The following is a 57,671-nucleotide window of genomic DNA, read 5'->3' on the forward strand; positions in this document are numbered from 1 at the left end:
TCTTGATGGTCGGCGGCAGCGGCTATCTGGTGCGGCGTAGTGAACCTTGGCAAGCGGCATTCGCCGAACATCGCACGGCGACCGGTGAGATCCGCTACGTCACCCTCAGCGACGGTACGCGTCTGGACCTCAACAGCGACAGCGCAGTGGATGTGCGTTTCAGCGCCACTGAGCGACGTATTCGCCTGATCCGAGGCGAGATCCTGCTGACCAGCGGCCACGATGCACTGCGCCCGCTGATCGTGGAAACGGCGGCCGGCGATGTGCAGGCGCTGGGCACTCGCTTTGGCGTGCGCGAACTGGACGCGGGCAGCCGTGTAGACCTGTATGAAGGCCGCGTGCGCGTGACCCCGGTGCACGGCGCTGCGGTGCAGATGAACGCCGGTGACAGCCTGTGGTTCGATCAGCGCCAGACCCTTGCGTTACCTGCGGTGGGCGCCAACGGCAGCAGTTGGACCGAGCATCGCCTGATCGCCGAACGCCAGCCGCTGGGCGAATTTGTTACGCAGTTGAGTCGCTATCGTCCTGGCCTGTTGCGGTGCGATCCGGCCGTGTCCGGGCTGTTACTCACCGGTGTTTTCCCGTTGAACGATACCGACGCGATCCTTGCCGCCCTGGAGCGCTCGTTACCGGTGCTCGTCCAGGCAGTCACCCGCTACTGGGTGACGATCAAGGCTCGTGTCTGAAAATATTTTCTCTGGCGCTTGTCGGTTTCTCCATCCCGTTCGGGATACCTCTTGAAAGCCAATCAAGAAGCGTTCTCACGGGGAGTCCTGCAATGCCGCACCACCCAATCCAACCCTTGGCCCGCGCCCTGCGCCATGGTCTGTTTGTCGGCCTCATGGCGACCGCGCCGATGCTGCCGACCTTGGCCTATGCCGCCGAAGCCACTGAACAAGTGCGTACCTACGCCATCCCGGCGGGCAGTCTCGACCAGGCGTTGAACCGTTTCGCCAGTGCCTCGGGCATCTTGTTGTCGGTTGATGCCACGCTTACGGAAGGTAAGCGCAGCGCCGGTCTGCAAGGGCGTTATGCGGTGGGGGCCGGTCTGGAGCGGTTGCTGGCGGGCAGCGGCCTGGTGGCGATGCAATCCCAGGGCGGTTGGTCGTTGCAGGCGAGCGCGTCTGACGGCACGTTGCAACTCGGGGCTACCCAGATCAGCGCCCAGCAAGCCGAGGAAAGCGCCTGGGGCCCGGTGGACGGTATCGTTGCCACCCGCAGCGCCTCCGGCAGCAAGACCGATTCGGCACTGGTGGAAATCCCCCAGACTATCAACGTGATCACTGCCGCCGAGATCAAGGCCCGCGGTGCCCAGAGCGTTACCCAGGCATTGCTGTACACGCCGGGCATGAGCGCCGGCGGCTTCGCCGACCGGGTCAAGTTGTTCGATGAACCCACCTCGCGGGGCTTCTCGCCCACACCCCTGTACCTCGACGGTTTGCACCTGCCCTATGGCGGTGGCAGCACCGGCGGCGCGCTGCAAATCGAGCCCTATTCCCTGGAGCGCATTGAAGTCCTCAAAGGCCCGGCTTCGGTGCTGTACGGGCAAAACCAGCCGGGCGGTATCGTCAATATGGTCAGCAAGCGCCCCAGCGAAACCCCGGTACACCAAGTGGTGCTGGAAGCCGGCACCTACGAGCATAAAAGCGCGGCCATCGACCTCAGCGGTCCGCTGGATGAGCAGGGGCAATTTCTGTATCGCCTGACCGGCCTGGCCAACGATGGGCAGGACGAGATCAACTACGTCGAGAACAAGCGCCAGTTCATCGCCCCCAGCTTCACTTGGCGACCCAACGACGACACCCATGTGACGCTGTTCGCCCAGTACCAGAAAGACAAAGGTGTGCCCGAAGCCCAAGGCCTGCCGGCGTCCGGCACCTTGTGGGCCAACCCCAACGGCAAGATCAAGCGCGATGTGTTTATCGGCGAGCCCGGCGTCAACCAATACAACCGCGAGCAGTACGTGCTGGGCTACGAGATTTCCCATCGCCTTAACGACACCTGGACCCTCAAACAAAATGCGCGCTACGCCGAGGTGGACGACCGTTACACCGCGCCGTTGCACGGCTACCGTTTCGTCGCCAACCCGGCCACCGGTGTGCAGGACCAACGCTACCTGCAACGCTTCGGTGTGGACTGGGCGCAAAACAACAAAGTGTTTGGCGTGGACAGCATCGCTCAGGCCGAATTCGACACAGGCGCGTTGTCCCACACCCTGATCCTGGGCCTGGATTACTACCATTCCGGCTCGCTGTTCCATGGCCTGTATGACCGCAACCCGCCGATCATCGACCTGTTCAAGCCGGTCTATGGGCAGCGCCTGAATTTTGGCCAGCCATATCGGTGGGATCGCACCATCACCCAGACCGGCCTGTACGTTCAGGACCAGATCAAGTTGGATAAATGGGCGTTGGTCCTGGGCGGGCGCTATGACTGGGCCAACGTGGTGAACAAAGAACCCCTGACCGACACGCGCTTTGCCAGCAAAGACCAGGCGTTCACCGGTCGTGCGGGGTTGGTGTACTTGTTCGATAACGGCCTGGCGCCCTTTGTCAGCTACACGGAATCCTTCCTGCCACTGGCGGGCACCGACGTAAATAAAAAGCCGTTCGAGCCGTCTACCGGCAATCAGTACGAAGTCGGCGTGAAGTACCAGCCGCCCGGCCAGAAGAGTTTTGTGCAGGTCTCGGTCTATCAGCTGGACCAGGAAAATGTGCTCACCACCAACCCGGTGGACACCACCTACAGCACCCAAAGCGGCGCCATGCGCTCACGCGGCGTGGAGCTGGAAGCCAAGGCAGCGCTCAGCGACGCTTGGGAGATCATCGCGTCGGCCTCGCGCAATGACATCAAATACACCAAGGACAACGACGGTCGCCAAGGCCGCCACCCCGCAGGCATTTCGCCGCTCACGGCGTCGATGTGGGTCAATTACACCGTGCTTGGCGACACCCCGCTGGCCGGTCTCGGCGCGGGGCTGGGTGTGCGCTACGCCCGCCAAAGCCTGGGCGACTACTACGAAGGCGCCTTCAGCGTGCCCTCGTATAGCGTCTATGACGCCAGCCTGAGCTACGACCTAAGCCGCTCGCCGCTGAAACTCAAAGGCGTGAAACTGGCGCTGAACGTGCAGAACCTCACCGACAAGACCTACGTTTCGCAGTGCACCAGCGATCTGGATTGCTATTACGGGCAAGGACGGACGGCGGTGTCGAGCCTGACGTACGACTGGTAGCCAGGTGCCTAAGATCGCAACAGCATGAAGGTGGTGTCGTCGTGAGTTGAACAGCCGTTAAGGGTTTGCTGTGCAATGGCCCTGAGTTGGTTCTGGACAGACAGTTCGGCCCAGAACCCATCCGTCGCCATGATCCATGTTGTGTCTTTGATTATCTGCAAGGATTGAATGTGAGGCTCATGGCGGCGGCGGTAGCTCATGCAGTTGAGCAGAGTTTTCCGCGCAGGGCTGTTGGCGATGAGTGAATGGCTCAGATCACCTTTCCAGTTGGGGCCGCAGTGGGGTGGACTTATCCAATTCAGATACTGACCTTTTTCCAGATATCCAAGGCAACAGTCGCCTGCATGAATGGATATGGCGGTTTGACCGACTACCAGTAGCGCAAGATAGCTGGCGGCGGCAAAGGGGAAGTCCGGGCATAGATTTGAATGCACTCGATTGAGTGATGTGAGTGTCAGCGCCAAAGCCTTATCTGTGCAGGCCGCGACGGCAGTCGCTGAGTGAGAAAAGGTGTCCAGCAGATGGTGGCTCAGGGCTCGCGCCAACTCGCCACTGCCTGGTTTGGACGTACCGTCGGCAATCACGTAGAGATATGAATCTGCATTGCGTGCCGAACCGCAGGCGTCACGGTTTTCTGCTCTGTGGATACCTTGCCGACTGACACTGGAATGCAGAATCAAATGCGCACCCCGAACTCAATCAGTCTATCGAGGCGCTCGTAAATCAACGTTTCTCGATCGGGGTCTTGAGCGGTGCTTTGAATCACATCCTGAAAAGCAGTGAGTCTGAGCAGAGACGAGAGCTCCTCGCCCACAAAGCGTCGTAGCTCGATAGGTGCGTGTTTTGTTTCTGCAATTAGCTCTTCCCGGCCATCCAGCAGAGCGATGATGTCTTCAATATCGTTGGACATCAGTAGGTCGCCCTTGCCCCGGCCTAGATATGCCTGGAGTTTTGCGGCAAGAAACCAAGGGGCTGCGAACACCTTGATAGGCGTTCCATTAGGCAATGTGTAATCAATCGCATTTTCCAGCCCTCCGACAAACCAAGTATTGGAGAACCCCAGTATTTTTTCATCGGTTGGCATGAAATCGACTTTCAGCGCTCCTAGACGCAAGCGACAGGTGACCGTGTCCTGGCCTGTATTTTTGAACCCTTTGGTTTTAAGGGTTTCTTCAAGCCGATACCAAGCGGCAGTACTGGTCAGGTGGATGACCAGATCCACGTCATCGGTACCGCGGATGGATTCTTGTGTGTATTCGTCGGTAATCAACAGGACGGTTGTACACCCACCGACAAAGGCCACTTGCTGGCGTAGCTCTGCCCCCAATGCGTCGGCGACCGCTTCAAGCATTTGCAACATCATTTCCCGAACTGAATTCAAAGGATCAACTCCCTCAGCAGTGCATCGGCTACCTTGGTCTCGCGCGGTCCGCCGATGCGAATTGCATCGACTAGAGCCAGGAAGTGATAGAGAAGCTCGTCTTTTTTTACCGCCCCAGGAACAGTTTTGTACAAGGGCGCGATTTCCTGACCTTTGCTTTTGCCATACGCATCTGGCCACACGGGGATGAGATCGCCACCGCTCATGACTTTACCCGTCAGGATAGGGGCCCCGAATGCTGTTGGAATTCCGCGAACGACGGCGCCAGGCTTTGCGGGAAATACGTAGCGAATGCCATATTTCACGAAGTCCAGAAGGGCTTCTCTTCTTACCAGAGGCTGCCCGCTGAGGCGGTTTGTGTGAATAAGGCCGATCTCTCGACAGCGATTCAGAGAATTCGATACCTCGCTTTTGCTCAACGCCAACGACGCAGACAGTGCTCGAACGGAGTAGCTATCACTGTTAGTCGGGAGCGTGTCGCCGTCGCTATCCTCCCAACCTTTCCACTCACTACCTGCAAGGAAAACAAGCGTTTCGGCCTCTTTTCCGGTGGCCCGCTCTTTCACCGCCTGTAGTTCCAGGCTAATCAGTTTGAAGAGGATAACGATATCCTGACTTTTCATAGGGCTCCCTGAAGCGGCTGTCCACTGTCCATGGACCGTGGACGATTTCTTGCATGGAGGGCTAGCCCTGTCAAGAAAGGAATCAAAGATTCTGCAAAAACACCACATACCCCCGAAACCACTCATTGCTCTGCAAATACCCCGGCGCCTGCCATTCACCGCCCTGAATCAAGCCGATCTTGAACGGCAACCCCAGCCGATTCATCCGCGGCAAGTACGCGGCGTAATCCGGGATGCTGTGGCGGCCTTGATAGGTCTGCACCACCACTTCATCCACCACGCCTTTGAGCTGGGCGATGGCGGCCGGGTCGGCGTTGCTGCTCCAGTCCATCAGGCCGGTGATGCTCAGCCGCAAGTCGGCGGGCAGGCGCTGGCGCAGGTCGCGCAGAAAGTCGGCGTATTCGTGCAGGTATTGGGTACGGGCGTCGAAGTCGATCTGAATGCCTATTACCGGGTTGCCCGCGTCGCGCCAGCGTTGCACCTGGCCGAGCAGCTGGGTGTAGATCGGTTCGGGCCAGCGCAAGGTGTGGGCGCGGTATACCACCCAGACCTCGCCCTGGGTCAAGCGCGGTACGCTCATGCCCTGGGCGATCAGCTGCACGCCGCGCTGGGGGGCGCGGCGGGTAGAGTTGATCTGGCCCTGCAGGATGTAGAGGGTCTTGGCCTGCTTGAGCACCGCTTGAGACTTGACGCCGCTCCACAGCCAGAAGGCGTCATAGTCGCGGGCGTCGACGGCACCGAAGGCCGGGCTCGCCAGCATCAGCAAGCCGAGCCACAGGTGTTTCACCAGTAGTACTGCAGCGATTTGCCCCACTGGGTGTCGGCGTAGCCGCTTTTGAGCTGGCGGAACCAGGCTTTGCGCACGGCCGGTTCAACGTCCTGCCCACCGCAGCTGTTATAGCCGGCCGGCGCGTAGCAGTTGATGGCGCGGAACAGCGCATAGGCCTTGTCTGTCTTCGGCGCCTTGGCGTCGCCGATCACCTGCTTGTAACCGTCGAGTCGCGAGAAGGTGGCCCCTTTGAAGTCCGACGCGGTGCTGCCCAGGCTGCCGGCGGCGCGTGCTTGTTCCAGCGGCATGCCGTCCAGGTTGTTGCGCAGGATGAACTCGCCGAGGCAGTTGAGGGCCTGGGGGTTCTTGGCCTCGGTTTGCAGGGTCGCGGCAGTTTGCGCGATGGCCGGGCAGGTGTAGCCGGAGGCGGCTTTTTCACCGTTCCACTGGAACAGTTTCAACGTCTGCCCTTCGCTGTAGACATAGCCCAGGCTGCTGCTCAACTTATCTTCGGGCACCGGGGTCGGCAGTTGCTTGAAGTCCTCGGCAAAGGTGGCGAACTGGCCGCGCAGCAGGTCTTTGTAGAGCAACACGAATTGCGCGGTCTGGCGCTCCACCGGGTCGCTGGCCTGGGCGATCTGTTGGCGCAGCAGCTCAGGCCCGGCGACGTTGCGCAACAGGCTGTAGCGCACTTGCTTGGCGCTGATCGGCGAGTCGGCGGCAAACACCTCGGCCAACTGGCCGCTGCGCTCGTAGTTCATGGCCAGGGCCAATTCCAGTTGATCGCGCATCAACGGCAGTTTGGCCAGTGGCAGCAATTGCAGCCACAGCGCTTGGGCGCCTTTCCAATCTTGCTTGGCTTCCAGCGCCAGGGCGCGCAGGGTCTGTTGGCTGAAGGCGAAGTAATTCAGGCTCGACGGCACACTTTGCGGCAGCTGCTTCAGCGCGGCATCCGGCTGGTGCTCGATGTACAACGCACACACCGCCAGCAGGTAATCGTAGAGTTCGGGTTCGCTGGCAAACAGTGCCTTTTGCTTTTCCAGGTCTGCGCGGGACAAGGTCGGCTGGTTGCCGCCGCGCATCACCATCAGGTCGCTGACCAGTTGGATCATCGGCGTCTTCACTGGCTGGCTGTTGACCATCAACAACTTGAGGTCAGCCTCTTCCACCAGCTCATCCTCGGACACATTGCGCTGCGCGTCGCTGGCTTGCGTGAGGCTCCAGGCATACGCCTCGGCCAGTTTGCTGCCATCATCGGCCAACCAGTAGACCCGCCGCAGCAGGCCGCGCGCGGAGGCGCTGTAATCGCCTTGTGGATAAGTACTCAGGTAGCTATCGAAGGCTTGCTCGGCATTGGCCAGCGCCGACTTATCCACACGCGCCAGAGTCGGCACGCCGTCGGCATCGTACGCGTCTGCCTGGGCCTGGTTCAGCGCAGTGCGGGCGGTCATGTACAGCGCGGCTTCCTTGAGCCAGGGCAGGGCACTGCTGCGAGCGGCGCTGAAGCCGCGCTCGGCTTCGGCAAAACGGCCGCTATAAAAATCGGCGGCGGCTTGCAGGTAGGTGTACAGCTGCTGGCCGTCGGTCGATTGCAGTTGCTGTGCATTCGCCACGACCGGGCCGTCCCACTCGCAGGTGGTGAGCAGTTGCAGGCGGGCTTTGACCAGCAGCTCGCGTTCGGCGGCCGGCATATCGGCCTTGACCACTTGGCGCACAAACGCGGTGGCGCTGTCGTCGTCGTTGCTGCGGCAACGGCTGCCCTCGCCCGTGACAAACGCCTCGCCGGCGGTGGTGTAGTCCTCGCGCTTGATGCCCAGGGGTTGCAGCAGGTTGTCCAGTTCGGCGGTGGACGATGTGTCTGCGCCGTCATCGGGCTCGGTGTCCGTACCGCCACCCTGCGACAAGCGATATACCGGGAATGGCACCGGGCCGAAGCCCTCGGCCAGGTCATCTTCGCTCAAGGCATTGGGCGTCAGGCCCGTATTTTTCTTGTCGGCCAGCAGCATGCGCAGGTTGACCCGGCTGTCGTTGCCAGGGCTGAGGAAAGGCTGGTTGCTACACGGGTCGAGGGTGTCGCGGGAAACACGCCAGTCGGGGTAGCACGAATCGTCGGAGCTGGCCTGGGCCTGCACAGAGAGACCGGCCAGCAGGGCCAGTGCCAGAGGTGACAAAAAACCGATGCGCATGAGGTGTCCTTGATCCTGGTGCTTGGAGGGGCGCAATCATAGCTTGATCTGACAATTGCTTTGGTGACTGCCTACACAATTTGCCGATTTGTCCGATTGGGGGTAGTGGCAATTTAATTTCGCTGACTTAGACTGCGGTCATCGTCAGGGAGTCGACCATATGAAGCAATTGCATGGATGGGCGTTGGGTTTTATCGGCATATTGGGCGTGGCTCAGCTGGCCATGGCCGAAGACCCGTTGTTGGATCATTCGCCTGCGACCACCGCCAGTGCCGACAGCGAAGCGCGGGGCGTGTTGCGTGCCCGCGACCAGGCGATGCTGGCCAGTGAGCTGTCCGGGCGCATCGTCGAGTTGCCGTTCAGCGAGGGTGAGACGTTCAAAAAAGGCGACACCCTGGCGCGTTTCGATTGTTCGGCCTACCAGGCCCAATTGAACGCCGCCCAAGCCGCCAGCCGTGGTGCCGGGGAAGAACTGGCGCACAACAAACAGTTGGCGGCGCTCAATTCAGTCGGACGCTTTGAAGTGGCCCGCGCCGAAGCGCGGTTGAGCGAGACCCAGGCCCAGTCCCAGGTCTACCAGGTACAAGTCAAACGCTGCAATGTGCTGGCGCCGTATGACGGTCAAGTGGTGCAGCGCAAAGTGCAACGCTATGAAAGCGTCTCGGCCGGCGCGCCGCTGCTGGAAATCGTCGATAACCGCAGCCTGGAAATTCACCTATTGGTGCCGTCGCGCTGGATGGGCAAGCTCAAGCCGGGGCAGACGTTCAGTTTTACTCCGGATGAAACTGGCCAGGCGTTCAGCGCTACCGTCAAACGCCAGGGCGCACGCATCGACGAGGGCAGTCAGACGCTGCTGCTGGTCGCCACCTTGCCCAATGCCACCGGCTTGATGGCGGGTATGAGCGGCACCGCCCACTTCGCGCAACTGCAATGAACGCACCCATGGCGGGGAACACCGAGCGGGTGTTCGCGCAATTTCTGGACCTCGAACGCCAGACCCGCGCCGCCCGCTCCACTGAGCAATTGGCCTACAGCTTGGTCAACGATGGGCAAGCGCTGTTCGGCTATCGCCACGCTGCATTGTTGATTGCCGGTAAGGTGCAGGCGGTCACAGCAGTGAGCAGCATCGACCCGAACGCGCCGTTCGTGGCGTTTGTCGAGCATGCGGTGGGGCAGTTGCACTCGCTCGACCTCGGCCAGACCGCGCGCGTGGTGCCTGCCGAGCAATTGAGCGATGCCGTGCGCGCCGACTGGCAGAGCCTGTCGGCCGAACAGGTGTTCTGGTTGCCGCTGATCAACCCCCAGGGCCAGGTGTTTGGTGGCCTGTGGCTGGCGCGGGATACGCCGTGGAACCCGGCAGAGCAAGTCTTGCTGGCGCAATTGGGCGACACCTACAGCCATGCCTGGCATGCGTTGCAACCGCGCCAGCCGTGGCGCCTGCGCCTGACCCGCAAACGTCAGGTGGCGGTGGGGGTCGGGTTGCTGCTGATGTTGCTTATCCCGGTGCGCCAGTCGGTGCTGGCGCCCGCCGAAGTGGTGCCGCTGGCTGGACAAGTCGTCGCGGCACCCTTGGATGGGGTGATTGCCGAGTTCTTGGTTAAACCCAACCAGAGCGTGAAATCCGGCGACCTGCTGCTGCGTTTTGAAAGCACTACCCTGACCGCCCAGGCGGACGTGGCGGCGCGGGCCCTAGGTGTGGCGGAGGCGGAGCTCAAGGCCAATTCCCAGCGTGCCTTTGCCGATGCCGAATCCAGCTCGCGCATCGACTTGCTGGCCGCGCGCGTCGAGCAAAAACGCGCCGAACGCGACTACGCCCGCGAGCTGCTCAAGCGCAGCGAAGTGCGCGCCGAGCGCGACGGCATCGCGGTGTTTGCCGACGCCGAGCGTTGGACCGGCAAACCGGTGCAAACCGGCGAGCGCCTGTTGCAGATCGCCGACCCCGGCCAGGCCGAGTTGCGCATCGAACTGGCGGTAGGCGATGCGATTGCCCTGGCGCCCGACGCGCAGGTCGCGCTATTCCTCGACAGCGACCCGTTGCAACGTCACCTCGCCACCCTGCAACGCGCCGCGTACGAAGCGCAGCCCACGCCGGGCGGGCAGTTGGCCTATCGCTTGGATGCGCAGTTCGATGACGCGCCGCCGCGGATCGGCCTGCGTGGCACTGCGAAGCTGTATGGCGACCGCGCGCCGCTGGCCCTGTACCTGCTGCGGCGACCGTTGGCGGGCCTGCGCCAAAGCGTGGGCCTCTGATGAGCCTGCCCAAGCTGCGTGACGACCTGCAACTGTCCAGCGCCGGCGCGGCATTGGATGGCTCGCCGCGCTGGACCCTCGCCGACCCAGTGCGTGGGCGCTATTTCAAGCTGGGCGCCACGGCCATCCGTCTGTTGCGGCATTGGTCCCTGGGCGACCCGGAAAAAGTCCTGCAAGCTGCCAACCGCGAGCCGGGCTTGCCCCTGGGGAACAGCGAAGTCACCGAGCTGCTGAGTTTTCTACGCGCCCACGACCTGATCGCTGCCCTCGACCCCGAGCAACGCGCCAGCTATCTGTATAAAGCCGCCGCCCAGAAGCAGGGCCTGTGGCAGGTGCTGCTGCATCAATACCTGTTTTTCCGCATCCCACTGTGGCGCCCGGACACGTTCCTCAATCGCGCCTGGCCGTGGTTGGCGCGGTTTGGTCCGGGCCTGTTGCGCTACGGTTTGCCGATGACCCTCGGTCTTGGGGTGTTTTTGGTGGCGCGCGATTGGCAGCGCTTCCTGGCGACGTTCCCGCACCTGTTCAGCCTCGGCGGCGCCCTGGCGTTTGGTGTGGCACTGTTCTTCGCCAAGTTGTGCCATGAATTCGGCCATGCCTTCATGGCCAAGCGCGCCGGTTGTCGGGTGCAAAGCATGGGCGTGGCCTTCATGGTGCTGTTGCCGATGTTCTACACCGACGTCAGCGACGCCTGGCGCGTCAATGATCGCCGCGCCCGCTTGATGATCGGGGCCGGCGGGGTGATGGCCGAGCTGCTGCTGGCGTGTATCGCCTTGCTCGCCTGGTCGCTGTTGCCGGATGGACCGGCGCGCACGGCGGCGTTCATGCTGGCCAGCGCCACCTGGCTGACCACCCTGGCGATCAACCTCAACCCGTTCATGCGCTTTGATGGTTACTTTTTGATCAGCGATTTATGGGGCGTGGACAACCTGCAAGGCCGTGCCTTCGCGCTGTGCCGCTGGCGTCTGCGCGAACTGCTGTTCGGCTATGGCGAACCGGCCCCGGAGCCGTGGTCGCCGGCTTTGCAGCGACGCCTGTTGTGGTGGGGCTACCTGGCGTGGCTGTGGCGTGCGGCGCTGTTTCTGGGGATCGCGTTGGCCGTCTATCACCTGTTCTTCAAGCTGCTCGGAATCTTCCTGATGCTGGTGGAATTGGTGTGGTTTATCTGCCTGCCGATCTACAAGGAATGGCACGAATGGTGGAGCCGTCGCAGCCAGGCCCATGCGCCCCGGGTGTTGCTTAGCAGTCTCGGGTTGGGGCTGATCGTGCTGGCGCTGGTGGTGCCGTGGCGCAGCGCGGTGGAACTGCCGAGCATGCTCGAAGCGGGTCGTGTCAGTGCCTTGCATGCGCCGGTGGCGGCGCGGGTCAAGGCATTGCGGGTGGTGGACGGGCAGGCGGTGACCCAGGGCCAGGTGCTGATCGAACTGGAATCGCCGGACCTCGACGCGCGCCAAAGCATCGTGCGGCGCGAAGTCGAGATCCTGCAATTGCAGATGCGCCGCCAGGCTGGACGCAGTGAAACGGCGGCCGACGCCGGGATCATCGATCAGCGCCTGTCCCAGGCCCTGGCCGAATACCGCGGCCTCGCTGCCCAACGCGAACGCCTGCTGTTGCGCGCCCCCCATGCGGGCACCGTGCGCGATGTATTGCCGCAATTGGACGTGGGTCGCTGGCTGTCGCCCAAGGATGCGCTGGTGCAGGTGGTGGAGGATGGCGCGCGCCTGCGTGGCTACCTGGCCGAGGCCGAGTTGTGGCGAGTCGGACCAGGGGCGACCGGGCGGTTTATCGCCGATGACCCGATGCGCGCCGCGATCCCCGTTGAATTGACCGACGTTGACGCAAACGGCGTGGCTTATCTGGATCAGGAGGCGCTGACCTCCGACCATCACGGGCCAATAGCCGTACGCCGCGACGAAAACCAGCGTCCTGCGCCGGTACAGGCGCAATACGGCGTGCGTCTCAAAAGCCTGCGGACGATCGACACCCCCCGGCAGCCGTTGCGCGGCGTGGTGCTATTGCAAGGACGCAGCGAGTCGGTGCTGGGCACGGCCTGGCGTCGAGCGGTGGCGTTGGGCGTTAGGGAAAGCGGATTCTGACAAGGAGTGCAGACGATGATGAACAATCAGGGCGGGTTGGCGCAGGGCTTAGCGATGCGCCCGTCACGGGCCAGCGACGGGCCGTTTTTGCAGAAGCTCTACCATTCGGCGCGGGCGGATCTGCAGTGGATCGACGGCGAGCGAGAGAAGGTAGAAGAGGTCATCGCCCAGCAGTTCCAGGTGCAGGAGCGGGGCATGGACCAACAGTTTCCAGGGGCCCTGCATTACGTGGTGGAAAAGCTCGGCACGCCCATCGGTGCCTTGAGTGCCGACTTCGGCGCCAATGAAATTCGAGTGTTGTACCTGGCGCTTATCCCCGCCGCACGTGGCCAGGGCTTTGGTCGGGCGATGCTGCATAGCGTTCAGCAGGCCGCCACCCAAGTGTGCTGTCCGGTGGCGACGGTGGTGTGGGCGAGCAACCCCCATGCGCGCCAGCATTACCTGGCGCTGGGGTTTCGTGTGGAAGAACAGACACCGGCGGCGCAGCGGTTGGTGTGGTACCCGCCTCAGTTGAACACGATGCAAAAGTAACCGCGCTCGCCGTCACGCCCCATGGCGGGCTCGCGGGACACGAACACGTGTTCCAGGCACACATCCGGCAAGGGCATGCGGCATAAACCGTCGACGAACTCCGTCGGGCCGAGGCTGTTGAGAGACACACTGAAGCCCTCGCGTACGCTGCCCGGGAAACCGGACTGTGGCGACGGGCGCAGCCCCTGGACCTGAATTTGAAGTGCCGAGCCATCCGGCAGGTACAGCACGCTAGGCTGGGTCAGCAAGGGGCGAAAGTGTTCGAGGGTGACCTGATTCAACATGGTTCGGCTCCGCATCGGAAGTGCCGAGGCCCATGGGCCTCGGCCGGGGGGCATCATGGGCGTGAAGGATAAAGTCCTTCCAAGGCAATGCTGAAGTTGATCGCCAGATAGGGGTTCATAATGCCAACGGCCTGGCTCTGGCCGGCGCTGGCCGTCTCGCCGCTCAAAGCGCTGGTGACGCCCTTGAGTGGTACCGGGTTGGCGCCTTGTTGATCGGAATAGATCGTAGCGCTGCCCGGTCCTGGGCCAGAGGCGCCGATGTAGGCATTGGTAGGCGTAGGCACCGTTACTGGGTTGCTGACTACGCTGGTCAGTTGCACCGTGGTGTTGCCTGCGAGTGTGCCTGCGCCATGGGTGTGGGCGGGGAGGTTGCCGGCCAGCAGCGTGACCGACTCGCTGCCCGAGAATGCACCGATCGCATGGGGCGACAGCCCCGTGCCTTGGCCCATGCCCACCGGCACGCGGCTTTGCAGGTTCGGCAGTTGGAAGGTGGACTGACCGTTGCCGCCGTAGAAGGTGCCAATCAACGAAAACAGCACGGCGTTCTGTTGCACAGCCACGATCTGGCCATTGCATAACGCCCAGCCATTGGGTGCGTAGTTAAAGGCAAAAGACTGGATGGTGCCGATAAATACTTCCATGAGTCGCGAATCCTTGTGTGAGCTCTAGGGTCTTGGACGACGCCTATCGATCGGGCGCCATCGCAAAGCGTAGACGCACATTTGCGCTACGCCCAACGGTTGCGAAACCGCGAGCGAAACCTGGGCTTTTGCCCTAGAGTTGCGCGTGTTTGCGCATGTGTGGCGTTTACCCGGGAAACCGGCGGTATCAGGGGATTTGAGGTGCGACGGTCTGTGGTCGAGCAAGACGAAAAAGTGGGCCCATTTGCCGTAGCGGGCGCCTGGGAAGGCAGCCGTTGGCTGAGCCGGTTATGGTGGGTGCCGATCCTCGCGCTGGCCATAGCCACGCGGTTCTATGGCTTGACGGCCGCGGCGATCTGGGGCGACGAAGGTTCGAGCCTGCTGCTGAGCGAATATGCCGTAGACGACCTGTGGTTTCACGCGGCCCATGACGTGCACCCGCCGCTGTACTTTTTCATGTTACGTGGCTGGATCGAGCTGTTTGGCGACGGCATCTGGTCGATTCGTGCCATGAGTGCGATCCCCGGCGTGGTCGCCGTGGGCCTGGGCGTGTGGCTGATGCGGCAACTGTCCACACGCCGCGCTGCCGCGCTGGCGGGCGTGCTGCTGGCGTTGTTCCCAAGCGCCGTGCGCTACAACCAGGAAGTGCGCATGTATTCGCTGCTGGCCGTGTGGCTGCTGGGCGCCACGCTGGCGCTGGTGTACTGGGTGCGCCAGCCCGAGCGCACGCGGTGCCTGGTGGCTTATGTGTTGTTGATGGCGGCCGGTTTTTATACCCACTACTTCACAGCGTTGTGCGTGCTGGTGCACTGGGCCTGGCTGGGCGTGTTGTGCCGCTCCCAGGCGCCCGGCCAGCGCCTGCTCACGCGTCCGGTGTGGTGGTGCGCAAATGCCGCGATTGTCGCGTTGTACCTGCCTTGGCTGCCGAACCTGCTGGATCTTGTCCAGCATGTCGAACAGCTCAAGGTCGGCGGTGATATTGGCTGGGAAGACCCGGTCACGCTGACCTCTGTGCCTTCGATGATCTGGCAGTTCGTGCTGCAGGATGAAGGTGTCGGCTTCTGGGCACCGCTGTTCTGGCTGTTTCCGCTATCGCTGGTGGCGGCGGTCGCGGTGACCGTCTGGAAGGAACGGGATAGTTACTCTCCGGCCTGTCTGCTGGCGCTGTTTTTTATGCTGCCGCTGCTGGTGGTATACGGCGTGTCGTTTGTATCGCCTGTGTTCATCGAACGTTACCTGACGGTGTATGCCCTCGGCTTGCCAATGCTCATTGCCCTGGCCATCGAGCGTCTGCCGACGCGCCTGTCGTGGCTCGGGGCGGCGTTGCTCGTGGTATTTGTCGGCGTTGAGCTGCTGGGTTTGAAGAACAACGCCACGGTGGATGTGCATGACCAATTCAACGTGCCGGTGGAGTTCGTCAATCGCAATTACCAGGAAGGCGATCGCATCGTGCTCAGCGACATGATGTGGTACTTGAGCTACGTGTATTACGACCAGACCGACGCCCAGTTGCAGCTCTACACTCCGCCCAAGCCCGACGGCACACTGACCCGGCCAAACGCCTATGGTTTCGGCACCCTGGTGGATCAGGACGGTGGACGCATTTACCTCGACCGTCTGTCGGCTTTACCCGCCCAGACCCGCCGTGTCTGGCTGATCAGTAGCAACGAAATGCCGGATGATTTCGCGCCGATTCCCGACGGTTGGCGCCAAGTGTTGCAGCAAGATGGCGGCGGTGCGCGGGCGCGGCTGTTTTTGCTGTGTGTGGGGCCTGACTCTATGCAGCCTGAGTTAATTTCGAAACAGTATTAAATCGGATGCGAGTAGTGGCAATTTCATACTAGTGGCTGTAGCAATCCTGAGCTAATCTTGGTGACAAAGGAATTGTCCTACAAAGTGGTGAATGGATTGCCGTATCACTTTATTTCCGGCTTGCCGCGCTCCGGCTCGACCTTGCTTTCTGCCATCTTGCTGCAGAACCCGCGCTTTCATGCGGGCATGAGTAGCCCCGTGGGCCTCCTATTCAATGGCGTGCTGGCGCAGTGCAGCGCCGGCAGTGAATTTGGCTCGGTGATTGACGCCGACACCCGCCGCCGCCTGCTGCGCGGCCTGTTCGATTCCTACTACGCCGACAAAACCGCCACGCCCGTGGTGTTCGACACCAATCGCCAGTGGTGCGCGCGCATGCCGGCGCTGCATGACCTGTTTCCCCAAGCCAAAGTCATCGCCTGCGTGCGCAACGTCGCATGGATCATGGACAGCCTGGAGCGCCTGTACCGCGCCAATCCCTTCGAAAATACCAAGCTGTTCAACGACGATGTCGAGCGCAACACGGTGTACAGCCGTGTCGAGACCCTGGCCCAGCGCAACCGCATGGTCGGGTATGCATGGTCGGCGCTCAAAGAGGCGTACTACGGTGAACACGCCGGCTCGATGCTGATCGTCGACTACGACCTGCTGGCCCAGGCCCCCGAGCGGGTCATGCGACTGGTCTACGAATTCATCGGTGAGCCGTGGTTCGAGCATGACTTCGACAACCTCAGCTACGACGCACCGGATTTCGACCAGGACCTGGGCGTAGCCGGTCTGCATCGGGTCAAACCACAGGTGGCGTTGCAAGCGCGGCGCAGCCTGCTGCCGCCGGATCTGTTCGAGCAGTTCGCCCATATGGATTTCTGGCGTGACGGCAGCTTGAGCGCTGCCAATGTGATTCGCACCAAAGCCGACGCCGCGATCAGTTGATCGCGGTTTTTTTATTTGTGGGTATCAGCATTCGACAAGCGGGTGAGCAGCATGTGGTGGAGCAAAGGCAAGGCACGGCAAACGACAACGCGCGCGCGCACGCAGGCGACGCCGATGATCATGTCCCTGGAACCGCGCATGCTGTTCGACGGCGCGGTCGCCGCCACGGTGGCTGATGTGGCGCAGGCCGACAGCCATGCCACGGCTGCCGATGCGGCCGCCAAGGCGCCGACCGCCGAGCACGCCGGCGCCGTCGGCGAAACCCACGGGCAAACCGATGCACCCGTGACTCCGGCCCCGGTCACTGTGCCGGGTGAGTCAGTCGTATTCGTCGATGCACGGGTCAAGGACTCCGCCGAGTTGCTCAAAGGCGTCGCCCCCGGCACCCAGGTGGTGCAGTTGGATGCGAGCAAGGACGGCCTGCAACAGATCGCCGATTACCTGGGCAGCCACCAGGGCGTCAGCTCGGTGCAGATCATCGCCCACGGCAACTCGGGTGACCTGTGGCTGGGCAACACCTATTTATCGGCAGACAACATCGCAGCTCGTAGCGAGGTGCTGGCGCAGATCGGGCAGGACATGAACGTCGGCGGCGACATCCTGATCTACGCCTGCAACACGGCAGCGGGCGATAGGGGCGTCAACTTTGTCGACTCGCTGGCGCAGCTGACCGGGCGCGATATTGCCGCGTCCAGCAACCGCACCGGCGCGGGCAGCGACTGGACCCTGGAAATCGCCACCGGCTCCATCGAGAGCCGCACCGCGCTGGCCTACGGGAGCATGTCGGGGTATCAGTACAGCCTGGCGACGGTCACGGTGCTCAATAATGGCGACAGCGGTGTCGGCAGCTTGCGGCAGGCCCTGAGCTCCGCGGTGTCGGGGGATACCGTGGCCTTCGGTGCTGACATGACGATCAACCTCAACAGCCAGCTGATCATCAGCAAGAACCTCACCATCGACGGCGATCGCAACAATGATGGTGTGGCGGACGTGACCCTCAGCGGGCAGTACAAAACCCAGGTACTGCTGGTCAACTCCGGGGTCACCGCGACCCTGGATGGCCTGATCATCACCAAGGGCCTGGTAGCCGGCAACGGCGCTGCGGCGGGGACCGACGGAACGGCGGCGATGGGCGGCGGTATTGTCAACTTCGGTAACCTGACCTTGACCAATGTCACCGTCACCAGTAACGCAGCCTCGGGTGGCGGCGGCGGTGGCGGAGTTACCGCGCCTTACGTCGGTGGCGCGGTCGGTGGCGGGGGTGGCGGGGGCGGCGCTCTCGGCGGACAATTCGGTGGTCACGGTGGTTCTTCAGGCTTTGGGACCGGCGTGTATGGCGGTACTTCCGGCACTGCCAACGCCGGCGGCACCGGCGGCGGCTATCACCCCAGTTACATGGGCGGCAAAGGCGGTACCAGCGTCGGCGGCGCAGGGGGGGTGGGCGTAGCCAACTACAGCAATGGCGGGGCCGGTGGCACGGCGAACAATGGCACTATTTCCATTGGCGGCGGTGGTGGCGGCTCCGGTTGGGACAAACCTGGCCGTGCGGGCGCCTCGGCCAGTGGCGGTATCTACAATGGCAGCACCGGCACATTGACCGTTGTCGGCACGTCGGTGATTACCAACAACATCGCTGCCGGCGGCGGGGGTGGTGGCGGTGGGGGCCTGGGTGGTTCCGCCGATTCGGGTGGCGCGGCCGGCAAAGGCGTCGGAGCGATCTGGAACAAAGGCACGCTGTTGATGACGGCTGCCAACTTTGCGGCCATGAGCGGCAACGTCGGTGGCAGCGGCTCCGGTGGCCCTGCGTTGGGCGGCGGTTCCACGGGCGCCTCCGTAGCGGCCGTGAACAACATCTTCAATGACGGCGGCACGGTGAACACGGCTTACGCCCCGGCTCCGACCGCGACCATCGTGGTTGCGACCCCGGGCCAGCACCTGGGTACGAGTTCGGTAGTAACCATTACCTTCAATCAGGCAGTCAACGGTTTCACCCTGGCCGATCTGACGGCTACCAACGGCGCACTCACTAACCTGACCACCAGCGACGGTGGCAAGACCTGGACCGCGACCTTCACCCCGGACTCGAACGTCGCCAGCACGCCCGGCCAGATCACCCTGGACAACACCGGGGTCACCAGCCAAGCGCTGGGAGTGGCGGGCATCGGCACCACCGTGTCCAACAGCTACACCGTCGACACCGTACGCCCGACCGCGACCATCGTGGTCGACAGCCCGGCGTTGAAAGCCGGTGGCTCGTCCCTGGTACACATCACGTTCAGCGAGGCAGTGAGTGGTTTCAGCCTGTCGGACTTGACGGCGGCCAACGGCACCCTGAGCAACCTGAGTTCCAGCGACAATATCCACTGGACCGCGACCCTGACCCCGGCTGCCGGCAACGACACCAGCGGCAACAGCATCACCCTGGACAACACGCTCTATACCGACATCGCGACCAACGCCGGCAGCGGTACGACCACCTCCAACACCTACGTGATCGATACCGTGCGGCCGACCGCGACCATCGTGGTATCCGACACCGCGCTCAACATCGGCGGTTCGTCCCTGGTACACCTCACTTTCAGCGAAACGGTCAACGACCTGGACCTGACCGACCTGAGCGCATCCAATGGCAGCCTGAGCAATCTAGTCCAGGTCGATGGCACCCACTGGACGGCAGTCCTCACACCCAACGCCGCGGTCAACCACAGCGGTAATTTCGTCACGCTCAACAACACGTTGATTACCGATGGTGCGGGCAATGCTGGCAGCGGCACGACCCAGTCCAACACCTACGCCATCGATACCGTGCGGCCGACCGCGACCATTGTGTTCAGCGCGACCAACCTGGGGATCGGCCAAACGTCGCTGGTGACCATCACCTTCAGCGAAGCCGTGACCGGGTTTACCAACAATGATTTGACGGTGACCAACGGCACCCTGAGCCCGGTCATCACCAGTGATGGCGGCATCACCTGGAGCGCCATCTTCACGCCGACCGCCGCAATCGTCAGCGCAAGCAACCACATCACCTTGGACAACACCGGGGTCCAGGATGCAGCTGGCAACGCCGGCAGCGGTACCACCACCTCCAACAACATTGCCATCGATGGCGTGCGCCCGACGGCGACCGTTGTAGTCACCAACGACACGCTGAAAATCGGCGACACCTCGCAGGTGACCATTACCTTTTCGGAAGCCGTGGTCGGATTCACCAACGCCGACCTGACGATCGCCAACGGCACGCTGTCGCCGGTGAGCAGCCTCGACGGCGGCGTCACCTGGACCGCAACCTTTACCCCGAGCGCGAGCACCACCGACGCCACCAACCTGATCACCCTGGACAACACCGCCTACAGCGACACCAGCGGTAATATCGGCACCGGCACCACCAGTTCCAACACCTACAGCATCGACACCGAGCGGCCGACCGCGACCATCGTTGTCGCTGACCCGGTGCTGACCGCTGGGCAAACCTCGCTAGTGACTATCACCTTCAGCGAAGCGGTGAGCGGTTTCAGCCTGGCCGACCTGAATGTCAGTCAAGGCAGCCTGAGCGGCTTGAACAGCGCCGACGGCATTACTTGGACCGCGACCTTCACGCCGGCTACGAATACCAACAGCGCAACCAATGCCATCACCCTGGCCAATGCCGGTGTCAGTGATCTTGCTGGCAACGCGGGCTCCGGCACGACCCAGTCGGCCAACTTCACCATCGACACCGTACTGCCGACGGCGACTGTCGTGGTGGCGAATCCAGCGTTGAATATCGGCGGCACGTCCCTGGTGACCATCACCTTCAACGAGGCGGTCACCGGTTTCAGCAACGCCGACCTGACCATCACTAACGGCACCCTGAGCGGGGTAACCACCATGGATGGCGGCATCACCTGGACCGCGACCTTCACGCCGAGCAACAACCTCGCCGACGCCACCAACCAGATCACCCTCGACAACAGCGGGGTCCAGGCGGCGGTTTCGGGCAATACGGGTTGGGGCAGCAGCGCTTCCAACAACTACGCTATCGACACCCAGCGCCCGACCGCCACCGTGGTGGTGACCAACGAGCACCTGGGCATCGGTAGCACATCCCTGGTGACCATCACCTTCAGCGAAGCGGTGACGGGTTTGAGTCTGGCCGACCTGACCACCGACAACGGTACCCTCAGCAGCCTGAGCACCAGCGACAACATCACCTATACCGCGACCATGACGCCGGTAGCGGGAGTCAGCCAGAACAACAACCGGATCGTCCTGGATAACACCGGTGTGGTCGATATCGCCGGCAACGCCGGCTCCGGAATCACCGAATCCAACACCTACGCGCTCGACAGCGTGCGCCCGACCGCGAGCATCGTGGTGGCCGATCCGGTGTTGAGCGCCGGTGAAACTTCACTGGTGACTATCACTTTCAGCGAGGCGGTGACCGGGTTCGATAACAGCGACCTGAGCGTGGCCAATGGCATCCTGAGCACTGTGAGCAGCAGCGACGGTGGTATCACTTGGACCGCCACCTTCACGCCGACCGCAGGTGTCCACGACACCACCAACCTGATCAGCCTGAGCAATGCGGGCGTGAGCGACCTGGCCGGCAACGCCGGCACGGGTATCACCAACTCGGGTAACTTCACCATCGACACCGTGCGACCCACGGCGACCATCATCGTGGGGAACCCGGCCCTGAGTATTGGTGCGAGTTCATTGGTGACCATCACCTTCAGCGAAGCGGTCACCGGCTTCACCAACGCCGACCTGACCGTCGCCAACGGCACCCTGAGCACTGTGACCAGCGGCGATGGCGGCATCACCTGGACCGCGATCCTTACGCCGACCACCAGCGTCACCGACGCCACCAACCTGATCACCCTGGACAATACCGGTGTGAGCAACGCCTCGGGCAATGCTGGTAGCGGCACCACCGACTCGAACAATTACGCGATTGATACTGTGCGTCCTACGTCCACCATTGTGGTCGCGGATGCGGCGCTGAGCCTCGGTCAAACTTCACTGGTGACCATCACGTTCAGCGAGGCGGTGAGCGGTTTCACTAACGCCGACCTGACCATTGCCAATGGCACCCTGAGCACGGTGAGCAGCAGCGACGGCGGTATCACCTGGACCGCAACGTTCACCCCGACCGCCAGCATCACCGACATCAGCAACGTGATCACCCTGGACAACACCGGCGTCACCGACCTGGCGGGCAACGCAGGCGCAGGCACCACCGACTCCAACAACTACAGCGTCGACAGCCAGCGGCCGACGGCCACGATTGTCATGAGCGACAGCGACCTGCGCCCGGGCGAAACCTCATTGGCGACCATCACCTTCAGCGAGGCCGTCACCGGCTTCGACAACAGCGACCTGAGCGTGGCCAATGGCAGCCTGAGCAACGTCAGCAGCAGCGACGGCGGCATCACCTGGACGGCAACGTTCACGCCCACGTTGAGTGTGACCGACACCACCAACCTGATCGTGCTGAACAACACCGGCATCTCCGACCTGGCGGGCAACAGCGGCACCGGCACCACCAGCTCCGCCAACTATGCCGTGAACACCGAGGTGCCGACGGCAACCGTCGTGGTGGCCGACACGCAACTGAAAGCGGGCGAAACCACCCAGGTGACCATCACCTTCAGCCAGGCCGTCAGCGGCTTTACCAACGCTGACCTGACCCTCGCCAACGGGACTCTGAGTGCGGTCAGCAGCAGCGATGGCGGCGTTACCTGGACCGCGACGCTCACGCCGACCAGCAATATCACCGACACCAGCAACCTTATCGTGCTGGACAACAGCGGCGTGACAAATGCCTCGGGCAACAGTGGCGTCGGCACCACGGACTCCAACAACTACAGCATCGATACCCAGCGGCCGACCGCGACCATCACCGTGGCGGACGCCCTCCTGGGCATCGGGCAAACCACCACGGTCACTGTGACCTTCAGCGAAGCGGTCAGCGGGTTTGACCTGTCGGACCTGAGCGTGGCCAACGGCACCTTGTCCAACCTTGCCACCAGCGACGGCGGCAAGACCTGGACGGCCACGTTGACGCCGACCGGCGCAATTACTGACCCCACCAACCTGGTGGTGCTGGACAACGGCCTGGTCAACGACGCTGCGGGCAATGCCGGTGCAGGCATTGCGATTTCCAACAACTATGCGCTCGACGCCGACCGGCCAACTGCGACTATCTCCGTCGCCAACCCGAACCTCACTGTCGGCCAGACCACCACGGTAACGTTCACCTTCAGCGAGAAAGTCAGTGGCTTCGACCTGGATGACCTGAGCGTGGCTAACGGCACCTTGTCCAATCTGTCCACCAGCGATGGCGGCAAGACCTGGACGGCCCTTCTCACGCCGACGGCCAACCTTAATGACCCGAGCAACTTCATCACCCTCGACACCAGCCTGGTGACGGATGCGGCGGGCAATGCCGGAAGCGGTTTCAGCAACTCCGGCAACTACGCGATCAACACCGTCGCGCTGACCGGCGACCCGCTGTTCCGCGTCGATGGCCCGATGGCGCCACCGAGTGCGCCGGACGCGCCGCTGCAACCGATCATCTTTGGCCCGCCCAGCGGCAACTTGGGCTCGCCGATTGGCTTCCCGGCATTGTTCGAGCAGCGTGAATTGGGTGGCGGCTTGCCACCGATCGGCAACATCTTTATCCGCAACAACGCCCTGGCGCCGAGTTATATCGCCCAGGTATTCGGCATCGATGGCGGCAATGCTGCGGGTGCCTCTGGGTTCCTTGGGTTTGGCGGCGGCGATGGCGGGGTGTTTGGTTCAAGTACCTTGTCGGGCCTGTTCAACCGCGAAAACCACGGTGACGCGAGCGACTCCAAAGCGTTCGACAGCAAGTCGATCAAAAGCTCGGGCGGTGCACTGGGTGCGCCGACCTTCGGCCAGCAATTGCACCAGATCAACGACAAAGAACAGCGCCAGGTCATGGACTTGGCGCTGGCACTGCAGCAGGTCGGCATCAGCGAAATGCAGGCTTGAACACACTCAATTAAAGACGCAGGAACAGGGGCAGTCCACGGATGAATACAGCTCAAAAGTTATTTGGTGCCAGCTTGCTGGCTCTTGCAATCAGCGGGTGCGCAGTCACCAGTGACCCCATCGAGCGCAGCGTCAGCGAGCAACGCGCGCGCAGCGATCTACACGGCATGTACAAGGATCAGGAACCGTTGAGCGGCCCGCTGACCCTGCACGAGGCCATGGCTCGCGCGGTCAAGTACAACCTCGAAGGCCGTTTGAAGGTGATGGAAGAGGCGCTGGCCAAGCGTCAATCCGACCTGTCCAGTTTCGACATGCTGCCGCGCATGGCCCTGTCCGCTGGCTATGCCGGGCGTAACAACACCAACGCCTCCAGCAGCCAGAGTGTGCTCACCGGCACCCAGTCCCTGGAACCCTCGACCTCCCAGGACCGCGACCGTCGCGTGGCCGACCTGACCATGGTGTGGAACGTGCTCGACTTCGGCGTGAGTTACATCAGCGCCAAGCAGCAGGGCGATCAGCGCCTGATCATCCAGGAACGTCGACGCAAGGTGATCAACACCATCGTGCAGGACGTGCGTTCCGCCTACTGGCGCGCGGTGGCCGCCGAGCGTCTGCTGACCCAGATCGACAGCCTCATGACCCGTGTCGACCAGGCCCAGGCCAATAGCCAGAGCATGAGCGAACAGCGTATCGGCGACCCGGTCCAGGCGCTCGGCTATCAGCGTGCGTTGATCGAAGCCACACGCCAGTTGCAAGAGCAACGCCGGGCCCTGTCGTTGGCCAAGACCGAGCTGTCGACCCTGATCAATCTGCCCATGGGCACTGAGTTGAAACTGGCCACGCCCGATGACTACAGCGTTCCTCAGCTCAAGGTGAACCTGGCCAGCCTGGAGCAGGAAGCCCTGGCCAACCGCCCGGAACTGCGCGAGCAGGATTACCAGACCCGCATCAGCGCCGCCGAAACCCGTAAAGCCATGCTGCGCTTGCTGCCGGGGCTGGAGTTTTCGGCCGGCGGGCATTACGACAGCAACTCGTTTCTAGTGGACAACCGCTGGGCCGACTACGGCGCCAAGGTCACCTGGAACCTGTTCAATGTGATCTCCGCCCCGGCGGCCATCGACGTGGCCAAGGCCGGTGAAGAAGTCGCCACCGCCCGGCGCCAGGCGATGTCGATTGCCGTGCTCGCGCAACTCTACGTGGCCAACGCCAACTTTCAGGACGCGGTGCGCCAGTTCAAAACCAGCGAACAACTTGCCGATATCGACGGGCAAATCCTCGGTCAATTGCGCAACCGTCATGAGGCCGCCGGGATCGGTGAGCTGGACCTGATCCAGGGTGAACTCAACACCTTGCAGGCCGACCTGCGCCGCGACCTGGCCTACGCCGATCTGCGCAACGCCTACGGGCAGATCTTCGCCAGCGCCGGTCTCGACCCGCTGCCGGAGCAACTGGACTCCGACCGCGTGCAAAGCATCGCCAGCGCCCTGGCCAGCCGCGAATCGGCTTGGGCGGCGGGCAATATTGCCGCGCCGGTGCCCCGTGCCGTCGCTCAATAACCTGGTAGCGCCGACGGCGAGCATCACGCGCCGTCACCGCGAAGCCCGCAATGGGCATCGCGGCGTGGCGATCCTGCTCACCGGCCTGCCGGCCTCGGGCAAGTCCACCCTGGCCCAGGGCCTGCAAGCCGCCTTGTTCGAACAGGGCCGACAGACCCTGGTACTCGACGGCGACAGCCTACGCGGCGGCCTCAATCGAGACCTGGGTTTTTCCGATAAGGACCGCCTGGAAAACATCCGCCGCGCCAGCGAACTGGCGGCGCTGCTGGTGGATAACGGGCAGATTGTGATCCTGGCAATGATTGCGCCACTGACGGACCTGCGCGCGGTGTTTGCCGAACGCCTCGGTGACGATTATCGCGAAGTGTGGTGCAGCGCCTCACTGGCAGTGTGCGAAAGCCGCGACCCCAAGGGGCACTACGCCCGTGCGCGTAAAGGCGAGTTGCCGGGGTTTACCGGCATTGGCTCCCCCTATGAACCGCCGCCCCTGGCATCGCTGGTGTTGGACACCGGCGTGCTGTCGGTGAAACAGGGCGTCGAGCGATTACTGGCCTGGCTGGCGCCTGAACTAGACTCTGGGCATTCATCTTCTCAGGAGCCCACCATGGAATCGCCCGTGCACAGCTTGCCGTCACTGTTCAAACAGCTTGGACTGCCGGATGACCCGGTCAGTATTGATCAGTTTGTGACCGCCCACTCACCACTCAAGCCGGATTTGAAGTTGGCAGAGGCGTTTTTCTGGACAGACAGCCAGAAAGCATTTTTGCGTGAGGAAATCTTGGACGATGCGGATTGGGCGGAGGTGGTGGATGAGTTGAATCTGATGTTGCGGGATGGCCGAGGGGTGTAAAAAAATCTTTTGAAAATGGTGTTTTGTAAAAAAAGGTGAGCAGTAAAAAAATCTGGGCGCTAATCGCCTGGGTTTTTTTGGGGGGGGTCACCTTGGCGACAGTCGGATATGCCCATCACTCGAATCGGCAGCGCCACCTGGATGGCGAGGCCGCACAACAATCCTGAAGCTGACACCGATCCAAATGTGGGAGGGGGCTTGCCCCCGATTACGGTGTGCCAGTAACAGCTTGTTTGCCTGACCCACTGCTATCGGGGGCAAGCCCCCTGCCACCTGTGTCATGCACTAACCCTCCATCCATCGCTAAATTGTTTCAAAACTTGACGCAATTCGATCCCTTCGCCATATTGATAGTTAGCAAACTAACTGTATGCGAACTATCCAGTGCCTCAATCCCTCGAACAACTCCAGATGAACCTCAGCAGCAGCATGGTGGTGGGCGCCCGTCATTGGCGCAAAATCTGCCAGAGCACGCTGGTGAGCTACGGTATTTCCGAAGCCTGCGCCGTGCCGTTGTTGATGATCGGCCGTTTGGGCGACGGTGTGCATCAGGTCAAGGTCGCCCATGCGTCGGGGATGGAAAGCCCGTCCCTGGTGCGCCTGCTCGACCAGCTGTGCAGCGGCGGCTATGTGTGCCGCACCGAAGACGTCCACGACCGCCGCGCCAAGGCCTTGAGCCTCACCGAACGTGGCCGCGAACTGGTGCAGGCGGTAGAGGCGCAACTGGTGCGCCTGCGCAAAGACGTGTTGGCGGATATCGCGCCCGCCGATATGGAGGCGGCCCTGCGGGTGTTGCGTGCCTTTGAGGCGGCGACGCTTTGAACGGATTCTTCACCGGTTTCCCGCCCGCCCGCGACTGGTTCTACGGCGTACGCACCTTCGCGGCGTCGATGATCGCCCTGTATATCGCTATGCTGATGCAGATGCCCCGTCCGTATTGGGCAATGGCCACGGTGTATATCGTTTCCAGCCCGTTTGTCGGCCCCACCAGTTCCAAAGCGCTGTACCGCGCCATCGGCACCTTGATGGGGGCGGCGGCGGCGGTGTTTTTTGTGCCGATGTTCGTGCAATCGCCGTACATCCTGGTGGTGGTGATCGCGCTGTGGACGGGCACCTTGCTGTTTCTGTCCATGCACCTGCGCACGGCCAACAACTACGCGCTGATGCTGGCCGGCTACACCTTGCCGTTGATTGCACTGCCGGTGGTGGACAACCCACTGGCCGTGTGGGACGTGGCCGAGGCGCGTACCGAAGAAATTTTCCTCGGCATTGTGGTGGCCGCCGTGGTCGGCGCGATGTTCTGGCCACGACGCCTGGCGCCGGTGTTCGACGGTTCGGTGGCCAAGTGGTTTGCCGATGCGCAGGTCTACAGCCAGCGGTTCCTCACGCGCACGGTGCAGCCTGACGAAATCAGCACCTTGCGCGGCGGCATGGTCGCCACCTTCAACACCCTGGAATTGATGATCGGCCAGTTGCCCCACGAAGGCGCGCGTCCACAGACGGTGCGCAATACCAAAGAGCTGCGCGGGCGCATGATCCACCTGCTGCCGGTGGTGGAGGAGCTGGATGACGCGCTGTACGCCGTCGAACAGCGCGCGCCGCAGTTTCTCGAACGCCTCAAGCCGCTGCTGGACGCCACCGCCCAGTGGCTGCAAAGCAGTGCCGACAATCCGTCCCTGGACAGTTGGCGCGCCCTGCGTAACCAGATCGAAGCCCAACAGCCCAAGGGCGACGCGCTGGATGATCGCCACACCTTGCTGTTTTCCAACGCGCTGTACCGCCTCGGCGAATGGGTCGACCTGTGGCAGGACTGCCGCAGCCTGCAAGCCGCCATCCACTGCGAGAGCCAGGACACCTGGCGCGCCGTCTATCGCCACTGGCGCTTGGGCCGTCTCACGCCGTTCCTCGACCGTGGCCTGATGTTCTACTCGGCGTTTTCCACCGTCACCGCGATTATCGTCGCCTCGGTGCTGTGGATTCTGCTGGGCTGGACCGACGGCGGCAGCGCGGTGATCCTGGCCGCCGTCGCGTGCAGTTTCTTCGCCTCGATGGACGACCCCGCGCCGCAGATCTACCGGTTCTTTTTCTGGACGGCGATGTCGGTGCTGTTTGCCAGCCTCTATCTGTTTTTGGTGCTGCCCAACCTGCACGACTTTCCGATGCTGGTGCTGGCGTTCGCGGTGCCGTTTATCTGCATTAGCACGCTGACCGTGCAGCCGCGCTTCTACCTGGGCATGCTGCTGACGCTGGTTAACACCTCGTCGTTCATCAGCATCCAGGGCGCCTACGACGCCGACTTCCTCAACTTCGCCAACGTCAACCTGGCCGGGCCGGTTGGCCTGCTGTTCGCGTTTGTGTGGACGCTGATCGCGCGCCCGTTCGGCGCCGAACTGGCGGCCAAGCGCCTGACGCGCTTCAGTTGGCACGACATCGTCGGCCTGACCGAGCCGGCGACCCTGGCCGAGCACCGGCACCTGGCCGTGCAGATGCTCGACCGTTTGATGCAGCACCTGCCGCGTCTGGCCCTGACCAATCAGGACACCGGCATTGCCCTGCGCGATTTGCGCGTGGCGCTCAACCTGTTGGACCTGCTGGCCTACTCGCCGCGCATCCTCGGCGTGCCGCGTGTGCTGCTCAACCAAGTGGTGGAGGGTGTGGGCGGTTACTTCAAGGCGTGCCTGAAAGCGGGTGAACGCTTGCCCGCGCCCAGCGGTCTGCTGATGACCCTCGACCGCACGCGCCGCGCCCTTAATGGCCAGGGCCTGCAAGGCGAAGACGACACCCGCCTGCATTTGCTGCATGCGCTGGCCGGCCTGCGTCTGGCGTTGTTGCCCGGCGTGGAATTTATTGGCGGTACGGAGATGGAAGCGCCGCTACCCGATGGAGCGCCTTTATGATCGGTGATCTGGATATCAGCGGGGTGTTCCTGCCCACGCTGCTGGTGCTGATGGGCATTACGTACGTGCTGTTTCTGGTGGTGCATGGGTTGTTGACCCGTCTCCACTTCTATCGCCTGGTCTGGCACCGGGCATTGTTCAATGTGGGGCTCTACGCGCTGTTGCTGGGCGCGGTGGACTCACTCAGTCGATACCTGATGACATGAAAAAACCGTTTTTGACTATTGGCCGTGTGGTCCTGACGCTGCTGATCGTGAGTTTTGCGGTCGTGGTGGTGTGGCGCATGGTCATGTACTACATGTTTGCGCCGTGGACCCGTGACGGCCATATCCGTGCCGACATCGTGCAGATCGCCCCGGACGTGTCCGGGCTGATCCAACGCGTGGACGTGCACGACAACCAACTGGTGAGCAAAGGCCAGGTGCTGTTTGCCGTCGACCAGGACCGCTTCAAGCTGGCCCTGCGTCAGGCCCAGGCCGCCGTGGCCGACCGCCAGGAAACCCTGGCCCAGGCCCAGCGCGAATATAAGCGCAACCGTGGCCTGGGCAACCTGGTGCCCAGCGAGCAATTGGAAGAAAGCCAGTCTCGCGTGGCCCGCGCCCAATCGGCCCTGGCCGAAGCCCAGGTGACGGTGGACTCGGCGCAGCTCAACCTCGACCGCTCGGTAATCCGCAGCCCCGTGGACGGCTACGTCAACGACCGCGCGCCGCGCACTCAGGAGTTCGTCACCGCTGGGCGCCCGGTGCTGTCGGTGGTGGACAGCAACTCGTTCCACATCGACGGTTATTTCGAAGAGACCAAACTCGACGGCATCCACGTCGGCATGGGTGTGGACATCCGCGTGATCGGTGACAACGCCCGTTTGCATGGGCATGTGCAGAGCATCGTCGCCGGCATCGAAGACCGCGACCGCAGCAGCGGCTCCAACCTGTTGCCCAACGTCAACCCGGCGTTTAGCTGGGTGCGCCTGGCCCAGCGCATCCCGGTGCGCATTGCTTTTGATGAGGTGCCGGCGGACTTTCGCATGATCGCCGGACGTACCGCCACGGTGTCGATCATTGACGACTCAACCAAGGCCGGAGCCCGGCCATGAAGCAGTTGTTAGCCATTGTTGCCCTGGGTTCTTTGCTGTCGGCCTGTCAGATGGTCGGCCCGGATTACCAGGTGCCGGATACCGCCGCGATCAAGCGTGGCGATCTGCAAGGGCAACTGCCGTCCGATGGCAAGAACGTGGTGTCGGCGCCGGTGCCGACGGATTGGTGGAAGCTCTACAACGACCCGCGTCTGGATGAACTGGTGCGCCAGGCCATGGCCTCCAACACCGACCTGCGGGTGGCTGCGGCCAACCTGCAACGCGCGCGCTATCAAGTGCAGCAGGCCGAATCCGCCGGCGGTTGGAGTGCCGGCGCCAAGGCCGAGGCCCAACGCTTGCAGGAATCCGGCGAAGCCTTCCTGCTGTCGGAAAAAGTCCCGGTGGATAACATCGGCAGCGTGGGCATCACCACGTCGTATCAATTCGACCTGTTCGGCACCTTGCAACGCGGCATCGAAAGCGCCCAGGCCAGCGCCGACGCCACCCAGGCCGCCGCCGACATCGCGCGCATCACCCTGGTGGCCGATGTGGTGCGCTCCTACACGCAAATCTGTGCGGCGAATGAAGAACTGGCGATTGCCAACCGTTCCCTGGAACTGCAAGCGCAAAGCACCACGCTGACCCAGCGCCTACGCGATGCCGGCCGGGGCGATGAAACCCAGGTGACGCGCTCGCAAACCCAATACAAATCCCTGCGCGCCGAGATGCCGCGCTACCAGGCGGCGCGTCAGGCGGGGCTCTATCGCTTGTCGATGCTGCTGGCCAAACCCCTGGAGCAATTGCCGGCGGGCATCGGTGATTGCGCCGAGTTGCCGCACATCGCCCAATTGCTGCCGGTGGGCGACGGTGCCACGTTGCTCAAGCGCCGCCCCGACGTGCGCCAGGCCGAACGCCAACTGGCCGCCGCCACCGCGCGCATCGGCGTGGCTACCGGCGCCCTGTACCCGGACATCGCCATCGGCGCCAGCGTCGGCACCGTGGGCCTGCTCGATAACCTCGGCCAACCGGCGACCAACCGCTGGGGCTTTGGCCCGATGATCAGTTGGACCGTGCCGACCAACGGCGCCCGGGCGCGTATCCATGAAGCCGAAGCCGCCACCCAGGGGGCCTTGGCGCATTTCGATGGGGTGGTGCTCAACGCGATCCGCGAAACCCAGACCGGCCTGGCCCAGTACACCGCCGTGCTGCAGCGCCGCGACGCATTGGCCGAGGCCGAGCAATCGGCGCAGCAGGCAGCGGACCAGACCCACCGCTTCTTCCAGGCCGGTCGCGCCTCGTTCCTGGCCGACCTTCAGGCCACGCGCACTTACACCGAAATGCGTGCCCAACTGGCGGCGGCCAACACTCAGGTCGCCATGAGCCAGATCGACCTGTTCCTGGCCCTGGGCGGCGGCTGGGAAAGCGGACGAACGCAAGCGTCGGCGTCCAGCAAACCCTGAGCGAATAGCTATGCTTTGACAGGCGGGCGCCGTGGCTTTCGAGCCAGGCGCACGCCTGACACTGCTCGCGTTTGCTCATGGGGATTCCAATAATGAAAAACCCTTATGCTCCCGCTTTCTGGTGCGTGCTCTTCGCACTGGTGCTGTTATCGGCCGCGTATTTCTATGGCGTCATGCTTTCCCACCAACTCGACAAGGCCATGGTGTTTCTCGACAGCGCCTGCCTGGTGATCGGCACCTTGTCCATCGGCGTGGTGGCCTGGGCGTCCTACCAGAATCAACGCATCAAGAAAAAACTCCTCGAACAAGGCAAGACCCGCGTGGCCATCTGGGACACCAAGGTCGCACTGCGCCGCGTCGAAACCGTATTCGACCGCTATTTCTGGGGCAGCTACTGGCAGCCGGGGCGCACCTTCCAGGAAGTGATGGGCGACCTGACGGGCACGCCGTTGGAAAAAAGCCTCGAAACCCTGAAAAAACAGTGCGTGGTGCTCGACAAGCAGGTCGCCGAAGGTCGGCATTGGCTCAATAACGCGCGGGAATTGTCCGACGTCGCCACGCAGATGGCCCGCGAGCGCTACCAGCTGGACTTCTGCGACCCCAAGACCGACACCCCTGGCAACGCCGTGATCCACCGCGAATTCGAGGTGCTGGTGTACACCTGGACGGCGCGCTTGAAGAGCTTCGATCACCAGCTCGATGAAATCGAATTGGAGTATTCGTGAACCAGTAGCGATCTGATGCCTCTGAAAGGTTGCGCCGTTTAAGGCCGCCAGTGCTAATCTTCCCCCCGTTTTCGGCGGGCTTGAGCCAACCCTTGCAGGGTTCAAGGAAGACAGCCCACTTCTCACAGGATTTGATCAGGTCACTTCATGAATAAGCCAGCAGTCGTTCTTTTGGGTTTTGTTGTCGCCGTCGGCGTCGTCAGTGCAGGCGGCGCCTGGTACACCGGTAAGCAGTTGGAGCCGGTGTTGCAGACCGCGATCCAAAACGCCAACAAGGAACTGCAAACCTCCATGGCCGGCGTCGACGGCAGCGTCGCCCTGGAACTGGTGTCCCTGGAGCGCGGCGTGTTCAGCAGCACCGCGCACTACCGCCTGAAGGCGCAGGGTCCGGTGTTCGGCGAAGAAAACCCGAACCCGGAGCTGCTGTTCGTCGACCATATCGAACACGGCCCGTTGCCGTTCTCGCGTCTGGTCACGCTTAAATGGCTGCCGGTCATGGCCACCAGTCACTACGAGCTGGAAAAGAACGCCACCACCGAGAAGTGGTTCGCTGCCGCCAAAGACGCATCGCCGCTCAAGGGCGTGGCCAATATCGGCTATACCCGCGCGGTCAACGGCAATGTCGAACTGCTGCCTCTGGAGTTCAAGGACGATAAGTCCTCGGTGAGCTTCTCCGGCGCCAACCTGAATTTCGATGGCACCGCCGAAGGCCAGAAAGTCAAAGCCGACGGTTTTATGAACAGCCTCAAGGTCGCCACCGTAGACGCCCAGGGCGCGCCGTTCGAAGCCGAACTGGCCGGCCTGACCGTGGCCAGCAACCTGGCCAAGTCCACCTTCGGTTTCTACACCGGGCAGAACACCGTGGAGCTCACGGACGCCAAGTTCACCGTCGGCGTGCAGAAAGACGTGATCTCGCTCAAAGGCTTTGAGCAGAAAGACTCCAGCGAAACCACAGACAACAACCTGGCCGGCCGCGTCGACTACAAAATCGACGAGATCGGCTACAAGGGCAAACCCGTCGGCTCGGCCGCCATGGCGCTGAGCATGAAAAACGTCGACGTCCCGGCCATGCTGGTGCTGACCAAACTCTACCAAGACAAGATGCAGCCGGTGCAAGCCGCGGCCGCCGCTGGCGAGCCCGTGCCTGAACTGCAATTGACCGAAGCCGAGCAGACCCTGGCCGAAGCCAACGTCAACCAACTGTTGGCCGCCAAGCCGCAACTGGCGGTAGAAAACCTGTCGCTGAAAACCACCCATGGCGAAAGCAAGTTCAGCCTGGTGGTGGACCTGGCCAAGCCGGCGTCGATGGAATTGCCGCCGGTTGAACTGGGCAAGCAGATGGTGTCGCTGCTGGACGCCAACCTGACCCTGTCCAAGCCAATGATCGCCGATGTGTCCGCCCTGCAAGCCCAGGCCGGCGGCCTGACCGACCCGAAAGCCATCGAGCAGCAAGCGCAGATGGCCGCCGAGATGGTCAGCGGTATGGCCGTGGGTACCCAACTGGCGACCCTGGTGGGCAGCGATGTGGTGTCCAAACTGCACTACGCCAACAATGAAGTGACCTTCAACGGCCAGAAGATGACCGTCGAGCAGTTCATCGGCTTTGTGATGTCCAAAGTCGGCGCGGTCAGCGGCGCGCAATAATCGCCTCACGTGTGGCAAGGGCGCTTGCTCCCTTGCCACAAGCGGCACTGCTTCGCGGGCCGCGTGTAAATCCGCCTTCCTCATCCAATTCTGAACAATTGTTCTGATTTGCGCTTTTACCCACCGCCCTCGGCGATAGTGACCACAGGAAAGCTAGGCCGGGTCATGAGACGTCGGCACCCTGAAGCGAAGCGCTCAGGACCACCTATCGTTACAGCTTTCCCTGTAAGGAAGCTCACGATATGTTGCCAAACCCACCACTCAGTGCATCAGGCCGGTTGCGACTGCTTATCGGGGTCGCCTTGTGCAGCCAATTGCTGATGCCTGCTTTTGCCGTGGCCGATCCGGCCTATGACGCGCTGATCATCCAGGCGCGCAACGGCAATTTCACCCCCGCCCTTACGCAATTGCGCCAGTTGTCCGCCGAGCGCCAGACGCCTGGCCAGGTCAGCGATCACTTGGTGATTGCCGGTTGGGCCGGCCAGGACGCCGAAGTGCTGCAGGTCTACGAGGCCCAGGGCAAGCATCGCAACCTCAGCACCCAAGCGCTGGCCACGGTGGCGCGCACCTATCGTAATCAGAAACAGTGGGCCCAGGCCGAGGCGGTGTACCGTCAGGCGTTGCTGCGCGAACCGAACAACATCGACCTGCAACTGGGCCTGGCCCTTACCCAGGCCGATGGCGGCAAGGCTAACGAAGCGGTGCAGAGTACCCGTGCATTGGTGGCCGCCAAGCCTGAAGACCCCAACCGCCGCATGGCCCTGGGTTATGCGCTGACCCGTGCCGGCTTGAATTACGACGCGCTGTTCGAATTCGATCAGGCGTTTATGCGTGCCGGCGATAAGCCGGAAGTTGCCCGCGAATACATCATCGCTCTACAAAAGGCCCGCTTGCCGGAGGCCGCGCTGCGTCTGTCGGCCCAGCGTCCGGGCCTGCTGGATGCGGTTACCCAACGCCGCCTGGAAGGCGATCTGGCCGCCGAGCGTGTGCGCATGGCCGAGTTCGCCACCCGCAGTGAACAAGAGCGCTACGTGATCGCCGACCGTGCGCTGCAGGCGTACGACAACCTGCTCGCACGCTGGACCCCCGACGCCAGCGCCCACGATGACGTGGTGCGCTGGCGCATCGACCGCCTGGGCGCTCTCAAGGCTCGGGCGCGCACGGCGGATGTGGTGCGCGAATACGAAACCTTGACCCGCGAAGGCGTGCAATTGCCCACCTACGCCGTACGCTGGGTGGCGGCGTCCTACCTGGACCAACGCCAGCCGGAAAAGGCCGAGCCGCTGTACCGTCAGGCCCTGAGCGCCGCCGATGCCGAACCCGATGATCGCGTCGAAGACACCACCGCCTTGTTCTATGCCCTGCAAGAGAGCGATCAGGGCGAACAAGCCCGCGAAGTCGCTAGCAGCCTCGCCAACAGCCAGAAACCTCGGGTCGAACTCAAAGGCCTGCCCATCGGCAACCCCAACGATTCATGGATGGACGCCCAGCAACTGGCCGCTCAGTCCGGCGTCTACGGCGGCGACCTGCCGGGCAGCGAAGCCAGCCTGGAAGCATTGGTGGCCAAGGCCCCAGGCAATGTCGGCTTGCGCCTGGCCCAGGCCGACATGTACCGCGCCCGCGACCTGCCGCGCCGTGCCGAAGGCATTCTGAAAGAAACCGAAGCCCAGGCCCCGCGCGACATCGGCCTGGAAGTGTCCCAGGCTTACACCGCCATGGACCTGCAGGAGTGGCGCCAGCTCGACGTGCTCACCGACGACGTGGTCGCGCGCAACCCCGACAGTCGCCAAGTGCAGCGCCTCAACCGCTTGCGCAATGTGCACGACATGGCCGAATTGCGCGTTGAAGCCTACACCGGCAAAAGCTACGGCGGCGGCAACAACAGCGATGCCGGCGCAGTGGCCGGCAGCCGTGACTGGGGCATCGAGAGTGTGATCTACACCCCGCCCATCGACGAAGACTGGCGCCTGTTCGCCGGTGTTGGTTACGCCACCGCCGACTTTGAAGAAGGCACCGGCCACCACCGTTGGCAGCGCGTCGGCGTGGAGCGGCGCACCCGTGACCTGACCCTGGAAGCCGAGGTGTCCAACCACTCCTACGGCTTTGGTTCCAAACAGGGCGCCCGCGTAGCGTTTGCCTATGACCTCAACGATCACTGGCAATACGGCGGCAGCCTCGACTACCTCGCCGCCACCACGCCGTTGCGCGCGTTGAATGCCGACATCACCGCCAATGGCGGCAGCGGGTTTATCCGCTGGCGCGCCAATGAAAGCCGCGAGTGGAAACTGTCCGTCAGCCCATCCCACTTCAGTGACGGCAACGACCGCGTCGAAGCCCTGCTCGCCGGCCGCGAGGGCCTCTACAGCTCGCCGAAGGTGCAAGTGGACCTGGGCCTGGAAGTCGCCACCAGCCGCAACAGCAAGGAAGACACGGTGTATTTCAACCCGAAGTCGGACTTCAGCGTGTTGCCCACCGTCAACGTCAACCATGTGCTCTACCACCGCTACGAGACCCAGTGGAGTCAGCAGTTCCAAGTCGGTGCGGGTACGTACAGCCAGCGTGATTATTCCACCGGCGGCGTCGGCCTGATCGGCTATGGCCAACGCTATCGCTGGAACGATGTACTGGAAGTCGGCGCCAACCTGAGCCTGATCAGCCGACCTTACGACGGTGATCGCGAACGCGATCTGCGCCTGCTCGTCGACCTCACTTACCGTTTCTAAAAGAGCCTGACCATGACTGTTCTCAGCCGTTGCTTGTTGCTCCTGGGTGTATTGCTGGCCAGCGCCTGCGCCCAGCAACCCGCGCCCTTCACTCCACCCGCCGAGCGGCCGACCCCAGCCAACGAAGCGGCGTGGCCGAAGAACCATTTCCTGGGGATCGCCTACCACGACGTGTCCGACCGCGACCCCGATCAGGCCGTGGTGGCGGTGCGTACCGAGCGGCTGATCGAACAATTGGCCTGGCTGCGCGAGAACGGTTACCAGGCGGTCAGCGTCGATCAGATTCTCGCCGCCCGCCGTGGCGGCCCGGCGTTGCCGCCCAAGGCAATCATGCTGAGTTTCGACGACGGCTATTCGAGCTTCTATACCCGGGTAATGCCGATTCTGCGCGCCTACCGCTGGCCGGCGTTGCTGGCACCGGTGGGCTACTGGATCGATACGCCGCTGAACAAGCCGGTGGACTTCGCTGGCATGCCGCGCCCTCGGGGTGAGTTCCTCACCTGGGAGCAGATTCGCGAGGTGTCGCAATCGGGCCTGGTAGAAATCGCCGCCCACACCGATGCCAACCACAAAGGCATCCTGGCCAACCCCCAGGGCAACCTGGAACCGGCCGCGACCACCCGCCGCTATGATCCGGCGACCAATCGCTACGAAACCGAAGCGCAGTTCCAGGCGCGCATGCGTGCCGACGTGGTGGCGATCTCCAACAAAATTCGCAGCGTCACGGGCAAGGCGCCACGGGTGTGGGTCTGGCCGTATGGCGCGGCCGACGGCACGTCGCTGGCGGTGGTGGGCGAGCAGGGTTACCAGATGGCCCTGACCCTTGAAGACGGCCTCGATAACCTCGGCGACCTGATGAACAGCCCGCGCTTCCTGGTGGCCTCCGATCCGGACGGCGAGCACTTCGCCAACAGCATCGTGGCCGTGCAGGCCAAGGCGCCGCTGCGCGTGCTGCATGTGGACCTGGACAACGTCTACGACCCGGACCCCGCCCAGCAGGCGCGCAACCTCGACCAACTGGTACAGCGCGTGGTGGACATGGGCGCCGGCACGGTGTTCCTGCAAGCCTTTGCCGACCCCAAGGGTGATGGCCTGGTGCACTCGCTGTACTTCCCTAACCGTCACTTGCCGATGCGTGCCGACCTGTTCAACCGCGTCGCCTGGCAGCTGCATACCCGTGCCCATGCCAGCGTCTATGCCTGGATGCCGGTGCTCAGTTTTGCCCTCGACGCCAAGCTGCCGCGCGTGACCCGTTGGGATCCCAAGACCGGCAAGATCGGCCTCGATCCCGACCAGTACCAACGCCTGTCACCTTTCGATCCCGCCGTGCGCAAGGCTATCGGCGAAATCTACGAAGACTTGGCGCGGGTAGGGCCGATCGACGGCATCCTTTATCACGACGATGCGGTGTTCAACGATTTCGAAGACGCCAGCCCCGCCGCATTGAAAACCTACGCAGCCAACGGTTTGCCCGACAGCATTGCGGCCCTGCGCGCCGACCCGGCGGTGATGCAACGCTGGACGCGTTTCAAGAGCCGCTACCTGATCGACTTCACCCATGAGCTGACCGCCAAGGTGCGCGCCATCCGCGGGCCACAGGTGCTGACCGCGCGCAATATCTTCGCCGAGCCGATGCTCAACCCGCCGAGCGAAGCCTGGTTCGCGCAGAATCTGGATGATTTCCTCCAGGCTTACGACTGGACCGCGCCGATGGCCATGCCCCTGATGGAGGGTCAGCAGGTGAGCACTTCCAACGCCTGGCTGGAGAAACTGGTCGCCACCGTCAAGAAGCGCCCCGGTGCCCTGGAGCGCACGGTGTTCGAGTTGCAAGCCAAGGACTGGCGCACCAAAGAGGCCACCGATATCAACGGTGCGCAAATGGCTGAATGGATGGGTGTGCTTAAACGCCAGGGGGTCACGAGTTTTGGTTACTACCCGGACAACTTCCTGGAAAACTCCCCGGACCTGAACACCGTGCGTCCGGCCCTTTCCAACCAATGGAACCCTTGACCATGTTCGACAGAATCCTGGCTTTATTCGTACTGGCGCTGGTGTTGGGCGTGCCCCTGGGCCTGATCTTTCTGGTCACCGGGCAGTTCCTGATGGACTTCGTGTTCTTCTACCCGCTGTTTATGTCGGCGCTGTGGATTGCCGGCGGCCTGTACTTCTGGCTGCACTGGGAGCGCCACTGGCCTTGGGAGGAAGACACCCCGGCGCCGACCCTGGCCGGCAACCCGCTGATCTCGATCATCATCCCTTGCTACAACGAAGGGGATAACGCCGCCGATACCATCCATGCGGCGCTCGGCCAGTTGTACCCGAACATTGAAGTGATCGCGGTCAACGACGGCTCCAAAGACAACACCGCGGCGGTGCTCGATGCCCTGGCGCTGGAACACCCACGCTTGCGCGTGTTGCACCTGGCGCAGAACCAGGGCAAGGCCGTTGCCCTGCGCATGGGGGCCGTGGCGTCACGCAGCGAATACCTGGTGTGCATCGACGGCGACGCGTTGCTCGACAAAAACGCGGCGGCTTATCTGGTGGCGCCAATGCTGGACAACCCACGCCTGGGCGCCGTCACCGGCAACCCACGAATTCGCACGCGGTCGACCCTGATCGGTCGCGTCCAGGTGGGTGAGTTCTCGTCGATCATCGGTTTGATCAAGCGCACCCAGCGCGTGTTCGGCCGGATCTTCACGGTGTCGGGGGTGGTGGTAGCGTTCCGTAAGAAGGCGCTGGACCGCATCGACTACTGGAGCACCGACATGATCACCGAAGACATCGACGTGAGTTGGAAGCTGCAGTTGGATCACTGGGCCATCTTCTACGAGCCGCGCGCGCTGTGCTGGATCCTGATGCCCGAAACCGTCGGCGGCCTGTGGAAGCAGCGCCTGCGCTGGGCCCAGGGCGGCGCCGAAGTGCTGTTCAAGAATATCCGCGGCATCTGGCAGTGGCGTCACCGATATCTGTGGCCGCTGCTGTTCGAGTACTGCCTGTCCACCGGCTGGGCGTTCACCTTCCTGCTGTCGGTGATCTTTTGGGGCGTGGGCAAGTTTATTGCGCTGCCACAGGCAATAGCCGTCGACGCTCTGATGCCGCCGGCTTTTACCGGGTTGGTCCTGGCGATGGTCTGCCTGCTGCAGTTCGCGGTGAGCATCATCATCGACCGCCGTTACGAGAAAGACCTGTGGAAAACCCTGTTCTGGACCGTGTGGTACCCGATGGTGTTCTGGTTGGTCAGCCTGTTTACCACGCTGGTCAGTTTCCCCAAGGTGTTGTTCAACCAACATCAGAAACGCGCGCGCTGGGTCAGCCCGGACCGTGGTATCAAACCTGTCAGTGAGGAGGCGTGATCATGCACCTGGTCAGAACTCGCCAAAGCCTGGTGATGTGGATTATCGATGTGCTGTTGACCCTGATGGCTTGGGCCGGATTGATCTGGCTGCTGGCACGCGGTATCACCTCGATGCTCGACACCCACGGTGGCCCGCGTATCGAAGCGCCGATTTTCGCAGCGCTCAACACCTTGCAGATCTACCTGTGGATCGCGTTGTTCAACGCGGTAATCCTGGTGTGCTGGGCGCGCTATCAGCAACGCAAGGGCCGTAAGTTCGCCCAACGCCGCGCACAAGCCAACGCCTTGAGCGACCAGCACCTCAGTGAGAGCTTCAAATTGGGTGCCGGCGACCTGGAGCAACTGCGCCGCCCTGGCGTACTGGTTATCCACAACGATGAAGAGGGCGGTGTCGAAGAGGTGAGGTCCCATGTCTCCCGCGACGTGGAACGCCCGGCATTGACCCTCGTCCCCGGCCAGGAAAAAGATCAAAGCGTCAGATAAACCGTGCAGTCTTGACGGTGTGGTGAGCGGGCTCACCACGCCAACGCTGGCGGGTCCTGCTCTAGCGGCGTTGCATTGGAATACCGACAAATGGGATCCAATTCACAAAACGCCCGCGAACTTTTCCGTCTTTCTCGGTACTAACCTATCTCGGCAATAACTTGATGGCTAAATAATGGCATCTAATTAGTTGTTGTCGACTCATATTCAAAAAGTGCAGCCACTGGTCGGAATAATTGTTCCGTTAATCTGCGCATGCTCTTTTTGATTGGTTTTTATTGTTATTAATCAAGGGCTTGCAAACTAAATAGGTGCGGTTATACAACTAGCTCATTAGCTTGGGCTAGCGCAAGTTCGATGTTAGTTTGCGCCCCCTTGATTTTCGATGGATCGAACATGTCTCTGCTATTACCACGGACTCGGTACTTTCTATGCACTTTCCTGCTCGTTTGCTTGAGCATGAACAGCGCCACCGCCGCCCCCACCCCCGGGGACCAGGACCTGATCCGCGACCGGCAGAATCGCTTGCTCGAAGAGCAGAGCCGACGCCTGCAGGAACTCCAGGACCTGCCCGGCAAACAGACCAAGCCCGCCGCTCCGACGACGCCGGCAGACACTCGCTGCTTCCCGATCCAAGACATCGAACTCAAGGGCGCCGACAGCCTGTCCGCCGCCGACCGCACGCGCCTGCTCAAACCCTATTTGGGCCAGTGCCTGGGCGTGTCGCAGCTCAACGAACTGCTCAAGGTCATCACCGACTATTACATTGCCAAAGGCCGCGTCACCAGCCGTGCCTACTTGCCGCAGCAAGACCTGTCCAGCGGCCACCTGCAAGTGCTGGTGGTCGAAGGCAAACTCGAAGCGCTGAAAAGCGCCGAGGGCAGCAGCGTCACCGACCGCGAACTGGCCATGGCCTTTCCCGGCAAGGTCGGCGAGGCGCTGAACCTGCGCGAAATCGAGCAACTGGTGGATCAACTCAATCGCTTGCCCTCCAAGCAGGCGCAGATGGAACTGACCCCAGGCCAGCAGATCGGCGGCAGTGATGTGGTGGTCAAGAACACCCCGCAAAAGCCCTGGCGCGCCAGCCTGTCGCGTAACAACGACGGCCAGAAAAGCACCGGCGAACAGCAATGGGGCGCCGGCCTGGAATGGGACAGCCCGCTGGGTCTGGGCGACCAACTGATGCTGCGCGGCGGCCACGATGCGGTCAGCGACCACCAGAAAACCTCGAAAAACAGCATGCTGTATTACAACGTGCCGTGGGGCTGGTGGAACTTCAGCTACACCTACAGCGAAAGCGACTACCGCACCTACGGCCACACCAACGACTTCAAATTCAAGCAGGACGGCGACAACCAGAACCATCAACTGCGCGCCGAGCGGGTGATCCACCGCGACGACGTGAGCAAGACCTCGGTGAACGTCGGCCTGGCCCATCTGCGTACCAACAACTACATCCTCGATACGCGCACCGAGGCGAGCAGCAACCGCCTCAGCGAACTCCAGTTCGGCATCAACCACGGTCGGCGCATCGGCACTGCGTTCGTCAACCTCGACCTGGGCATGCAGAACGGCATCGGCCTGCTCGATGCCCAGTCTGAAGAAGAACGCGATCAGTTCGGCAACCGCCAGGCCAATTCGCGCTACCGCAAATACACCGCCACCGTCAGCTATCTGCAGCCGTTCACGCTGTGGGGCGAGTCGTTGAGTTTTTCCAGCCTGGCCACCGGTCAGCGCAGCGAAGACATTCTGTTCAGCCCGCAACGCGTGAGCCTGGGCGGCTCGGCCTCGGTACGCGGTTTCAAGGATCAGCAACTGACCGGCGACAGCGGCGGCTACTGGCGCAACGAGGTGCGTTGGGCGCGCCCGGTGACCCTGGATTGGATGCGCCCGGCCTTTGCCGAGTACGGCGCCAGCGTCGGCTACGACCAGGGCGTGATCAGCAACGACCGCTACAACGGCGACGTGCATGGTCGCGTGTCCAGCAACTCCCTGGAGCTGTTCGCCCGGGGCAAGCACGTCAGCACCAGCGTGACCTTTGCCCATTCTTTGGAAAGACCGGCCGTAGTGAGCGAGCGCGAAGCGCCGATCTACTTCCGTATGGACTTCTTCCTGTAATTCAACGCCCCGCCGCAATGAGAATCTGACAATGGATGTTCGCCAATTTGCCTTCCTGGCCCGCCAACCTTCCGCCGCTTTGAAGCCGCGCGACGCGTTCTTCGGCCTGCCCAAGCGCGGGCTGGCGTTGATCCTGGCCAACGCGCTGTTCTGGCAGCCGCTGCTGGCCCAGGCCGAAGGCATTGTGGTCAGCGCGCCGGGCACCACTGTTGGCGCGGCGGGCAATGGCGTGCCCGTGGTGAACATCGCCACGCCCAACGGCGCCGGCTTGTCCCATAACCAGTTCCAGCAATACAACGTCGGCCCCAACGGCGTGATCCTCAACAACGCCAGCGGCGCGGTGACCAACACCCAGTTGGGCGGCTACATCGTCGGCAACCCCAACCTCAAGGGCGGCGCGGCCAGCGTCATCCTCAACGAAGTCACCGGCAGCAACCCCAGCCAACTGCGCGGGTACACCGAAGTGGCGGGGCAGTCGGCCAAAGTCATCGTCGCCAACCCGTACGGCGTCACCTGCAGCGGCTGCGGCTTTATCAACACGCCGAACGTCACCCTCACCACCGGCAAGCCGGTGCTCGACGCGAACGGCCAACTGAAAAGCTACCAGGTCGAAGGCGGCGCCGTGACCATCGACGGCGAAGGCTTGAACGCCAGCAATGTCGACCGCTTCGACATCATCACCCGCTCGGCCAAGATCAACGCGCAGATCAACGCGCGCGAACTGAACGTAATCGCCGGGCGCAACGATGTGGACGCCCAAAGCCTGAAAACCACACCGCGCGCCGACGACGGCAGCGCCAAGCCCGAACTGGCGATCGACTCCAGCGCGTTGGGCGGCATGTACGCCGGCGCGATCAAGCTGGTGGGCACCGAGGCGGGTGTGGGCGTGAAACTCGACGGCACGCTGGCGGCCAGTGGTGGGGATATTCAGCTGGATGCCAATGGGCGTTTGAGCATGGCGCAGGCGGCGGCCACCGGTAACGTCAAGGTCACTGCGCAGAACGTCGACCTCACCGATAAGGTCTACGCCACCGGCAACGTGCAGATCACCAGCGCCCAGGCCCTGGTCAACCAGAAGAGCGTGGCGGCCGGCCAGCGCATTGAACTCAACGCCGCGACCGTCACCAACCCCGGCATCGTCGAAGCCGGCGTCGCCTCCGACAACAGCCGCAACGCCACCGGCGATCTGGTGGTCAACGCGCAAACCGTCACCACCTCCGGCAACCTGCTGGCCAGCCGCGCCTTGGCGATCAGCGCCGCGCAGGCGCTGACCAACCAGGGCGCGATCATCCAGGCCAAGACCGTCGACGTCAGCAGCGCCAAACTGACCAACCAGGGCGCCACCGCGCGCTTGTTCGGCGAACAGAGCCTGGTGATCAACTCGCCGGCCATCTTCAACCTCGGTGGTCTGATTCGCTTTGGTGACGGCCAGGCCGCCATGCTCAACAGCTCTTCCCTGAACAACCAGGGCCGTATCGAGATGGCCGGCGGCAGCCTGGTACTCGCCAGTGCCGACCTGAACAACAGCGGCGGGCAAATCATCGCTAACGAGCTGACGGTCAACGCCGGCAAGCTCAATAACCAGAACGGCGTGCTGGTGGCCAAGACCGCCACCGTCAATGCCACCGAGCTCGACAACAGCCTCAAGGGCCTGATCCAGGCCGACGGCGGCGCGCTCAACCTCACCGTCAGCAACGGCTTCAACAACACCCAGGGTTTCGCCCAGGCCAGCACCGACCTGACCGTCAACGCCGGCACCCTCGGCAGCAATGCCGGCGGCGTATTGAGCGCCGACACCGGCAAGCTGACCCTCACCGCCGCACAACAGCTCAATAACGCCCAGGGCCGTGTGCAGGCCGGGCAGGGCAATATCGAACTGCACGCCGCGAACCTGGATAACCAGAGCGGCGTCATCGTCGGCAAACAATTGCTGCTCGACGTCGCCGGTGGGGATATCGATAACCGCGCCGGACGCGTATTGGGTGACCAACTCGACGTACGCGCCTCCGGCCTCGACAACCGCAGCGCCGGCTTGCTCGCCGGTGGCGCCCAGGGCGTAAGCCTGCTGCTCAAAGGCCCGGGCCAATTGCTCAACGCCCAGGGCCGCATCCAGAGCGAAGGCCTGCTGCAACTGCGCGGCGAGAGTTTCGACAACAGTGCCGGCATCCTGCTCGGCCAAACCGTCGATGTGACGGCGCAGCGCTTTACCAACAGCAACAAAGGCGCGTTGGTCAGCGATGGCGGCGACGTGGTGCTCAACGTCAGCGACCTGTTGACTAACGTCGGCGGCCAGATCGACGCGGGCGAGCGCAGTGTGTTGGTCAAGCAACTCACCACCCTCGACAACAGCGGCGGCACCCTGCGTGGCAAGCGCCTGGACATCACCGCCCAGCACCTGAATAACAACGACGATGGCCAACTGCTGGCCGGCGCCGGGGGCTTGAGCTTCAGCGGCCAGGATGTGAGCAACCGCAAGGGCCTGATCCTCAGCGGCGGCGCCCTCACCGAGTTGCACACTACCAGCCTGGATAACCAGGGCGGCACGGTGCAAGGTGACAGCCTGACCGTCACCGCCGACAAGGTCGACAACGGCAGCGGCGGCCTGATGGCGAGCCTGGTCGGCAACCTGCAACTGACCGTCGAAGCGCTGGCCAACCGTGGCGGCAAACTGTTCGGTAAAGAACAGCTGACCGTCAGCGGCGCCACCCTCGACAACAGCGAGGGCGGCCAGGTCAGCGGCAACCTGCTCAACCTGACCTCACGCGACACCCTCACCAACCAGGGCGGCCTGATCGAAGCCAACCAGGGGCTGAGCCTCAACGGTGGCAACCTGGACAACAGCGCCAACGGCCAACTGCGCGCGCTTGGCGGTGCCAGCAGCAGCCTCAACCTCAGCGGCGCGGTGAACAACGAGGGCGGCACCCTCGAATTCGGCAGCACGGCCTTCAGCCTCGACGCCACCAGCCTGAATAACCAGGCCGGCCTGTTGCAGCACGCCGGCAGCGGCCTGTTTCGCATCAACACCGCCAGCCTCAACGGCAGCCAGGGCACTATCAACGGCATGGGCACCGCCGACTGGGCGTTCGGCAAAGTCGACGGGCTCGGTCGCCTGCAACTCAACGAAGTGCTTACCTACAAAAGTGCTCAAGGCCTGGCCCTCAAGGCCGGCGACCGCATGGCCAGCGGTAAGGGCCTGGTCCTCAATGTGGCAAGCCTGGACAACGGCGGCGAACTGCTCAGCGACGGTGACCTGAGCATCACCACTGGCGACATGAGCAACAGCGGTCGCGTGTCGGCCCTGCAGACACTCACCGTGGCGGCGAACAACCTCAGCCAGAACGGCGGCCGCCTGGCGGCCAACAATACCCGCCTGACACTGGGCGGCACCCTGGACAACCTCGGTTTCCTCACTGCGCGTCAGCAACTGGATATCGCCGCGGCGCAGATCAATAACCGCGGCACCCTCGGCGCCCAGGGTGCGGTAAATCTCACTGCGGTCAATGGCATCACCAACGCGGCCGATTCGCTGCTGTTCAGCGGTGGCAACCTGACTCTGCGCGCCAATGGTTTCAGCAACCTTCATGGCGATGTCTACAGCAAAGGCGACTTGAGCTTCGCCGCGCGCGATGGCGGCCGTGCCGCGCTGTTCAGTAACCGTTCCGGCACCGTGGAAAGCGAAGGCTCGATCGGTATCAATGCGGGCTTTATCGAAAACGCCAAAGATGAATTCGAACTCGGGCAGACGCTGACCACCGGCAGCTTGAGTTGGATCTGTGGCCAGCACTGCGGCGAAAAAGATTGGTGGGAAAAAGGCATCATCACCATCTACGAGACCCACCTTGAGGCGGCGACCAAGGATTCGGCAGCGGCGCGCCTGGTAGCTGGCAAAAACATGCTGCTGCAAGGCGACAATGTGCAGAATCGCTACAGCCTGATGGCTGCCAATGGCGACCTGAGTATTGCCGCCGGTGACCTGCTTAACCAGGGTGCCGCCACGCGCACAGGGCAGCGCAAGATTGTCGTCACCACGCCAGGACGTGTCTCCGACGATTTATTTGAACGCATGCAATGGGTCGACGTTCCCGCTTTCAATGCGGCCACGGCGGCTGGGCATTTCGATAAGGCGCGCTTTGAAGAGCTGAAAAACCGCTCACCCAATAGCTATCCTTTCGAGCACATAAGCGACGTCACCACCTGGACCAACAACAGTGGCCCCGGCTACGACGCCACCCTGCAAGCCGGCGGCACGGTCAACCTCAACGTCGCCCGCACCCTGCAAAACGGCACGCTGCACAACAACACCCTGGCCCAGTTGACCGGCACCCTCGGCGACGACCAGACCGGCATCCCCGTCGGTGGCATCAACATCAACCTGAGCAAACACGCCAACGACCCGAGCGCCAAGGCCGCCGGCAGCATCCTGCCCGTAGCAGGCGCGGCCCCCGGCGGCGGCTTCGTGCCCGTGGACTACACCGGCACCGCCTTCGCCCCGGTCGACCCGACCACCTCGCCCAACTTCCAACTGCCCAAGGGCGAATACGGCCTGTTCGTTAAAAATCCTGACCCGACCAGCCATTACCTGATCGAGACCAACCCCGAGTTCGCCTCCCTCACGGGCTTCTTCAGCTCCGACTACATGCTCGGCAAACTCGGCTTCAGCTCCGACAACGCCTGGCGTCGCCTCGGCGATGGCCAATACGAGAGTCGCCTGATTCGCGATGCCGTGCTCGCCCAAACCGGCCAACGCTTCCTCGCCGGCGGCCTGTACAGCGACGCCGACCAGTTCCGCTACCTGATGGACAACGCGTTGGCCAGCAAAGATGCGCTGCGCCTGAGCCTGGGTGTCACCCTCACCAGCCAGCAAGTCGGCGCCCTGACCCACGACATCGTGTGGATGGAAAACCGCGTCATCGACGGCCAGACCGTCCTCGTGCCCGTGCTCTACCTGGCCCAGGCCGAGTCGCGCAACGTACAGGGCAACAGCCTGATCCAGGGCCGCGACCTCAACCTGGTCACCGGCGGTGACCTGATCAACGTCGGCACCCTGCGCGCCAGCAACAACCTCTCCGCCGTCAGCAGCGGCAGCCTCTACACCGGCGGCCTGGTCGAGGCCGGCAACAACCTGAGCCTGCTGGCCCAGGACAGCATTCGCAACGCCATGGCCGGTGAGATTCGCGGCAAGCAAGTCAGCCTCACCGCCCTCCGAGGCGACATCACCAACGATACCACTGCTATCCAAGTGCGTGACGGCGTCGGCATGCGCACCCTCACCGACGGCAGCGGCGGCACCATCGTCGCCCGCGAAAACCTGGCCATGGACGCTGGCCGCGACCTCACCAACCGGGGTGCCCTCACTGCCGGCAATGACGCCAACCTCACCGCAGGCCGCGACCTCAACCTCATCGCCGCCAGCGACACCAGCGTCAAGCACGAGATCCGCGACGGCGGCGAGAAATCCAGCATCACCACCGACGTCAAAAACCTCGCCGCCACCGTCACCGCCGGCGGCAACCTGAACATGAAGGCCGGGCAGGACGTCAACATCATCGGCAGCACTGCCACCGCTGGCAAAGACTTCAACGTCGACGCTGGGCGTGACTTCAACGTGGCGTCGGTCAGCGATGTGCACAACGTCGAAGGCAAGGAGAAGCACGGCAAGAAGCGCATCAAGACAGCGGATGAGCAGACCACCCAAGTGGCGAGCGTGCTGACGGCGGGTGGAGATTTCACCAGCCAGGCCGGGCGTGACACGACGCTGGTGGCGAGCAGGATCAGTGCGGGAAATGAGGCTTATCTGTATAGCGGGGATAAGTTGAGTTTGTTGGCGGCTGAGAACAGCACGCACACGCTGTATGACATGAAGAAAAACAGCGGCTGGGGTTCCAAAAAGACCCAGCGCGATGAGGTAACGCGCATTACCAACGTCGGCACTGAAATCAAGACCGGCGGCGACCTGACCCTCAAGAGTGCAGGCGACCAGACCTATCAACTTGCCAAGCTTCAAAGCGGCAAGGACATCACCCTGGATAGTGGTGGCGCGATTACTTTTGAAGCGGTCAAGGATCTGCATCAGGAGAGCCATGAGAAGAGCAACAACAATGCGTTCTGGGTTTCCTCCAAAGGTAAAGGCAACACCGACGAAACCGTCCGCCAGAGTCAGCTGATTGCTGAAGGCAATGTTGCGATTAAAGCTGTCGCCGGTTTGAAGATCGACATTAACCAGGTCAATCAGGAGACAGTCAGCCAATCCATCGATGCGATGGTTAAGGCCGATCCACAGTTGGCTTGGATCAAGGATGCTGAGAAGCGTGGTGATGTGGACTGGAGGCAGGTCAAGGAGATCCACGACAGCTTCAAGTACAGCAATTCAGGGCTGGGGCCTGCTTCGCAGATCATTATTGCGATTGTGATGGCGGCGGTGGTTGGGCCATTGGCCGCGGGCGCGATGGGCACCGCTACTGGCGGAATGGTTGCTGCCGGAACAATGACGGCGAATACCGCAACCTTCATTAGTGCGGCATCAGGTGCAGTCGCAGCGGGAGCAGCAACTAACGCAACGGTTAGCGTCATTAATAATCGGGGCAACCTGGGCGCGGTATTCAAGGACGTGACCTCGTCAGATGCAATGAAGGGGTACGTGATTTCTGGCGTTACAGCCGGCCTGACAGCTGCTTATTTCGATGGTTGGACGGGGACCAAGACTGAGTACGGAACAGGGAACATTACGTCTCCGCCTTTGAATACATGGACTGGGGTTGGTCAGTTTGCTGCGAGTCAAACTTTGCAGAACGGCACGTCAATGCTTGTTGGCAAGGCGTTAGGGCAAGGTGGCAGTGGCAGTGACGCACTCAAAAGCGCGTTATTCAATACGCTGGCGGCGGTCAGTTTCAATGCCGTTGGAGACTATACAAAAGGTCGGTTGACCGAAGGCTATCCGCCAAAAATCATTGTGCATGCCATGGTGGGTGGCTTGCTTGCAGAGGCTACAGGAGGCGATTTCAAAACAGGTGCTTTGGCTGCGGGCGTTAACGAAGCGGTAGTTGGGCACTTGAGCTCTCTGGTTCATGGCGATAAGACATTGCTCTCCATGAGCTCACAAGTGATTGGAGTGCTCGCAGCGGCGACGCAGAAAGACGCTGACGCTGAATCCTTGGAAAAGGGCGGCTGGGTGGCGAAAAATGCTACGCAGTACAACCATTCGCTTCACGAAATGCAGACCGTTGCACTGGATGAGCTACGTCGACGCGACCCTGAGAACAAGGCTAAATATGACGCTGCGGCATGTGCATTGACCCACTGCAGCGCGTCTGTTCCTAAAAGTGACGAAAATTACAAAACGCTTGTTGAGTTGGAAAACAAGGGTAATGAATTTACCAAGGAAATTGCGTTACTCAAAAGCACGGGGCAATTTGATTACACCTTCAAGGATCGAATAGACGACGCGCTTAGTGTAAACAACGAGTTATTCACGAACGTCGGGTACGCCGCAAGCGCAGCAGGCGGGGCGGGAGCTGGCACTCTTTCTTACATTGGTATGGTTGGTGCCTCCCCTGCTTGTGTGAGTATTGTTGGTTGCGCTGCGCCATTCGCCCTCGGCGCGATGGGCACTGTCGCGTTTGCAGGTGCGGCTGCCTCATATGATCAGATTGGCGCACCTTACACATCTACGGAGGGCGGGCGAGTTTTAGCTTCGCTTCACCCAGAGCAATACCCCGGCGAAGCAAGCCCCCTGGGGGATCTCAGCCAGAGAGCTGCTGAGTCGCTGGCGGAGTTGGCAGTCGCGCACTATGGGGGGAAGGCGTTATCTGGAGAGCTGTCGTCGGTAATAAAGAACGGTGTTAATCCTAATGCTGCGACGAAGGGCCAACCTGTATTTGGTGGCGGCACTGATAACGAAGCGGGTACGCTGGTTGAAAGAAATGTCATAGAGGGGCCGTCTAAAGGTGCAAAAGGGCCAGGTTCTGCTGGTACGGGTACGACGGCGGGTAGTGATGTTACAAGTACAACGCCTAAAGCTGGTGTTTTTTGGAATAAAACAACAGTTCTAGATAGGACTGTTTATCAACGTAACGACCTCTTTGACCCAGAGGCCCTATCGACCTGGAGAGTACGAGGTAAAACTGTTCAAGGCTCAAACCTTGAGAGGATGGCCTCGGGTCGAGCACCAATTGGGTATGATGGGAAATCAGTTGAGTTACATCATCTCTCGCAAACTGAAGTTAATGGATTCGCTGGTACTCGTGGTTCACTTGCAGAAGTTGGATCTGTTTTCCATAGCCAGAATAGCAGTGTTCTTCACGTCCCATCCAATGCCGCTCAAAGCTTTAGGTATACCCGTTACAAAGACTCTGCAGAATACAGAAACCCTACGACTGATTATGTTTCAGTTCCTATGGATTTGAATGCAAAAACATTGACAAAACAGGCCAAAGAGTTTAATTCTTATCAGTCAGATTATTGGAAAATGCGGGCTCGGAGCGGGGAGTAATTAGACGTGGATTATTCGAGAATAATTAATCTTATTGAAGAGTCGGATTTCGTTGAGTTTGCTGATTATGGTAACGGGATTGCTGATGAGTGGATTTATAAAGCTGAAACTCATCTTGGGTTGAAGTTGCCTGATAGCTATAAGTGGTGGCTGAAGTGTTATTCTGGCGGGGAAATATCTGGGGAGGAGATTTATAGTATTTACGAAATGGATTTTGATAGTGTAAGGGGTGGTGATATCGTTTATATGTCAATCGTTAACGGTCGAAATGGGTTGTGTGGGAAGGAGAGGCTATTTATCTGTGAACCGCCGGGCGCAGGGGAGTCATTTTATTTTGCTACGGACGATGGTCTTAATGATGGGGAGTATCCTGTTTATAGGCTTGATCTTTCTAATAAAACTTCTAGTTTGTATGCGAAGAACTTTATCGATTTCTTAGAAAAAAGAATAATTTCTTTCAGTTGAATAATGATTAGGCGTTTAAAAATGGTTGAGAAAGGCTAGGTGCAAAAGACATAGGCGCTCATGCAAAAGTCGATTATTCAAGTATTGAAAATCCGCCAAATGTTGGTCCCGGTAAAGAATTCACTTTGCGGCAAAAACAAGACCAGACTATGCAACGCATTCAACAGCAAAGAGCTATCAGTCAACGGCGCCAAGAGATCTGAACGAGCAGACTTTGTGGAACAGAGTGACAGAAAATCCCTCTGCGGGTCGTGATACAAAACTAGCGGGCGATAAAGACTTCCCGCGGAGTGAGGGATGGAGAAAAATGGAAGTAAGTCACCGTCTACCTAGCGGAGAAAATATAACCATCCACTACCAGTACAACTCCGTAACCGATAAAGCATACGATATGAAAATTACTACGCCGCAACAGCTGCCCCCTGTGCTGCAGCCCGGTAGAACTATTGAGTGATGTGGATATGATTATTCGAGAAATTGGGCGAGAAGAGCCTGTAGAGGTGTTTGGGATTTACTGGATAGAGAACGAGCGTTTTTACTGGGTCATTCCTTATGATGGCTACGGTGGCCTGATGGCACTCAGCGATAGAGAAGTCAATGTTGTTGACTCTTCTTTGTCAAGTGATCTCATCCTCTGCAAGGATGGGGGGGGAGGGGACATGATTCTGCATTGGGCAGCGGAAGATTTGATTGAAGAACTTGTGGAGCGTGATCCACTAGCAATGGTCGAGTTCTTAGCGCGCATAAAAGGCTGATGGTACAAAAGGGGCTGCAAGCTTCCCGGAAGGCATGAGCTTTAATCCGAGCATCAAAAACCAGCTGAGTAGTTTAGATGGATTGACCCAGAAAAGTGGGGTTAGCGGAACCCATAATCTTGATGCATTCTCTCAGGCCGTATCTTCAAATGGCATGATGCGAGTTTTATAGCAACATCCACATCCAGCTGGACGAAAATCTCGGGTGACGCTCGCGCGGTGGTCCGGGACGTCGAGTACCATTCAGGTGTGCCAATGCCCTCTAATCAGCGCACGAAACTTGCGGATGAGCTACGTCAGGTTGATCATACTTATGTTGCGCCGAGAAGTGACTATCAGGCACTGCAGCGTCAATACAATAGCCAGCGGAATAATCTTAAGCGTGAGTGGGAGTTGAATACTGGTTTGGCATGGCCAAAAACTGCGAGTGGTGTGGATTTTCAGGCGCACCATGTGATACCACAGCAGTACGGTGGGACCTAACCAATGGTGGAATTTGCATCCGGTTCCGGGTGGAAGTGCTCAACAAGGTGGCGTCCATGCCCCAGCAAGTCCAACTACAACAGCGTTTCTGCAGCCCCCTCCGAGGCTACCATGAACATGTACGAAAATTTAGAAGCCTTTAATACGATGGGATGTGCGCTATTGGAGCGGCTTACGCCTGTTTCTTCAAGTGAAGTAAGTATGATGCGGCGGCAGTGGCCGGCGGCTCCCACCGAGTACTTTGCTTTTATGGAGGAACGGGGGCACGGTGAGATCAAGGAGGACGACTGCGCACTGCCGCTTTTGACGATTCAACCGATGCTGCTTTCTGCTGCGGTTGGCTACGTCGGTGATGATGGAATTTATAAAGACGGGCCTTATGAAGCGGGCGCGAAGGGCGAGGTGTGGCTGTTCGGCTGGCATAGCGCCGGGACTGCTTTCGGTTTCGACAGCGGAGACAACTGGCGTTTGTTGGAAATAGACAATATGCGTTGGATAACGCGACTTGACTTATCCTTTTGTCAGTTTGTCGAAGGGCTGTTGGTTTGTTATCCACAGCGGCCAGTGAGCTTTGCGAATGGAGTTTGGCGCGACTCGGGAGATGTTTCTTACAACGCTCCGGTATAGGCGCAACAGCCAGGCGAACCCAAAACAGGTGCAAAAGCCACTGCTACAACGGGAGAAGTTGTAGCTACTGAAGCCACAAGTGCAAATGCCCAAGCTGCATTGAGAGCGAAACTATCAGGACTAAAAAAGCTCAAGAGACAGCAGCGGTCACTAGAACACTGCCTGATGGCCGTATTCGTTACTACACACAAGAGGTTCCTGCAAGGACAGGAGGACCTACTCGGGGTGCTTCTTTCGCCACGGAGTTTGATCCTAAAACGGGCAGTGCGAGGCAATGGATGGAAAGCTATGGCCATGCAGGAGAAGTAATCCGTTTCCACCCGAAAAGTATTAATGGGCAGCCGGTGGATACTCAGCACTACCCTCCGACCGGAGCAGAGCTAAAGAGTTGGGGGCAGCAATGAGCATGGAAGACATAGTGGCTGACAGACTTGGAAGAGCAGTTGCTGATGGATTTGATATTTTTAAAATATCAAAAGAGGCACTTGATATTTACCAAGATCCAAACCTTTCTCTCACAAAAGATTTAGACATTGCGTTGTTGTCACTAATGGCAATGGTCGAAGGGCCAGAGTTTGAGATGACAGAAAAAGAATTTTATGATTTTTTATCTGATATTCGACAGATGTAGTTTTCAATATACCCAACTTGATCAGGCACTATCGACACCGGCCTTGCGCCGGTGTTTTGCACTCTATTTGCACCCTTTTTGCCGCCTTTCTGCACTCATCCTGTAGCCTTCTTGTACTCAAGCTGTACCCTTTTTGTAGTCCTTTTGTCTCCTTTTTGTCTACCAACCCGACGGCCTACGGTCTACCTGCTCAATACGCCCTTTTTCAGCATGAGTTTTCGCTCCTTAACAGGAGCAAAATTTCAATACACAACACGCACCCCCGTCCGGGGTAAGTGTTTCCTTTTAGATCAAAGGGTTAGCCATTTTTCGTGCTGATTGGAGGTTATACATTTTTAACAATTGATAGGCCTGGTGCTCCCGGGAACAGAAAGGACTCTATTGGTGGTCTTCCTAAGGTCCCTGGAAAACAGTTAGATGAGTATCCACCGGCAATGTTTAAAGAGGGTGGGACTGGAGCGGGTGTTAGATCCATAAGCCCGAAAGATAATATGGGGGCTGGCGCATGTATAGGTAATGCATGTCGCGGACTGCCCGATGGCGAGAAAGTCAGAATTGAGGTGGTGGACTAATGGCTAGGTTTAGAGAAAGTATATATTTGTCTTATTCGCAATTTTGCGTGTTTTTGAGTTCGCTTGATCAGCCGTATAATGATTGGAGTGATCGTAGTTATGCGCAAGGGTTTGCGTGGAGGTTAGGGAGTGTCTCTTTTAGAGCTTTGATTGATGAAGGGGATCATATAATTAGCTTTTTCATTAACGAACAAGTGCCCGCTATAAGCGCAGCCGTGGTTCGGGCCTTTAAAGTTCCCTTCTCGGTGATAGATAGAAATATTGAGGTTGGTAGTATTTCGAGTACGGTTTCTCTAGAACTGCCTGAAGGAGATTATTCTTTTCAGGTCGAATTTATAAGACCCTCCTCAAGTGGAGTGTATGAAATAAATGTCCATTTGAATTTAGGGGGCTGCGATTTTGAGGTGTTGAGAGCAGACGCCGAAATTGACGAGCAAGGTGAGTTTGATATCGATGCGGTTCCTGCGGGATAAAATTTCTGAGAAATGGGGGCGGATTTATTTTAATTCGAGACCGCGTAAAAACCAATCAATGGTTGAAGGGAGCTATACATAATGACTGATGAAACAAAAAAAGGATTTTGGCGCTGGGGTTTTGTGCTGTTGTTTGTTGGTATAGCAGCGGTCTTGATAAAACAAGCAACAGAAGAAACGCCTGAGCCTAGCAAACCAAGCTTCCTTAGTGACTTGATAATCGTCACCGCGCGAACGCACGCGCGTAATTGGAAGGTTGACGAAAATACAGAGCTTGTTCGTATGGAGGCGACTAATAGTCATACTATAACGGTTTATTATTCTTTATTGAATTATGATTCTGATGTTTCTAGTTTTAACTTGGAAGCTACCAAATCAGCAGTTGTAAATATTTTTTGTGATCCCCAAAATTTTGAAAAACAATCCATTTTTTCGCTGGGCGGTACTTACGTTTATGTTTTTGGTAGCAAAAATGTAAAAGAAATTGGCCGATTTGAATTTAACAAAAAGAATTGTGAAGGTTCTTTGTAAACGCTTGGTCATCGAGGCGGAGCAGTGTGAAAGGGCAGGTTTATTTAGCCTTTGCCCTTCCCGCACGAGGCCAGAGCGGGCGACACAAAGGCCGCCCGATTTTCACTCAAGACGGATCGGCATTCAGCCTGCGACTGATGACATCCAGCAAATCACACCCGTCGCGCAGCGGAATGGCCAGCAAATGGGCGAAGTCTGAAAGCACTACGGCATCGCTGCTGAGTTGTTCGCGGAGGCCAGGTTTTCCAGCAGTTGGGTGACGGCCCGAATGCGGTGCACGGCGGCGTCGTGAAGGACGTCGAAGGGTGCCTGGGTGTCTATGATCAGCGCTGGGACGGTGCAGTCGTGGCCGGTTAGCTGCAGCAGCACAAGGGGATGTCGATGCGTCCAAGCTTGAGAAGGGCAGTTAGGTCGCTCAGAACGGAACACAATACAATTATCTAAATCACAATCAACTTGAAAGAGCCGCCAAGAAAATAGCCGCGTGCACGGACACCTCCTGCATTGAAGACACCACTCGTAAATTTAAGGAGTTAAGTCTTCAGCAGGATATTGAAGCGATAGCGGGCTGTAAGGCTGATCCTTCGACTTGTGCGGAACGGTCGAAAGAGTCGCCAATACCATGGCAGACCTGAACCTCATCAAAGATATTGTGGAATATGGCTCGCCGAAGGCTCGAGAAGCAGTACAGAACCTCATTAACTCAAACTTTGAATTCCAGGAGATGCTAGCAACAGCGACGACTGAGCATACTGTAGGAGATATGGTCGATACGCTTAAAGCGAAATGGAACCTTAGTGACGCGCAGGCGCAAGAGATCACTAACGATCTGAAAGTCGCTCTTTCGGTTGGCTTAGGCACAGCTGCTGGTGCCTTGGCGTACAAACGCGCCATTGCCAGTGGTAAAAAGCAGCCCCAACCTTCTATACCGGATCTCATGCCGGAAGGCGGGAAAAACGTCTGGGATCTTGAGCCTCGTGCTCGGGGCAGGCAGATTAAGTCAACGCTAACAGACACAGATTATAAGGACTGGGCTCGAACGGATAATTTAATAAATCCCAAGACAGGACAACCATTTAAATCCAATAATTTTCCGGTCATTGACTTTCAGCTTGAAAAATAATGTAGTAAATTTGAAAACAATTGATACGCGTGGTAAAGGGTGGTCTTATGATATGAGAATGCATATAGATACCTTGCAAAACTCGAAAATTACTGTGGCTGGTATCCCAGCGACGAAGATTCTGGATATGCGAGTTCAGCCTGGTGGGTTGGCTGATCCGAGTAAGCTTATAGAGTATGGTAAGCAGCGTAATATCACTGTCATTATTAAAAAGTTGGGCGGCTAATCATATGTTTGAAGTTGAAGTTGTTTTTAGTGAAGGCTTGTACGAAAGCTCGCCAAATGTATGGGGGCGGTTGGTGCAACAGCTCAATGACTTTAAGGAATTCGAGGTGATTGATGGATTCACCGGCAAAAAAATGTTATTTGGGGAAGTTTTGCGTTACTTGAAACAAAATAAGCGCAAGAGTTTTTTTGTTGAGTTGGCGGGTGGTTCTATCGAGTTTTCGCTTGTGGCGGATAAAGAACTGTGCCGATTAGATATAAAGAACCTCGCAAATTCTCTTGAGATGGCGCACTCGTTGATTGCTGCACTAATAGATGAGCCAGCTTTCGTTCAGGCTCGAGTTTACGATGCTGAATATGATCGGTGGCAAAATGCCGAGAATATCACACTCTTCGAAGTGGCCAATGTTGAGCACTCCCATCTACCTAAAAAAAGCAATGGATTACCTTTTCCGCTTACACAAGAGGTTGTAGATATATCAAATAATCCTGGGCGCTGGGTTTTAAGGAAAGGTTATATAGAGGCTGTTGGTTCGCCAATGTGGGTTAGTAAGTCTCTGCTTAACTCATTAGACGTGGACGAAAAAGAGTTGATGAATGTCGACCGGTTTTCCGTGGAAGATTTGGGTAGTGTTTTGAAGATTGTTGCTTGCGAGCAGTGTTTCACAGCTGATGTAGGAA

At 60.4% G+C, this 57,671-nt stretch carries 40 protein-coding genes and 2 pseudogenes (2 of these 42 only partly in view); 34 read left to right on the top strand and 8 right to left on the bottom strand.

The window, feature by feature from the left end; translation table 11 throughout:
* Positions 1–686, top strand: partial view of a FecR domain-containing protein gene (locus ACFZPT_RS20585; protein WP_034095248.1) — the 3' portion only. The gene continues 265 nt to the left of window position 1, outside the view; the window shows 686 of its 951 coding nt (coding positions 266–951); the start codon falls outside the window, past its left edge; its stop codon occupies positions 684–686.
* A 92-nt stretch (positions 687–778) separates the two neighbouring features.
* On the top strand, positions 779–3,232 hold the full coding sequence (locus ACFZPT_RS20590) for a TonB-dependent siderophore receptor (protein WP_099312397.1): 2,454 nt from the start codon (positions 779–781) through the stop codon (positions 3,230–3,232).
* 8 nt (positions 3,233–3,240) lie between these two features.
* Here the strand turns inward: ACFZPT_RS20590 and ACFZPT_RS20595 are convergent, their stop codons facing one another.
* The 5 genes from ACFZPT_RS20595 to ACFZPT_RS20615 form a co-directional block, all read right to left on the bottom strand.
* A complete protein-coding gene (locus ACFZPT_RS20595; protein ID WP_034111212.1) occupies positions 3,241–3,912 on the bottom strand; it encodes a serine/threonine protein phosphatase in 672 nt (223 codons plus the stop codon).
* Entirely contained in the window at positions 3,909–4,583 is a 675-nt protein-coding gene (locus ACFZPT_RS20600; RefSeq protein WP_236238724.1) for a hypothetical protein, read from the bottom strand. The genes ACFZPT_RS20595 and ACFZPT_RS20600 overlap by 4 nt, the downstream gene beginning before the upstream one ends.
* A 26-nt stretch (positions 4,584–4,609) precedes the next feature.
* Positions 4,610–5,236, bottom strand: coding sequence for a hypothetical protein (locus ACFZPT_RS20605; protein ID WP_034111216.1), 627 nt, complete (start codon positions 5,234–5,236; stop codon positions 4,610–4,612).
* Between the two features lie 82 nt (positions 5,237–5,318).
* The gene (locus ACFZPT_RS20610; protein ID WP_034095253.1) at positions 5,319–6,023 is read right to left on the bottom strand and encodes a DUF3142 domain-containing protein; all 705 of its coding nucleotides are present in this window, start codon (positions 6,021–6,023) and stop codon (positions 5,319–5,321) included.
* Complete coding sequence (locus tag ACFZPT_RS20615; RefSeq protein ID WP_099312400.1) at positions 6,020–8,191, bottom strand: outer membrane assembly lipoprotein YfiO; 2,172 nt, start codon at positions 8,189–8,191, stop codon at positions 6,020–6,022. The genes ACFZPT_RS20610 and ACFZPT_RS20615 overlap by 4 nt, the downstream gene beginning before the upstream one ends.
* 223 nt (positions 8,192–8,414) lie before the next feature.
* Here ACFZPT_RS20615 and ACFZPT_RS20620 point away from each other — a divergent pair, with 223 nt between their 5' ends.
* The 4 genes from ACFZPT_RS20620 to ACFZPT_RS20635 are packed head-to-tail and all read left to right on the top strand — an operon-like array spanning position 8,415 to position 13,068.
* Positions 8,415–9,125 carry an efflux RND transporter periplasmic adaptor subunit gene (locus ACFZPT_RS20620; RefSeq protein ID WP_371918477.1) on the top strand — a complete coding sequence of 237 codons (711 nt, stop codon included), beginning with the start codon at positions 8,415–8,417 and terminating at the stop codon, positions 9,123–9,125.
* Positions 9,122–10,441, top strand: a complete 1,320-nt coding sequence (locus tag ACFZPT_RS20625) for an efflux RND transporter periplasmic adaptor subunit (protein ID WP_034095256.1) — start codon at positions 9,122–9,124, stop codon at positions 10,439–10,441. Before ACFZPT_RS20620 ends, ACFZPT_RS20625 begins: the two co-directional genes overlap by 4 nt.
* On the top strand, positions 10,441–12,537 hold the full coding sequence (locus ACFZPT_RS20630) for an efflux RND transporter periplasmic adaptor subunit (RefSeq protein WP_034095257.1): 2,097 nt from the start codon (positions 10,441–10,443) through the stop codon (positions 12,535–12,537). Before ACFZPT_RS20625 ends, ACFZPT_RS20630 begins: the two co-directional genes overlap by 1 nt.
* Positions 12,538–12,552: 15 nt before the next feature.
* Positions 12,553–13,068 (top strand): GNAT family N-acetyltransferase, encoded by a 516-nt coding sequence (locus tag ACFZPT_RS20635; protein WP_099312404.1) that lies wholly within the window; start codon positions 12,553–12,555, stop codon positions 13,066–13,068.
* On the opposite strand, the gene ACFZPT_RS20640 is transcribed toward ACFZPT_RS20635, so the two are convergent.
* Both ACFZPT_RS20640 and ACFZPT_RS20645 read right to left on the bottom strand, forming a co-directional pair.
* Positions 13,044–13,352: a hypothetical protein gene (locus ACFZPT_RS20640; protein ID WP_034095259.1), complete on the bottom strand. Its 309-nt coding sequence runs from the start codon at positions 13,350–13,352 to the stop codon at positions 13,044–13,046. The two genes, ACFZPT_RS20635 and ACFZPT_RS20640, sit on opposite strands and share 25 nt — an antisense overlap.
* Before the next feature lie 53 nt (positions 13,353–13,405).
* On the bottom strand, positions 13,406–13,993 hold the full coding sequence (locus ACFZPT_RS20645) for a phage tail protein (protein ID WP_034095260.1): 588 nt from the start codon (positions 13,991–13,993) through the stop codon (positions 13,406–13,408).
* A 201-nt stretch (positions 13,994–14,194) separates the two neighbouring features.
* Here ACFZPT_RS20645 and ACFZPT_RS20650 point away from each other — a divergent pair, with 201 nt between their 5' ends.
* The 25 genes and pseudogenes from ACFZPT_RS20650 to ACFZPT_RS20770 all read left to right on the top strand — a co-directional run bounded on the left by ACFZPT_RS20650 (position 14,195) and on the right by ACFZPT_RS20770 (position 55,642).
* The gene (locus ACFZPT_RS20650) at positions 14,195–15,805 is read left to right on the top strand and encodes a glycosyltransferase family 39 protein (protein WP_099312406.1); all 1,611 of its coding nucleotides are present in this window, start codon (positions 14,195–14,197) and stop codon (positions 15,803–15,805) included.
* 87 nt (positions 15,806–15,892) lie between these two features.
* Positions 15,893–16,735 (top strand): sulfotransferase, encoded by an 843-nt coding sequence (locus tag ACFZPT_RS20655; protein WP_236238726.1) that lies wholly within the window; start codon positions 15,893–15,895, stop codon positions 16,733–16,735.
* 51 nt (positions 16,736–16,786) lie between these two features.
* Positions 16,787–23,734: an Ig-like domain-containing protein gene (locus tag ACFZPT_RS20660; protein WP_099312408.1), complete on the top strand. Its 6,948-nt coding sequence runs from the start codon at positions 16,787–16,789 to the stop codon at positions 23,732–23,734.
* A 41-nt stretch (positions 23,735–23,775) separates the two neighbouring features.
* Positions 23,776–25,290, top strand: a complete 1,515-nt coding sequence (locus ACFZPT_RS20665) for a TolC family protein (RefSeq protein WP_034095263.1) — start codon at positions 23,776–23,778, stop codon at positions 25,288–25,290.
* A pseudogene (gene cysC / locus ACFZPT_RS20670) lies at positions 25,274–25,849 on the top strand (adenylyl-sulfate kinase); the annotation flags it as partial. The gene ACFZPT_RS20665 and the pseudogene cysC, both read left to right, overlap by 17 nt.
* Positions 25,850–25,894: 45 nt before the next feature.
* Positions 25,895–26,140 carry a DUF2789 domain-containing protein gene (locus tag ACFZPT_RS20675; protein WP_187697034.1) on the top strand — a complete coding sequence of 82 codons (246 nt, stop codon included), beginning with the start codon at positions 25,895–25,897 and terminating at the stop codon, positions 26,138–26,140.
* A gap of 411 nt (positions 26,141–26,551) precedes the next feature.
* The gene (locus ACFZPT_RS20680) at positions 26,552–26,962 is read left to right on the top strand and encodes a MarR family winged helix-turn-helix transcriptional regulator (RefSeq protein WP_034095264.1); all 411 of its coding nucleotides are present in this window, start codon (positions 26,552–26,554) and stop codon (positions 26,960–26,962) included.
* Positions 26,959–29,037, top strand: a complete 2,079-nt coding sequence (locus ACFZPT_RS20685) for an FUSC family protein (protein ID WP_379559070.1) — start codon at positions 26,959–26,961, stop codon at positions 29,035–29,037. Before ACFZPT_RS20680 ends, ACFZPT_RS20685 begins: the two co-directional genes overlap by 4 nt.
* Positions 29,034–29,243, top strand: a complete 210-nt coding sequence (locus ACFZPT_RS20690) for a DUF1656 domain-containing protein (protein WP_010214247.1) — start codon at positions 29,034–29,036, stop codon at positions 29,241–29,243. Before ACFZPT_RS20685 ends, ACFZPT_RS20690 begins: the two co-directional genes overlap by 4 nt.
* A complete protein-coding gene (locus tag ACFZPT_RS20695) occupies positions 29,240–30,130 on the top strand; it encodes an HlyD family secretion protein (protein WP_034095266.1) in 891 nt (296 codons plus the stop codon). Before ACFZPT_RS20690 ends, ACFZPT_RS20695 begins: the two co-directional genes overlap by 4 nt.
* Positions 30,127–31,569, top strand: a complete 1,443-nt coding sequence (locus ACFZPT_RS20700) for an efflux transporter outer membrane subunit (protein ID WP_099312414.1) — start codon at positions 30,127–30,129, stop codon at positions 31,567–31,569. The genes ACFZPT_RS20695 and ACFZPT_RS20700 overlap by 4 nt, the downstream gene beginning before the upstream one ends.
* 92 nt (positions 31,570–31,661) lie before the next feature.
* Complete coding sequence (locus tag ACFZPT_RS20705) at positions 31,662–32,294, top strand: hypothetical protein (RefSeq protein WP_034095268.1); 633 nt, start codon at positions 31,662–31,664, stop codon at positions 32,292–32,294.
* 147 nt (positions 32,295–32,441) lie between these two features.
* Positions 32,442–33,938, top strand: a complete 1,497-nt coding sequence (locus ACFZPT_RS20710) for a YdgA family protein (protein ID WP_034111246.1) — start codon at positions 32,442–32,444, stop codon at positions 33,936–33,938.
* Between the two features lie 242 nt (positions 33,939–34,180).
* On the top strand, positions 34,181–36,661 hold the full coding sequence (gene pgaA / locus ACFZPT_RS20715; RefSeq protein ID WP_099312416.1) for a poly-beta-1,6 N-acetyl-D-glucosamine export porin PgaA: 2,481 nt from the start codon (positions 34,181–34,183) through the stop codon (positions 36,659–36,661).
* Between the two features lie 12 nt (positions 36,662–36,673).
* A complete protein-coding gene (pgaB, locus tag ACFZPT_RS20720) occupies positions 36,674–38,671 on the top strand; it encodes a poly-beta-1,6-N-acetyl-D-glucosamine N-deacetylase PgaB (RefSeq protein ID WP_099312418.1) in 1,998 nt (665 codons plus the stop codon).
* Between the two features lie 2 nt (positions 38,672–38,673).
* Complete coding sequence (gene pgaC / locus ACFZPT_RS20725) at positions 38,674–40,014, top strand: poly-beta-1,6-N-acetyl-D-glucosamine synthase (protein ID WP_034095272.1); 1,341 nt, start codon at positions 38,674–38,676, stop codon at positions 40,012–40,014.
* 2 nt (positions 40,015–40,016) lie between these two features.
* Positions 40,017–40,499 carry a poly-beta-1,6-N-acetyl-D-glucosamine biosynthesis protein PgaD gene (gene pgaD, locus ACFZPT_RS20730; RefSeq protein ID WP_034095273.1) on the top strand — a complete coding sequence of 161 codons (483 nt, stop codon included), beginning with the start codon at positions 40,017–40,019 and terminating at the stop codon, positions 40,497–40,499.
* Between the two features lie 396 nt (positions 40,500–40,895).
* Positions 40,896–42,617, top strand: coding sequence for a ShlB/FhaC/HecB family hemolysin secretion/activation protein (locus ACFZPT_RS20735; RefSeq protein WP_099312420.1), 1,722 nt, complete (start codon positions 40,896–40,898; stop codon positions 42,615–42,617).
* Positions 42,618–42,648: 31 nt separating this feature from the next.
* Complete coding sequence (locus ACFZPT_RS20740) at positions 42,649–51,105, top strand: DUF637 domain-containing protein (RefSeq protein ID WP_099312422.1); 8,457 nt, start codon at positions 42,649–42,651, stop codon at positions 51,103–51,105.
* Between the two features lie 6 nt (positions 51,106–51,111).
* A complete protein-coding gene (locus tag ACFZPT_RS20745; RefSeq protein ID WP_034095279.1) occupies positions 51,112–51,570 on the top strand; it encodes an SMI1/KNR4 family protein in 459 nt (152 codons plus the stop codon).
* Positions 51,571–52,031: 461 nt separating this feature from the next.
* The gene (locus tag ACFZPT_RS20750) at positions 52,032–52,325 is read left to right on the top strand and encodes a hypothetical protein (protein ID WP_034136410.1); all 294 of its coding nucleotides are present in this window, start codon (positions 52,032–52,034) and stop codon (positions 52,323–52,325) included.
* Between the two features lie 594 nt (positions 52,326–52,919).
* Positions 52,920–53,435 (top strand): hypothetical protein, encoded by a 516-nt coding sequence (locus tag ACFZPT_RS20755; RefSeq protein ID WP_143506451.1) that lies wholly within the window; start codon positions 52,920–52,922, stop codon positions 53,433–53,435.
* 400 nt (positions 53,436–53,835) lie between these two features.
* Positions 53,836–54,066 (top strand): hypothetical protein, encoded by a 231-nt coding sequence (locus ACFZPT_RS20760; RefSeq protein ID WP_003218173.1) that lies wholly within the window; start codon positions 53,836–53,838, stop codon positions 54,064–54,066.
* A gap of 598 nt (positions 54,067–54,664) precedes the next feature.
* Entirely contained in the window at positions 54,665–55,111 is a 447-nt protein-coding gene (gene comJ, locus ACFZPT_RS20765; RefSeq protein ID WP_232925267.1) for a competence protein ComJ, read from the top strand.
* 81 nt (positions 55,112–55,192) lie between these two features.
* Positions 55,193–55,642 carry a hypothetical protein gene (locus ACFZPT_RS20770; RefSeq protein WP_219730177.1) on the top strand — a complete coding sequence of 150 codons (450 nt, stop codon included), beginning with the start codon at positions 55,193–55,195 and terminating at the stop codon, positions 55,640–55,642.
* 106 nt (positions 55,643–55,748) lie between these two features.
* Here ACFZPT_RS20770 and ACFZPT_RS20775 read toward each other — a convergent pair.
* Positions 55,749–56,005 (bottom strand): annotated as a pseudogene (locus ACFZPT_RS20775) (hypothetical protein).
* Between the two features lie 259 nt (positions 56,006–56,264).
* Here ACFZPT_RS20775 and ACFZPT_RS20780 point away from each other — a divergent pair.
* The 3 genes in view from ACFZPT_RS20780 to ACFZPT_RS20790 are tightly spaced (at most 4 nt apart) and all read left to right on the top strand, a layout consistent with a single transcriptional unit that may run on beyond the window.
* A complete protein-coding gene (locus ACFZPT_RS20780) occupies positions 56,265–56,765 on the top strand; it encodes a hypothetical protein (RefSeq protein WP_099312428.1) in 501 nt (166 codons plus the stop codon).
* Positions 56,755–56,991: a hypothetical protein gene (locus tag ACFZPT_RS20785; RefSeq protein ID WP_379555605.1), complete on the top strand. Its 237-nt coding sequence runs from the start codon at positions 56,755–56,757 to the stop codon at positions 56,989–56,991. Before ACFZPT_RS20780 ends, ACFZPT_RS20785 begins: the two co-directional genes overlap by 11 nt.
* A gap of 4 nt (positions 56,992–56,995) precedes the next feature.
* Positions 56,996–57,671 carry the 5' portion of a hypothetical protein gene (locus ACFZPT_RS20790; RefSeq protein WP_099312430.1) on the top strand. It continues 50 nt past the right edge of the window, so only the first 676 of its 726 coding nucleotides appear in the window; it begins with the start codon at positions 56,996–56,998; the stop codon falls past the right edge of the window.

Source organism: Pseudomonas sp. MD330_10 (genome assembly GCF_042610415.1).
Taxonomy (GTDB): Bacteria; Pseudomonadota; Gammaproteobacteria; order Pseudomonadales; family Pseudomonadaceae; genus Aquipseudomonas; species Aquipseudomonas rhodesiae.

Excerpts from the sequence above, each read along its gene's own strand:
- ACFZPT_RS20600 (WP_236238724.1), bottom strand. The coding sequence starts at position 4,583 with ATGCTTGAAGCGGTCGCCGACGCATTGGGGGCAGAGCTACGCCAGCAA.
- ACFZPT_RS20660 (WP_099312408.1), top strand. The coding sequence starts at position 16,787 with ATGTGGTGGAGCAAAGGCAAGGCACGGCAAACGACAACGCGCGCGCGC.
- ACFZPT_RS20755 (WP_143506451.1), top strand. The coding sequence starts at position 52,920 with ATGAACATGTACGAAAATTTAGAAGCCTTTAATACGATGGGATGTGCG.
- pgaA (WP_099312416.1), top strand. The coding sequence starts at position 34,181 with ATGTTGCCAAACCCACCACTCAGTGCATCAGGCCGGTTGCGACTGCTT.
- ACFZPT_RS20750 (WP_034136410.1), top strand. The coding sequence starts at position 52,032 with ATGATTATTCGAGAAATTGGGCGAGAAGAGCCTGTAGAGGTGTTTGGG.
- pgaC (WP_034095272.1), top strand. The coding sequence starts at position 38,674 with ATGTTCGACAGAATCCTGGCTTTATTCGTACTGGCGCTGGTGTTGGGC.
- ACFZPT_RS20705 (WP_034095268.1), top strand. The coding sequence starts at position 31,662 with ATGAAAAACCCTTATGCTCCCGCTTTCTGGTGCGTGCTCTTCGCACTG.
- ACFZPT_RS20620 (WP_371918477.1), top strand. The coding sequence starts at position 8,415 with ATGGCCGAAGACCCGTTGTTGGATCATTCGCCTGCGACCACCGCCAGT.
- pgaB (WP_099312418.1), top strand. The coding sequence starts at position 36,674 with ATGACTGTTCTCAGCCGTTGCTTGTTGCTCCTGGGTGTATTGCTGGCC.
- ACFZPT_RS20780 (WP_099312428.1), top strand. The coding sequence starts at position 56,265 with ATGGCAGACCTGAACCTCATCAAAGATATTGTGGAATATGGCTCGCCG.
- ACFZPT_RS20635 (WP_099312404.1), top strand. The coding sequence starts at position 12,553 with ATGATGAACAATCAGGGCGGGTTGGCGCAGGGCTTAGCGATGCGCCCG.
- ACFZPT_RS20665 (WP_034095263.1), top strand. The coding sequence starts at position 23,776 with ATGAATACAGCTCAAAAGTTATTTGGTGCCAGCTTGCTGGCTCTTGCA.
- ACFZPT_RS20630 (WP_034095257.1), top strand. The coding sequence starts at position 10,441 with ATGAGCCTGCCCAAGCTGCGTGACGACCTGCAACTGTCCAGCGCCGGC.
- ACFZPT_RS20710 (WP_034111246.1), top strand. The coding sequence starts at position 32,442 with ATGAATAAGCCAGCAGTCGTTCTTTTGGGTTTTGTTGTCGCCGTCGGC.
- ACFZPT_RS20615 (WP_099312400.1), bottom strand. The coding sequence starts at position 8,191 with ATGCGCATCGGTTTTTTGTCACCTCTGGCACTGGCCCTGCTGGCCGGT.
- ACFZPT_RS20690 (WP_010214247.1), top strand. The coding sequence starts at position 29,034 with ATGATCGGTGATCTGGATATCAGCGGGGTGTTCCTGCCCACGCTGCTG.
- ACFZPT_RS20680 (WP_034095264.1), top strand. The coding sequence starts at position 26,552 with ATGAACCTCAGCAGCAGCATGGTGGTGGGCGCCCGTCATTGGCGCAAA.
- ACFZPT_RS20770 (WP_219730177.1), top strand. The coding sequence starts at position 55,193 with ATGACTGATGAAACAAAAAAAGGATTTTGGCGCTGGGGTTTTGTGCTG.
- ACFZPT_RS20700 (WP_099312414.1), top strand. The coding sequence starts at position 30,127 with ATGAAGCAGTTGTTAGCCATTGTTGCCCTGGGTTCTTTGCTGTCGGCC.
- ACFZPT_RS20645 (WP_034095260.1), bottom strand. The coding sequence starts at position 13,993 with ATGGAAGTATTTATCGGCACCATCCAGTCTTTTGCCTTTAACTACGCA.
- ACFZPT_RS20625 (WP_034095256.1), top strand. The coding sequence starts at position 9,122 with ATGAACGCACCCATGGCGGGGAACACCGAGCGGGTGTTCGCGCAATTT.
- ACFZPT_RS20675 (WP_187697034.1), top strand. The coding sequence starts at position 25,895 with ATGGAATCGCCCGTGCACAGCTTGCCGTCACTGTTCAAACAGCTTGGA.
- ACFZPT_RS20605 (WP_034111216.1), bottom strand. The coding sequence starts at position 5,236 with ATGAAAAGTCAGGATATCGTTATCCTCTTCAAACTGATTAGCCTGGAA.
- ACFZPT_RS20695 (WP_034095266.1), top strand. The coding sequence starts at position 29,240 with ATGAAAAAACCGTTTTTGACTATTGGCCGTGTGGTCCTGACGCTGCTG.
- ACFZPT_RS20760 (WP_003218173.1), top strand. The coding sequence starts at position 53,836 with ATGAGCATGGAAGACATAGTGGCTGACAGACTTGGAAGAGCAGTTGCT.
- pgaD (WP_034095273.1), top strand. The coding sequence starts at position 40,017 with ATGCACCTGGTCAGAACTCGCCAAAGCCTGGTGATGTGGATTATCGAT.
- ACFZPT_RS20640 (WP_034095259.1), bottom strand. The coding sequence starts at position 13,352 with ATGTTGAATCAGGTCACCCTCGAACACTTTCGCCCCTTGCTGACCCAG.
- ACFZPT_RS20740 (WP_099312422.1), top strand. The coding sequence starts at position 42,649 with ATGGATGTTCGCCAATTTGCCTTCCTGGCCCGCCAACCTTCCGCCGCT.
- ACFZPT_RS20735 (WP_099312420.1), top strand. The coding sequence starts at position 40,896 with ATGTCTCTGCTATTACCACGGACTCGGTACTTTCTATGCACTTTCCTG.
- ACFZPT_RS20590 (WP_099312397.1), top strand. The coding sequence starts at position 779 with ATGCCGCACCACCCAATCCAACCCTTGGCCCGCGCCCTGCGCCATGGT.